The organism is Streptomyces sp. NPDC107522, assembly GCF_055657525.1.
On record NZ_JBVKAU010000005.1, the window covers coordinates 280,859 to 336,915 of the forward strand.

50 protein-coding genes (2 of these 50 running past the window's edge) are annotated in these 56,057 nt (G+C 70.1%); 20 read left to right on the forward strand and 30 right to left on the reverse strand.

Annotated elements, in window-relative coordinates:
• Positions 1–264 carry the 3' portion of a FadR/GntR family transcriptional regulator gene (locus ACZ7L6_RS18440; RefSeq protein ID WP_471925677.1) on the forward strand. 426 nt of this gene lie to the left of the window's left edge, so 264 of the gene's 690 nt are visible here — the last part of the coding sequence; the start codon falls outside the window, past its left edge; the stop codon is at positions 262–264.
• A 181-nt stretch (positions 265–445) separates the two neighbouring features.
• Positions 446–1,318 (forward strand): ATP-grasp domain-containing protein, encoded by an 873-nt coding sequence (locus ACZ7L6_RS18445; RefSeq protein WP_471925045.1) that lies wholly within the window; start codon positions 446–448, stop codon positions 1,316–1,318.
• Between the two features lie 40 nt (positions 1,319–1,358).
• Here the strand turns inward: ACZ7L6_RS18445 and ACZ7L6_RS18450 are convergent, their stop codons facing one another.
• The 11 genes from ACZ7L6_RS18450 to pgfA all read right to left on the reverse strand — a co-directional run bounded on the left by ACZ7L6_RS18450 (position 1,359) and on the right by pgfA (position 14,121).
• Positions 1,359–1,619: a hypothetical protein gene (locus tag ACZ7L6_RS18450; protein WP_471925047.1), complete on the reverse strand. Its 261-nt coding sequence runs from the start codon at positions 1,617–1,619 to the stop codon at positions 1,359–1,361.
• Between the two features lie 38 nt (positions 1,620–1,657).
• Complete coding sequence (locus ACZ7L6_RS18455) at positions 1,658–2,278, reverse strand: hypothetical protein (protein WP_471925049.1); 621 nt, start codon at positions 2,276–2,278, stop codon at positions 1,658–1,660.
• A complete protein-coding gene (locus tag ACZ7L6_RS18460; RefSeq protein WP_471925051.1) occupies positions 2,244–3,047 on the reverse strand; it encodes an FkbM family methyltransferase in 804 nt (267 codons plus the stop codon). Before ACZ7L6_RS18460 ends, ACZ7L6_RS18455 begins: the two co-directional genes overlap by 35 nt.
• Entirely contained in the window at positions 3,044–3,289 is a 246-nt protein-coding gene (locus ACZ7L6_RS18465) for a Trm112 family protein (protein ID WP_471925053.1), read from the reverse strand. The genes ACZ7L6_RS18460 and ACZ7L6_RS18465 overlap by 4 nt, the downstream gene beginning before the upstream one ends.
• Positions 3,286–4,200, reverse strand: coding sequence for a hypothetical protein (locus ACZ7L6_RS18470; RefSeq protein ID WP_471925679.1), 915 nt, complete (start codon positions 4,198–4,200; stop codon positions 3,286–3,288). Before ACZ7L6_RS18470 ends, ACZ7L6_RS18465 begins: the two co-directional genes overlap by 4 nt.
• A 23-nt stretch (positions 4,201–4,223) precedes the next feature.
• Complete coding sequence (locus tag ACZ7L6_RS18475; RefSeq protein WP_471925055.1) at positions 4,224–4,958, reverse strand: class I SAM-dependent methyltransferase; 735 nt, start codon at positions 4,956–4,958, stop codon at positions 4,224–4,226.
• Positions 4,955–6,466 (reverse strand): condensation protein, encoded by a 1,512-nt coding sequence (locus ACZ7L6_RS18480; RefSeq protein ID WP_471925057.1) that lies wholly within the window; start codon positions 6,464–6,466, stop codon positions 4,955–4,957. The genes ACZ7L6_RS18475 and ACZ7L6_RS18480 overlap by 4 nt, the downstream gene beginning before the upstream one ends.
• On the reverse strand, positions 6,463–10,896 hold the full coding sequence (locus ACZ7L6_RS18485) for a DUF3367 domain-containing protein (RefSeq protein WP_471925059.1): 4,434 nt from the start codon (positions 10,894–10,896) through the stop codon (positions 6,463–6,465). Before ACZ7L6_RS18485 ends, ACZ7L6_RS18480 begins: the two co-directional genes overlap by 4 nt.
• Positions 10,893–11,570 (reverse strand): class I SAM-dependent methyltransferase, encoded by a 678-nt coding sequence (locus ACZ7L6_RS18490; protein WP_471925061.1) that lies wholly within the window; start codon positions 11,568–11,570, stop codon positions 10,893–10,895. Before ACZ7L6_RS18490 ends, ACZ7L6_RS18485 begins: the two co-directional genes overlap by 4 nt.
• Positions 11,571–11,706: 136 nt before the next feature.
• Positions 11,707–12,906, reverse strand: coding sequence for a glycosyltransferase family 4 protein (locus tag ACZ7L6_RS18495; protein ID WP_471925063.1), 1,200 nt, complete (start codon positions 12,904–12,906; stop codon positions 11,707–11,709).
• A 228-nt stretch (positions 12,907–13,134) separates the two neighbouring features.
• The gene (pgfA, locus tag ACZ7L6_RS18500) at positions 13,135–14,121 is read right to left on the reverse strand and encodes a cell envelope lipid trafficking protein PgfA (protein ID WP_471925065.1); all 987 of its coding nucleotides are present in this window, start codon (positions 14,119–14,121) and stop codon (positions 13,135–13,137) included.
• Positions 14,122–14,333: 212 nt separating this feature from the next.
• On the opposite strand from pgfA, the gene ACZ7L6_RS18505 reads away from it, so the two are divergent.
• Together ACZ7L6_RS18505 and ACZ7L6_RS18510 are read left to right on the forward strand one after the other, a co-directional pair.
• Positions 14,334–14,486, forward strand: a complete 153-nt coding sequence (locus ACZ7L6_RS18505; RefSeq protein WP_167348315.1) for a hypothetical protein — start codon at positions 14,334–14,336, stop codon at positions 14,484–14,486.
• A 2-nt stretch (positions 14,487–14,488) separates the two neighbouring features.
• Positions 14,489–15,751: a PucR family transcriptional regulator gene (locus ACZ7L6_RS18510; protein WP_471925067.1), complete on the forward strand. Its 1,263-nt coding sequence runs from the start codon at positions 14,489–14,491 to the stop codon at positions 15,749–15,751.
• Between the two features lie 35 nt (positions 15,752–15,786).
• Here the strand turns inward: ACZ7L6_RS18510 and ACZ7L6_RS18515 are convergent, their stop codons facing one another.
• Positions 15,787–16,641 (reverse strand): hypothetical protein, encoded by an 855-nt coding sequence (locus ACZ7L6_RS18515; protein ID WP_471925681.1) that lies wholly within the window; start codon positions 16,639–16,641, stop codon positions 15,787–15,789.
• 114 nt (positions 16,642–16,755) lie between these two features.
• Between ACZ7L6_RS18515 and ACZ7L6_RS18520 the strand changes: the two genes are divergently transcribed.
• Positions 16,756–17,019 (forward strand): hypothetical protein, encoded by a 264-nt coding sequence (locus tag ACZ7L6_RS18520; protein WP_471925069.1) that lies wholly within the window; start codon positions 16,756–16,758, stop codon positions 17,017–17,019.
• 62 nt (positions 17,020–17,081) lie between these two features.
• Here ACZ7L6_RS18520 and ACZ7L6_RS18525 read toward each other — a convergent pair whose 3' ends face one another.
• A complete protein-coding gene (locus ACZ7L6_RS18525; protein ID WP_471925683.1) occupies positions 17,082–17,624 on the reverse strand; it encodes a DUF2269 domain-containing protein in 543 nt (180 codons plus the stop codon).
• Positions 17,625–17,874: 250 nt separating this feature from the next.
• On the opposite strand from ACZ7L6_RS18525, the gene ACZ7L6_RS18530 reads away from it, so the two are divergent.
• The gene (locus tag ACZ7L6_RS18530) at positions 17,875–18,648 is read left to right on the forward strand and encodes an IclR family transcriptional regulator (RefSeq protein ID WP_471925071.1); all 774 of its coding nucleotides are present in this window, start codon (positions 17,875–17,877) and stop codon (positions 18,646–18,648) included.
• Positions 18,645–19,496: an SMP-30/gluconolactonase/LRE family protein gene (locus tag ACZ7L6_RS18535; RefSeq protein ID WP_471925073.1), complete on the forward strand. Its 852-nt coding sequence runs from the start codon at positions 18,645–18,647 to the stop codon at positions 19,494–19,496. The genes ACZ7L6_RS18530 and ACZ7L6_RS18535 overlap by 4 nt, the downstream gene beginning before the upstream one ends.
• A 62-nt stretch (positions 19,497–19,558) precedes the next feature.
• Here the strand turns inward: ACZ7L6_RS18535 and ACZ7L6_RS18540 are convergent, their stop codons facing one another.
• The 3 genes from ACZ7L6_RS18540 to ACZ7L6_RS18550 form a co-directional block, all read right to left on the reverse strand.
• Positions 19,559–21,010 carry a pyridine nucleotide-disulfide oxidoreductase gene (locus ACZ7L6_RS18540; RefSeq protein ID WP_471925075.1) on the reverse strand — a complete coding sequence of 484 codons (1,452 nt, stop codon included), beginning with the start codon at positions 21,008–21,010 and terminating at the stop codon, positions 19,559–19,561.
• A complete protein-coding gene (locus tag ACZ7L6_RS18545; RefSeq protein WP_471925685.1) occupies positions 21,003–22,238 on the reverse strand; it encodes an MAB_1171c family putative transporter in 1,236 nt (411 codons plus the stop codon). The genes ACZ7L6_RS18540 and ACZ7L6_RS18545 overlap by 8 nt, the downstream gene beginning before the upstream one ends.
• A gap of 125 nt (positions 22,239–22,363) precedes the next feature.
• Positions 22,364–22,981, reverse strand: a complete 618-nt coding sequence (locus ACZ7L6_RS18550) for a toxin-antitoxin system, toxin component family protein (RefSeq protein ID WP_471925077.1) — start codon at positions 22,979–22,981, stop codon at positions 22,364–22,366.
• Positions 22,982–23,358: 377 nt separating this feature from the next.
• Here ACZ7L6_RS18550 and ACZ7L6_RS18555 point away from each other — a divergent pair, with 377 nt between their 5' ends.
• The 5 genes from ACZ7L6_RS18555 (at position 23,359) to arfA (ending at position 29,104) form a co-directional block, all read left to right on the forward strand.
• Positions 23,359–24,708, forward strand: coding sequence for an extracellular solute-binding protein (locus tag ACZ7L6_RS18555; RefSeq protein WP_471925079.1), 1,350 nt, complete (start codon positions 23,359–23,361; stop codon positions 24,706–24,708).
• Positions 24,709–24,722: 14 nt separating this feature from the next.
• Positions 24,723–25,661, forward strand: a complete 939-nt coding sequence (locus ACZ7L6_RS18560) for a carbohydrate ABC transporter permease (protein ID WP_471925687.1) — start codon at positions 24,723–24,725, stop codon at positions 25,659–25,661.
• Positions 25,658–26,515 (forward strand): carbohydrate ABC transporter permease, encoded by an 858-nt coding sequence (locus ACZ7L6_RS18565; protein ID WP_471925081.1) that lies wholly within the window; start codon positions 25,658–25,660, stop codon positions 26,513–26,515. The genes ACZ7L6_RS18560 and ACZ7L6_RS18565 overlap by 4 nt, the downstream gene beginning before the upstream one ends.
• Positions 26,512–27,483, forward strand: coding sequence for an arabinan endo-1,5-alpha-L-arabinosidase (locus ACZ7L6_RS18570; RefSeq protein WP_471925083.1), 972 nt, complete (start codon positions 26,512–26,514; stop codon positions 27,481–27,483). The genes ACZ7L6_RS18565 and ACZ7L6_RS18570 overlap by 4 nt, the downstream gene beginning before the upstream one ends.
• A gap of 106 nt (positions 27,484–27,589) precedes the next feature.
• Positions 27,590–29,104 carry an arabinosylfuranosidase ArfA gene (gene arfA / locus ACZ7L6_RS18575; RefSeq protein WP_471925085.1) on the forward strand — a complete coding sequence of 505 codons (1,515 nt, stop codon included), beginning with the start codon at positions 27,590–27,592 and terminating at the stop codon, positions 29,102–29,104.
• A 64-nt stretch (positions 29,105–29,168) separates the two neighbouring features.
• Here the strand turns inward: arfA and ACZ7L6_RS18580 are convergent, their stop codons facing one another.
• On the reverse strand, positions 29,169–29,651 hold the full coding sequence (locus ACZ7L6_RS18580; RefSeq protein ID WP_471925087.1) for a hypothetical protein: 483 nt from the start codon (positions 29,649–29,651) through the stop codon (positions 29,169–29,171).
• Positions 29,644–32,400 (reverse strand): CHAT domain-containing protein, encoded by a 2,757-nt coding sequence (locus ACZ7L6_RS18585; RefSeq protein WP_471925089.1) that lies wholly within the window; start codon positions 32,398–32,400, stop codon positions 29,644–29,646. Before ACZ7L6_RS18585 ends, ACZ7L6_RS18580 begins: the two co-directional genes overlap by 8 nt.
• A gap of 548 nt (positions 32,401–32,948) precedes the next feature.
• On the opposite strand from ACZ7L6_RS18585, the gene ACZ7L6_RS18590 reads away from it, so the two are divergent.
• Positions 32,949–33,620 (forward strand): DUF4360 domain-containing protein, encoded by a 672-nt coding sequence (locus ACZ7L6_RS18590; RefSeq protein ID WP_471925091.1) that lies wholly within the window; start codon positions 32,949–32,951, stop codon positions 33,618–33,620.
• 48 nt (positions 33,621–33,668) lie between these two features.
• Here ACZ7L6_RS18590 and ACZ7L6_RS18595 read toward each other — a convergent pair whose 3' ends face one another.
• Positions 33,669–34,457, reverse strand: a complete 789-nt coding sequence (locus ACZ7L6_RS18595) for an intradiol ring-cleavage dioxygenase (RefSeq protein WP_471925093.1) — start codon at positions 34,455–34,457, stop codon at positions 33,669–33,671.
• A gap of 435 nt (positions 34,458–34,892) precedes the next feature.
• Here ACZ7L6_RS18595 and ACZ7L6_RS18600 point away from each other — a divergent pair, with 435 nt between their 5' ends.
• From ACZ7L6_RS18600 to ACZ7L6_RS18615, 4 genes are all read left to right on the forward strand, one after another.
• A complete protein-coding gene (locus ACZ7L6_RS18600) occupies positions 34,893–35,132 on the forward strand; it encodes a hypothetical protein (protein WP_471925095.1) in 240 nt (79 codons plus the stop codon).
• A gap of 128 nt (positions 35,133–35,260) precedes the next feature.
• Positions 35,261–35,788: a GNAT family N-acetyltransferase gene (locus ACZ7L6_RS18605; RefSeq protein ID WP_471925097.1), complete on the forward strand. Its 528-nt coding sequence runs from the start codon at positions 35,261–35,263 to the stop codon at positions 35,786–35,788.
• A gap of 907 nt (positions 35,789–36,695) precedes the next feature.
• The gene (locus tag ACZ7L6_RS18610; protein ID WP_471925099.1) at positions 36,696–37,379 is read left to right on the forward strand and encodes an ABC transporter ATP-binding protein; all 684 of its coding nucleotides are present in this window, start codon (positions 36,696–36,698) and stop codon (positions 37,377–37,379) included.
• On the forward strand, positions 37,379–39,541 hold the full coding sequence (locus ACZ7L6_RS18615; protein WP_471925101.1) for a permease: 2,163 nt from the start codon (positions 37,379–37,381) through the stop codon (positions 39,539–39,541). The genes ACZ7L6_RS18610 and ACZ7L6_RS18615 overlap by 1 nt, the downstream gene beginning before the upstream one ends.
• A gap of 31 nt (positions 39,542–39,572) precedes the next feature.
• On the opposite strand, the gene ACZ7L6_RS18620 is transcribed toward ACZ7L6_RS18615, so the two are convergent.
• From ACZ7L6_RS18620 to ACZ7L6_RS18630, 3 genes are all read right to left on the reverse strand, one after another.
• On the reverse strand, positions 39,573–40,451 hold the full coding sequence (locus ACZ7L6_RS18620; protein WP_471925103.1) for a serine/arginine repetitive matrix protein 2: 879 nt from the start codon (positions 40,449–40,451) through the stop codon (positions 39,573–39,575).
• Between the two features lie 61 nt (positions 40,452–40,512).
• Positions 40,513–40,908, reverse strand: coding sequence for a hypothetical protein (locus tag ACZ7L6_RS18625; RefSeq protein ID WP_471925105.1), 396 nt, complete (start codon positions 40,906–40,908; stop codon positions 40,513–40,515).
• On the reverse strand, positions 40,895–42,631 hold the full coding sequence (locus ACZ7L6_RS18630; RefSeq protein ID WP_471925107.1) for a hypothetical protein: 1,737 nt from the start codon (positions 42,629–42,631) through the stop codon (positions 40,895–40,897). Before ACZ7L6_RS18630 ends, ACZ7L6_RS18625 begins: the two co-directional genes overlap by 14 nt.
• A 262-nt stretch (positions 42,632–42,893) precedes the next feature.
• Here ACZ7L6_RS18630 and ACZ7L6_RS18635 point away from each other — a divergent pair, with 262 nt between their 5' ends.
• Together ACZ7L6_RS18635 and ACZ7L6_RS18640 are read left to right on the forward strand one after the other, a co-directional pair.
• Positions 42,894–43,862 carry an arabinan endo-1,5-alpha-L-arabinosidase gene (locus ACZ7L6_RS18635; RefSeq protein WP_471925689.1) on the forward strand — a complete coding sequence of 323 codons (969 nt, stop codon included), beginning with the start codon at positions 42,894–42,896 and terminating at the stop codon, positions 43,860–43,862.
• A complete protein-coding gene (locus tag ACZ7L6_RS18640) occupies positions 43,844–45,274 on the forward strand; it encodes a family 43 glycosylhydrolase (protein ID WP_471925109.1) in 1,431 nt (476 codons plus the stop codon). The genes ACZ7L6_RS18635 and ACZ7L6_RS18640 overlap by 19 nt, the downstream gene beginning before the upstream one ends.
• A gap of 93 nt (positions 45,275–45,367) precedes the next feature.
• Here the strand turns inward: ACZ7L6_RS18640 and ACZ7L6_RS18645 are convergent, their stop codons facing one another.
• The 8 genes from ACZ7L6_RS18645 to ACZ7L6_RS18680 form a co-directional block, all read right to left on the reverse strand.
• Positions 45,368–46,927 carry a pyridoxal phosphate-dependent aminotransferase gene (locus ACZ7L6_RS18645; RefSeq protein ID WP_471925111.1) on the reverse strand — a complete coding sequence of 520 codons (1,560 nt, stop codon included), beginning with the start codon at positions 46,925–46,927 and terminating at the stop codon, positions 45,368–45,370.
• A 146-nt stretch (positions 46,928–47,073) separates the two neighbouring features.
• Positions 47,074–48,222, reverse strand: coding sequence for an aldose epimerase family protein (locus ACZ7L6_RS18650; RefSeq protein WP_471925113.1), 1,149 nt, complete (start codon positions 48,220–48,222; stop codon positions 47,074–47,076).
• A 73-nt stretch (positions 48,223–48,295) separates the two neighbouring features.
• A complete protein-coding gene (gene mmsB / locus ACZ7L6_RS18655) occupies positions 48,296–49,543 on the reverse strand; it encodes a multiple monosaccharide ABC transporter permease (RefSeq protein WP_471925115.1) in 1,248 nt (415 codons plus the stop codon).
• Positions 49,540–51,090: a multiple monosaccharide ABC transporter ATP-binding protein gene (gene mmsA, locus ACZ7L6_RS18660; RefSeq protein ID WP_471925117.1), complete on the reverse strand. Its 1,551-nt coding sequence runs from the start codon at positions 51,088–51,090 to the stop codon at positions 49,540–49,542. The genes mmsB and mmsA overlap by 4 nt, the downstream gene beginning before the upstream one ends.
• 32 nt (positions 51,091–51,122) lie before the next feature.
• Positions 51,123–52,235 (reverse strand): multiple monosaccharide ABC transporter substrate-binding protein, encoded by a 1,113-nt coding sequence (chvE, locus tag ACZ7L6_RS18665; protein WP_471925119.1) that lies wholly within the window; start codon positions 52,233–52,235, stop codon positions 51,123–51,125.
• Positions 52,236–52,378: 143 nt separating this feature from the next.
• Positions 52,379–53,341 (reverse strand): glycosyltransferase family protein, encoded by a 963-nt coding sequence (locus tag ACZ7L6_RS18670; RefSeq protein WP_471925121.1) that lies wholly within the window; start codon positions 53,339–53,341, stop codon positions 52,379–52,381.
• 123 nt (positions 53,342–53,464) lie between these two features.
• The gene (locus ACZ7L6_RS18675) at positions 53,465–54,469 is read right to left on the reverse strand and encodes a zinc-dependent alcohol dehydrogenase (protein WP_471925123.1); all 1,005 of its coding nucleotides are present in this window, start codon (positions 54,467–54,469) and stop codon (positions 53,465–53,467) included.
• Complete coding sequence (locus tag ACZ7L6_RS18680; RefSeq protein WP_471925125.1) at positions 54,466–55,629, reverse strand: mandelate racemase/muconate lactonizing enzyme family protein; 1,164 nt, start codon at positions 55,627–55,629, stop codon at positions 54,466–54,468. The genes ACZ7L6_RS18675 and ACZ7L6_RS18680 overlap by 4 nt, the downstream gene beginning before the upstream one ends.
• 311 nt (positions 55,630–55,940) lie before the next feature.
• Here ACZ7L6_RS18680 and ACZ7L6_RS18685 point away from each other — a divergent pair, with 311 nt between their 5' ends.
• Positions 55,941–56,057, forward strand: the start of a protein-coding gene (locus tag ACZ7L6_RS18685) for an SCO2400 family protein (RefSeq protein ID WP_471925127.1). 972 nt of this gene lie beyond the right edge of the window; only the first 117 of its 1,089 coding nucleotides appear in the window; the start codon lies at positions 55,941–55,943; its stop codon lies off the right edge, out of view.

Consider the following 56,057-nt stretch of genomic DNA (forward strand, 5'->3'; position numbering starts at 1 on the left):
TTCCACGCCGCGGTCACCGCCGCCGCCCACAGCAGCATCCTCGCCGAGTTCATGCGCTCCATCGCCGACCAGATCGCCGAGAGCCGCACCGAGTCCCTCCGCCAGCCCCACCGCCCCACCCGCTCCCTCGCCCAGCACCAGGCCATCCTCGACGCGATCGAGTCCGGCCGCCCCGCCCAGGCGGCCACCGCCATGCGACGCCATGTCCGCACGGTGGCGAAGGTGCGGTTGCTGGACTGGGAACCGGAGGGCGAGGACCGGTAGGGCCGGTCGGACTGGTGGGCCTGTAGGTCCGGTGGAGCCGGTCGCGCCGCGCGGGCCGTCCGTCAGGCCGCCCTCTCCGCCACGTCCGGGTGTCTGTCCCGGTTCCGGAAACGCTTGTTAACCTGCGCCTCGCGCCACCGTCCCGTCCGCTCGCACAACCGCCCTGCCCGGAGGAACCGACGTGCCCCGCATAGCCCTCGTCACCTGCCGTCCCGGCCCCGAGGTCGCCGTCGACCGGGACCTGCCCGTGCTGGTGCAGGTGGTGCGGGACGCCGGGGCCGACGTCGACGCCGTGTGCTGGGACGACGACGTGGTCGAGTGGGGCGGCTACGACCTTGCCGTGATCCGTTCCACCTGGGACTACAGCTGGCGTGCGGCGGAGTTCCTGGCGTGGGCGGAGCGGTGCGGGAAGGCGACGCGGCTCGCGAATCCGGCCGGCGTGGTGCGGTGGAACGCCGACAAGCGGTACCTCGGGGACCTCGCCGCCGCCGGGGTGCCGGTCGTGCCGACCCGGTACATAGCCCCCGGCGAGGCTGTCGACGGCTTTCCGCTCGATTACGAGTACGTCGTCAAGCCCACCTCCGGCGCGGGCGCGCGGTTCGCCGCCCGCTACACACCCGACGACCACGACACGGCCGTACGGCAGCTCGCGCGCATGCACGCGGAGGGGTTCACCGCGATGGTGCAGCCCTACCTCAAGAACATCGACGTCAGCGGGGAGCGGGCGCTGCAGTTCTACGGCGGCCGCCTGCTGCACGCCAGCCGCAAGGGCGCCGTCCTCACCCCCGGGACGCCCTACGACGAGCGCAAGGTCGCCCACCCGGGCCTCGAAGCCTGGACCCCCACCCCGGCCGAACTCGCCGTCGCCGAACGCGCCCTGGCCGCCGTACCGGAGGCCGCCGAGCTGCTGTACGCGCGCGTGGACCTCGTCGACGGGGAGGACGGGCAGCCGCAGGTCATGGAGCTGGAGCTCGTCGAGCCGAACCTGTTCCTGTCGCTGCACCCGGGTTCGGTGCCGGCGGTCAGGGACGCGATCCTGGGGGCGGCGGGGTAACGCCGCTCGGGGTCCGTCGCTCCGGGTCGGCTGCCCCGCGTCAGTCGCCGAACTGCTGCTCGTGGCGGTGGGTGCCGCGGGCCAGCTCCTGCAGGATCTCGTGCTCGCTCTTCCCGGTCTCCTTGGCGATCTTGTGCAGCAGCATGGCGCAGAGGGCCGCGGCGCCGTCCATCAGCGCCTCGGTCGCCGTCGGGTCCTCGCGGCGCCGCTCTGCCACGTACGCGGCCAGCAGGTCGTTCCCGGACACGTAGGCGGTCATGAGCTCGATGCCGGTACGGATGCGGTCGTAGTCGCTACTCATGGGCCGAACGATCGCACACGCCCGGCGCTCCCCGCGGTTCAGCCACCGACCGCCACCCGCTGCAACAACCCCCACGTGAACTCCGCCACCACCTCCCGCCGCACGCCCTCCCCGTCCGGCGCGGTGAACGCCAGCCCCCAGCGTGTCGGGGCCGTGCCCTCCAGGGGGCGGGCGGGGGCGAAGGCGCGGGCCGCCTCGTCGACCGTGCAGGACCAGGGAGTGAGGTCGTCGAGGGTGCGCAGGGACGGGCCCTCGGCTCCCGGGGCGCGGACCAGCCACTCGTTCCAGACCGCGCCGTCGGGGGCGAGCAGCGCCTCGAAGCGCAGGTCCGGCCAGAGGGGGAGTGGCCACAGCCAGGCCTCGCAGTCCAGGTCCCCGATCTTGCGGGTGACCACGGACTCGGGCGTACCCAGGACAGAGCGGTACCGGGAGGCGGCGGCGCGCGCCCGCGGCGAGCGGACCATCGCCTGCCACCGCTTGTTCGCCTCGCGCATCTCGGCCAGCGAGACACCCAGTTCACGCCGCGCGTCCTCCACCAGGTCCGGATTGTGGTCGGCCATGCGGCGCAGCAGCACCAGCTGGAAGTGGAGCGGGGTGAAGGGGCCGGCGGGGTTCGTTCCGCCGCTAGCGGCGCGCTTTCCGGAGGGCATGCGCTCCATCGTCGCCGATCGGACGGCGGCCGTCGGGGAGAAAGAGGACCGAATTGACGTACCGGGGTCCGCGGAAGGGCAGGACCCGGCGCAGCAGGCCCTGGGTGACGACGTGCGAGGTCTCCGCCTGGTGGTCCTCCAGCGGGAAGTGGGAGAGGGGGATCCAGTCCTGGCCGGGCAGGACCCAGCCGTCGTAACCGAGCAGCGACAGATACGTCACCACCGGGCCGATCGGCTGGATGCGGGACTCCAGCTCGATGAACAGGGCGGGCCGGTCGCGCGCCAGGATGCCGGTCGCGCCGCGCAGCACGGCGAGCTCGCTGCCGTCCACGTCGACCTTGACGAACCCGACGTCCTTGAGACCGAGTTCGTCGAGCGTGACACAGCTGACCGGCAGTGCGGTGGCGTGGATGTTCCGGCGGACCAGGGAGGACACCCCGCGGTCACCCGCGTCGTGCGGCGGCAGCCAGAGCCGGGCCGCGCCGGGGCGTTCGGCCGCCGCGGCCTGCACGACCCGGACGTTCGGCGGAGCCGTCGCCGCCAGCAGCCGCGCCAGATGAGGGACCGGTTCCACGGTCACCACCCGGCGTGCCCGCCTCGACAGCCGCCGCGTCCACGGGCCGTACCAGCCGCCGACGTCCACGGCCGTGCCGCACCCGGCGGGACACAGTTCCGCCAGCCGGGCCAGCTCCGGCTCGAAACGCGGGTACACGGCCCGGGCGACGGCGGCGACCAGGCGGGTGGGCAGCAGAGGGGCGATGTGCGCAGCCAGGGTCATGGGGCCATCCGTTTGAGGAGTTCCTCGTGCTCGTCGTCGGAGACCTGCTCCCCGGAGGCCGGCAGCAGCTGCGGGATGCCGTCGATGATCGGGTAGCGGCGGTGCAGGCGCGGGTTGTACAGCGCCTCGGCCGTCTCGGCGGTCTCGTCCGCATCGTCCGGCCCGTCCGGTACGACGAGGTGCAGCGGGCCCTTGTCCAGCGGGCACGCCAGGATCTGCAGGAGCGGGTCGTCGGGTTTCATGGCGGGGTCAACTCCTTGGCTCCTATGGGGGGTTGGGGAGAAGGTGCGGGAGGGTCGTGCCGCGGCATCGACAGCAGTACGGCGACGGCGAGCGCCGTTCCCGCGACCCGCAGCGCCAGCCGCAGCGGATCCTCGGGCAGCGCCTCGCCGAACGACAGCGTGCCGAGCACGGCCGTGTAGAGGCAGGTCACGGTCGTGCACACCGGCACGATCAGCGAGGCCCGGCAGCGCTGCAGCGCCGCCTGCGACATGACCAGCCCGAACGCTCCGGTGAAGAGGAGGAGGTACGGGTACGGGGAGCGGAGGAGGTCGAGGAGCGCGCCGCCGATTCCGCTCGTCGTGAGATAGCTCGACACCCCCTTGATGGCGAGCGAGCTCACCCCGTACAGCAGCCCCACCGCCACGCCGTACTCGACGCCGGTCGTCGGCAGCCGGTGCCGGTGCCGGGCCCTGCGCTCGGCGGAGTTGTACAGCCATACGCCGGCCGCCAGCGACGGCACGCACACCAGCAGGATCAACGGATACGGGGCGGCGTGGCTGACGGTCTCCGAGCCCTCCCGCAGCGACAGCACGACCATCAGCAGCGCGGCGAGGATCGCACCGAGCGCGTACCGCTCCCGCCCGCTGGTCTCCTCGCCCAGCAGCCGCGCGGAGAGCAGGACGAGGAGGACCAGGCCGGAGACGAAGATGCCCTGCGCGGCGGCGATCGGCAGCGTGCGGTAGACGACGAGCTGGGCGCCGAAACCGGCGGCGAGGGAGAGCGAGCCGCCGATCCACAGCGGGCTGCCGAGCACCAGCCGCAGCAGTCGGGCGGGTTGCCGGATGCTCACCTGCGGCAGTGCGGTGAGCGCCCGTTTCTCCAGGACGAAACCGAGGCTGTAGAGGGTGTTCGCCATGAGGGCCGCGGCCACTCCCCACCACATGGTCACGCCCCTTACGTCCGTCGTGCGTGCAGCAGCAGGATCGACGCGAGGGGTGGTCTGGCGCAGGCCAGCCGGTCGAGGGGCCGGAGGGGACGCGGTACGCCATGGAAGGGCGCGCCCGCGAGGCGTACGACCTCGAAGCCGGACGCGGCCACGAACTCCCGCAGCGCACGGGCGGTGTAGAGCCGCAGATGCCCCACGACCTCCCGCCCCGGCCGCCCGTGGATGGCCCGCAGGCTGACCTCCGAGAACACCGGCTGCACCCCGGCCAGCAGCAGGGCGCGGTTGTACCAGGCGGCCAGGTTCGGGGTGGAGAGCATGAGGTGGCCGCCGGGGCGCAGCACCCGGCGGATCTCGTCCAGGGCGGCGTCCGGGTCGACGAGGTGCTCGATGACCTCGCTGAACAGCACGGCGTCCGCGGAGCCGGTCCTGAACGGCAGCCCACCGCCCGTGAGTTCACCGCGGACGGCGTACGGGATCCGGGTGCCGGCCCGTCGTAGGGCGTCCTGGGACCAGTCGATGCCGATGATGCGGTGGCCGGGGAGGAAGGGGGCGGCGGTGGCGGCCGCGGTTCCGTCGCCGCAGCCGATGTCGAGGATCGTCCGCGGTGGTGTGGCGGGCCCGAGAGCGTCGGCCAGCATGCGGGCCTGGCGGCGGCTGCGGGGGGTGCCGGAGGCGACGGGGACGGCGGGGTTCTCGTAGAAGTCGCGCAGTTCGGGGGGCTTCACGGGGGAGGTCGTGGTCACGGGGTCACCTCCGTGGTGTGCAGGTAGTGCTCGAAGAGGTCCCGGAGGTGGGCGCCGTCTCCGTGGCTGAGCAGGGCGCGCGACCAGCGCAGGGCGAGGTGGAGGCGGCCCGCGGTGGAGGCGGTGGTGACGGTGAGGCCACGGGGCATCCTTGCGGGCGCCGAGAACCACACGGCGTGCGCGCGGCCCGCCTCCTCGCCGAAGTCCAGGGGGTACGGGATACGGCCGATGTTGCTGAGGAGGGTCGTCGAGGTCCAGGGCGCGGCGGCTCTGCGCAGGCCGCGGGTGAGGGCGGCTCGGACGGCGACGGGGGCCCACGGGGCGGTGAGGAGGGAGGCGCCGTGGCCGAGCTGGGGGCGGGGGAGGGACTTGAGGGCGCGGGTGCGCAGTGCCGTGCGGCGCAGCAGGGCGGGCATGTCGTCGTCGGCCCGCTTCAACTCGTCGGGAGTGAAAGGGACTTCGACCAGTCTGGTGCCGTTGCCGATGGGCATGGTGGTGTCTCGGGGGCGGTCGTCCACGGGCATCGTGATGCGGAGGGGGCGGGGGTGGGCGCCGTGTTCTCTGTTCCAGTGGGCGATGGTCAGGGCGGTGCTGACCATGAGCTGGTCGTTGACCGTGTAGGGGGAGCCCTTGGGGCGGTGGGGGAGGGGGAGCTCGGTGACGAGCATGCCGTTGCCGGGGGAGGGTTCGGGGGTGCCTTGCGCTACCCGCGCGGGGTGGGACCAGTTGGAGGGGGCTTCTTCGGGGGGTGGGGGTGTTTCGGAGGCGGTGCGGGTGGGGGCTGCGGCGGGGGAGTTGTCCTTGCCGCCGTAGAGCTCTGCGGCGGTGGCGAGGACGCGGAGGCAGGCTGGGCCGTCGAGGGCGGTGTGGTTGATGGTCAGGAACAGCACCGTGCCTTTGCCGTGACCGGCGTTGCCGCTCGGGGGTCGGGTCGCTTGCCCGCGCTTGCGGGGTGCCGCTCCCTGTGGGTCGGGAGTCGCTCCAGCGGCACGACTGCCCGCAGCTACGCCGGGCCGACTGCTCGCGGCTGCTGCGGTGCGGGTGCCCGCGGCTGCGGTGGTTTCGCCGACTGCGTCCGTCGCCTCGCTGCCCTCGACCGGGCCGCCCCCCTCCACCACCTCCAGCCGTATCGGCGGCGACAAAGACAACGGCGGCGCCTCCGTCAGCGCCCGCGTCCGCGCGTCCCGCAACGCATCCCTCCCGGGTGCCGGAAAGCTCACCACCTCCACGTCCGGTTCCGCCGTCAGCTCCCACTCGTACCGGCGGCGATACCACCGCCCCGGCGCCTCCCGCATGAGGATCCGCGGATGCCGGCGCAGCGCCTCGGCCAAAGCCGTACGCAAGCGATCGGGATCCAGCCGCCCCGGCAGATGGACCTCGATGTGGACAGTCTCCGGCTCCTCCTCCTGGAGGCAGTGCCGGGCGACCTCGTCCACGACGGGAAACGGGACGCGTACCGGCGGCCGCAGGGGACCCTCGGCGCGTGCGGGCTGCTGCAGTGCGGTCATGTGGCGTCGCCCTTCCCCGTGTCCTCCCGTCCCGGCGCGTCCTCTGAGCGGCTCGCCCGGAACCTCGGCTTGCTGAACCTGATGCGTGCGGTCGGCGGATCGGGGTCCGGTCCGCCGGGGCCGCGCGCGGAGACGGTCGGCCCCGACTCGGGGCGGGGGCTCGGCGGGCCGGGTGGTGAAGCAGGGGGCTCAGGTGGCTCGTTCCCCGGCGCACTGCGCCCCCGCTCCCGCTGCGGCAGCCCCGGCAACGGCCGCGTCGGCGCTTCCGGAGCGACCCCCGGAGTGCCGCCACCAGCCGGCACGCCGACCGCCCCTTCCCGCTCCCGCACGCTCACCACCCCCGCGAACAGTCCCATCAGCGCGAGCAGTTGAGCCGCAGGCCCGAAGGCGCCCTCTTCCGCCCCCACCGGCTCCCCGGCCCCGACCGCAGCGGCGACCCCCGCCCCCGCGAGCGCCACGACCGCGATCGGCACCAGCAGCGCATGCCTCCGCCAGGCCACCACCGCCAGCGCCGGCACCAGCAGCGCGAACCACCCGGCGATGAACACGCCCACCACCGTCACGGCCACCGTGCCGAGCCACAGCCCAGGCAGCGGCGGAGCGGCCTGCGGCTCGTCGGGGTTCGGGGCGCGCCGACGCCACAGCACCAGCCCGGCCAGCAGCGCGATCGCCACCGCACTGCCGATCAGCCCGGCCTCGTAGGTCACCGCCGGTTCGTACGACAGCTCGACCGTGCCGCCGGCGCCCGCCGGGAGCCGCCAGCCCTGCTGCCAGCCGTCCAGCCGTACCGGCGTCAGTTCCTTGCCGTTCAGCGTGGCGTGCCAGCCGTCGTTGAAGTTCTCGTACGTCGTCAGGTAGCTCGCCGCGCCCGACCCGACGGTCACCGCGCGCCGGTCGCCGAGCCAGTCCCGTATCCCCAGCTCACGCCCCGCCGTCGCGGCGTCGGCGACGGTGCCGCGGGTCAGCGTCACGTCGGTCACCGCGAGGGGCCCGGCGTCCCCGGCCTCCACCTGGTGATCTCCGGCCGTCAGCTGCAACTCGGCGTCGTCACGCCCCCGCTGGCAGAGGGTGACGTCCACCTGCCGTCGCTCCACCAGATCCCGTACGGTCCCCTTCACGCTGGTCCGGTACAGCTCACCGTCCACCGAGACCACCGGTCCCTCCCCGCACGGCAGGGAGAACGACCGGCCGGCCCTCGGCTGCGGGGTCCGGTACTGGTCGAGGGCCGGGATGTAGGCCTCGGTCAGGCCCACCGGCAGCCGGAGATCCTCGCCCACCATCGGGTTGTAGAGGGTCAGCGGCGCCGTCTCGGTGATCGTGATGTCCAGGCGGTCGGTGGTGATCGGCGGGAAGCGGACGTTGCCGTTCTCGTCGACGCCCGCGATCGCCGCGCCGTCCGGGGAGCTGATGTGCACCTGAGTCGGGCGGGTGGACAGGCCCCCGGCCGGCGCCAGCACGATCTCTCCCACCGCCTGCTTTCCGGGCCAGCGCAGATGGATCGTGGGCCGGTCGCCCGCGATCCATGCCGTGGTCAGGTCGCCGTCGGTGAGGTTGCGCGGCGACAGTCCCGCCCCCAGCCGCGCAGTGGAGTCGGCGGTGGCAACGATCTGGTTCCGCTGCTCCGGCGCCACCTTGTACAGCAGCTTGTCCAGCTCCTCGCCCGCCACCGGCACGGCGTTCGCCCGCACCTCGTACGTCCCCGCGGTCGACGTCGTGAAGCGCCGGTGCAGCCCGGCTTCCGTGCCCGTCGGCGACAGGCCGGTGGGGTCGGCCGTACGGGACAGGGAGACGATCTCGGCGGCGGCACCGGAGTCCTCGGCGTCGGTGGGCAGCCGCAGCAGCCGGGTCACCTGGACGTCCGGCAGACCGATCTCGGAGAAGCCCGCCCCGGTCAGACCGGGCCGCCGGGACACGGAGTCAGTGATCGTCAGCTTCATCCAACTCGTCGCGCCCGCAGGCGCCTTGACGCTCTGCGTCGATCCGTCCGGCCGGAGGAATGAGCTCACCGCTCCCTTCTCCGTCTCGACCCGCACCCGCGTGGGCGCCTCCCGCACACCCTCCTGCGGCAGCGGCGTGACCTTGAACGACGACGGCATGTCGTACGAGCCGCCCGCGAACGCGATCCGCAGCCACTCCCCGTCCGGCGACCCCTCCGCGCCCTCGGCCCACGCCGTGTCCGGATTCCCGTCGAAGGCGTTCACCGGGTCGAACTGCGGCAGGTGGAAGAGCCAGCTGCCGTACGACGACGCCGTCACCGACCGCGCACCGCGCAGCTCGGCCACCGTCTGGTGGTCGAGCCCCGTCGTGGGCAGGATCTGGTGCGGTTTCTCGCCCGCGTCCTGGGCGGCGTCGGGCGCGTTGCGCTCGCCGCGGGTGTACGTGTACGACGTGTTGGCGTTGATCAGCCCGAACCGTGTGTCCGCGCGCCGCATCCCGTCGCCGACCACCTGGAGCGGCGGTGAGCCGAGCCCGGGATGGTTGTCGCCGGTCAGCACACTGGCCCGGCCGCGCAGTTCGGACGCCAGCGGCAGCAGTGCCTCCGGACCGCCGGACACGACGGCCGTGTCGGCGACCGGCTGCAGCCCGGCCTGGTGCGGGCGCGGCACGTCGTCGCTGACCGGCTTGTAGATCTCCACCGCCCGCTGCCGTGGATACAGCCCCTCCACCTGGAGCGGGGTGTCCGGGGCGATCGTCCCGCCGGTCATGACCGGCCCGAGGCCCGTCACCCGCTCGTACCCGGACTGTTCGAGGGTCCGCTTGACGGTCGTCGTCGGGACTGCGCCGATCTGGTCGGGGTCGAGGTCGTTGCGTACGACGACGTAGTAGATCCCCGCCCGGCTCAAGTAGTCGGCCAGTCCCGGTACTTGGGCGCCGCTCGTCAGCGCCTGCTCCACGGCGTCCATGGCGCGACGGTTGCCGGGGGTGCCGAAGGGAACGTAGTCCCGCTGTGCCCAGCGCGAGTCGGCCACGACGTCCAGGGGCTGGTCGATGGTCGAGCCCCAGGTGTAGATGCCGTGCGCGGTCGCGGGGACGACGAGGACGCGGGCGTCGGGGGAGTACTTCTCCATCCAGTCGGCCGTGGCCTGCCAGTACTTCGGTATCTCCTTGAACGACCCGGGGTTGAGGATCGAGCCGTTGAGATACGGCCACATGAGCCCCGGCAGCACCAGCACCGCCGCGATCAGGGGCGCGAACCGCCGCCCCCGCACCGGCCGCGCCCCGCGCGCCTGCGCGGCCACCCCGACCAGATGGGCGAGCCCCAGCACCAACGCGAGCGCGAGCCCGGTCTGGAACTTGTAGATGTTCCGGAAGGGGACGAGCCCGCCGTTCAGCCAGTCCTGCACGACGCCGTGGAAGGGTGCGCCGAACGCGCCGCCGTACCCCGCGAGCAGGATCGGCGCGACCGTCACCACGGTCAGCACCAGCCACCGCCGCTCCGGCATGTCCCGCCGGGCCAGCCCCGCGAGCCCCAGCCCGGCCGCGAGCGCCGAGCACACGATCACGACGACGGACGAGGCGACGGTCCACCCGGCCGGCAGCCAGGCGTCACCGAAGTGCAGATAGGCGACCCAGTTCCCGGCCCCGCGCAGGGCCTCGGTCGCCGACATGGTCTCGGTCGTCGTCTGCGAACTCTCCACGTAGGGAAGGAAGTTCTCCCCGTAGGCGCCGAGCAGCAGCAACGGCACGACCCACCAGGCGGTCGCCAGAATGACACCCGGCACCCACCACCCGATCAGCTTCCGCTGCCGCGGCCCGGGCGGACGGGACAGGAGATACAGCCCGACGGGAAGCAGCGAGGCCAGCGTGGAGGCCGCGTTGACCCCGCCCATGAACGGAATGATCAGCGCCGAGCGCAGAGCGGCGACCCGGGCGGCGTACCGCTCGTTCGTCAGCGGCAGCAGCACCCACGGCAGGAACGCGCCCGGCAGCGCGGCAGCCGACGTGGACCCGACGACGATGGTGAAGACGGGCCACAGCGCATAGGCGACGGCACCGAGGAGCCGAGACCCCCCGCTGCCCACCCGCAGCCGTTCGGCCAGCCGCAAGGCCCCCCAGAACGCCACCGACACGATCAGCGACAGCCACAACCGCTCCGCCAGCCACACCGGCAGCCGTACGGCGTCGGCCAGCCAGTAGAACGGAAGCATCGGCCACAGATAGCCCGAGTACTGGTTCTGGATCCCGCCGAAACTGCCCTCGTCCTGCCACAACTGGCCGAGATCGGCGAAGAACTGCCCCGGATCGACGGTCACACCCAGCTTGGTGTCGAAGGTCTGCCGCCCCGGCTGCACCACCAGCAACAGCACGAACACCACGGCCCAGAACCCCAGCAGCCAGCGCCGCGACCGCGGCCCCTCCGGCGGCCCCGAGGCGGGCGCGGGGGTGGGCACGGCTGCCGGGGGAGGAGCCTGGACCGTGGTCGTCGTCATGGTGGACACCGCCGGAGGATGAGGAGGAGGTTCCAGGTGGCGAACTCGCGTATGCCCGGCGCCTTCACGACGGCTTCCGCGAGGAAGGGCCAGTAGCGGGACCGGGCCGAGACGATCTCCACGTCGTCGCGGGCACGGACCTGCCGCAGGGTGGTGCCGATGTGCACGGCGAAGAGGTTCTCGCCGAGAGCGTGCTTGGCGTCCCGCCCGGTACGCCGCCGGTACCGGGCACGGGCCCGCTCGGCACCGAAGTAGTGCCAGGGGGCCCACTCATGACCACCCCAAGGGGACAGCCAGTTGGTGAACGACACATAGATCAGCCCACCGGGCCGGGTCACCCGCGCCAGCTCACTCAGAAACGTCTGCGGATCGGCCACATGCTCCAGCACGTTGGAGGAGAAGGCCACGTCAGCGACCCCGTCGGACAGGGGCAACAAATACCCGTCGGCGACGACGGCCCCGTCGGGCGGCTTCTCACCGAGCTCACCGACGTCCGGCTCGAAGAGGTAGGCCTGCGCACCCCGCCGCCGGAACTCCTGGGTGAAGTACCCGCTGCCCCCACCGACGTCGACGACGGTCCGCCCGGCGAGGGGGCCGTTGTAAGCCTCGACTTGATCGGCGGCATCGCGGGCGAGAAGCGAGTAGCAGGATTCGGGATCGTCCTGCTCATGCATGAACGCACGAAAGAGGGCAACCGACCGCCGAAGTGAGGGGTCCTTGACAGCTCCGGGTGCGGGCACGTCCCTGAAGGGGCGCGGGGAACTGCGCGACCAGCCACGCACTACAGGCACTCGCGAGACGGCCCTGCCCTTACGGTGTACAGGCGTCATGACTCCTCACCGCCTCGCCGGCAACGGCCAGGAACTGCCGAACCGTCCGATCCCAGCGATAGCGTGCGGCCCGATCCCGCGCAGCCTTCCCCATCAACTCCCGCCGATGCCCGGACAACGCGAGCGTGCACCAGGCAGCAGCGAACGAAGACTCACCAGACGCCAACACTCCGGTCTCCCCGTCCACGACGGAATCCCGCAGCCCCGGCACATCAAAGGCAATGGTCGGCGTCTCCCGCGTCGCGGCCTCGGTGACGACGAGCCCCCACCCCTCCACGGCAGACGGATGAAGCAGCAGCCACGCCGCACACAGCAGCCGATGCTTCTCCGCCTCCGAGACATGCCCGACGAACTCGACGTCAGGCCCGGCGAGTTGCTCTAGAGACGCCCGCTCGGGCCCGTCCCCGACGATGACCAGCCGCCCGCCGGTGACGGGCCGCACCCGCTCCCAGAGCCGCAGGAGCAGATCGATCCGCTTGTACTCGACGAGACGGCCCACGGCGACGAACAGCGGCTCGGGCGACCGGTCACCCAGAGGCCCCGGCTCCTCGACCCCGTTGTGCACCACGCGGATACGGTCCCGCTCGACCCCGATCGCCCGCAGCGCATGCGCCGTGGACGGAGACACGGCAACCAGCAGACTCCGGCGCTGCGCACCGGTCAGCGCCCAGTGCTCAAGTCTTCGGCCGAGCCGGGCCGCAGGCGCCAACGCCCCGCCGAACCGCATGTTCCACAGATCGGTATGCACATGGTTGACCAGGCACAAGGTCGGCCCGCGATGCCAGAGGGGTGCGAAATACGGCATCCCGTTGCAGACCTCGACCAGCAGATCGCAGTCGCCGACCTGACGGGCGAAGGCGGATCTGGCGCGCAGGTAGTGGCCGTAGGAGCCGCCGGCCGACACGACCCGGTAGTCGCGGTACGCCGCCGGCCCCCCGCACAGCAGGGTGACCTGGTGGCCGAGCCGGGTGAGCCCGTCAGCGAGGCGGTCGACCAGCAGCTCGGAGCCGCCGGCGGCCTCGTTGCCCAGGTCACGGTGGGCGAGAAAAACGATTCGGCGCGGATGTGGGGGGAGCGCCGAGGGGTGCTGCTGCGCCGCCCAGGGGAGGGCGGCGGGATGGGGGTCCCCCCGCTCGAGCGAATTCGAGAGTGGGGGAGGGGAGGGCACGTGCTGGGGCATGGGTGCTCCAACTCGTCTCAGGGTGCGGAACTCAGCGTGGGGGAGGCGAGGGTTTGGGTTCCTGTGGGGGGATTCGCTGCTTCTTGGGGTTCCTTGGTCGTTTACGGTCGTTGTGAGTGGGGTGTGGACAGGCTGTGTCCGGGTGGGGTTGGACAGTTTTCGCCCGGACCTTCTCCAGGGCTACTCACCGGCGTGACAATTTCCGGCTTTATTAGAGCTGACGTCACGTCACATTGTGAGCGAGGGTTGGGGCATCTCGACCGTACCGGGAGATTCAGGCTCTTTTCGCCCTCGTACCACCAGAACACCACCCACCACCGCAAGCACGAATCCCGCCCCAGCCGCCCCGATCGGCAGCGTCTCCCCCACCATCCGCAGCAGACCGCTGTCCCGCTTCGCCTGCCGTACGGCCTCCTTCTGCGTGGCCGTGGTGAACGCGATCTTCTCGCTGTCCAGCAGCACCGCCGCGTCCTTGTCGCCGCCGGGCGCCCGCAGGGTGCGGCGCGGACCGGTCTGGGCGTAGATCACGCGACCCGTGCGCTGGTCGACGACCAGTTTGAGCCCGTGGTTGGAGTACCACTCCTCGGCCAGCACCTGCGGCCGTTTCGGCTGGTCGACGATGCTGCCGGGGACGAGCCGGGTGCCGGCCTTGCGGGGCGCGACCGTGGCGGTGAACCGGTAGCCCGTGTAGCCCTGGATCTTCTCCGTGCCGTCGTACCGCATGGTGATCGTCGTGTTGCCGGTGTTGTCCCACCACTGGTAGGAGCGCTTCTGCACGTCGAACGGGAACTTCAGATAGGCCTCGCCCTCGATGTATGGGCTCTCCTTGCAGCAGTGCACCGGCCTGGTGGTCTTCCGGTCCATCACCCAGCGGTGCGGGACGTAGTCCAGCGCGTCGTGCGGGTCGGCGGCCGGCAGCGTCTTGTCGGTGTCGACGGTGGTGATCACGTCCCAGACGGCGTTGCCGCTGCGCTCACTTTCCGCCACATTGCCGCGCACCCGCTGGGTGACGGTGATCGTCTGGTCCGGCACGGTCTCGATCTTGTCGGTGTCGAAGACACTGCCGGTGCCCTTGTAGACGGCGGTGGTGTCGATGTCGATGGGGTTCATGGCGGCACGCGGGGTCACGTACCAGGCCAGCATGGGCGCCAGTACCAGCAGAAACGTGCCGAAGCCCAGCAGGATCAACGAGAGAGGTGAAGCTGTACGGCGCATCCGGCACTCCTGGGGATTGACGCATGGTCGGCGCACACTCGGTGCACGGTCGTTGCCTGGCCGTTCTTGGGCCGGGAACCGTAGGCGTCCATTGACGGAGTGTCAATGTCTTGACGACGCCGACCCGGCTTGTCGAGACTGAACCCGACAGGGTCGGATCAGGCTGACGCCACCGGGGTGGGGAACCTCCGGACAGAGAGGCTGACCCTGCGATGTCCAGACTGCTCGCCGCCGCGCTGACCGTCGCGCTCGCCGCCGTACTCGCGGTGGGTGCCGCCCTCGGCGTCGTCGCGCTGCTGGAAGCGACGCCCGACCAGCCGAACACGCCCTTGATCACGTACGAGCAAGCGGGTCAGGGGAGTTGACCGTGGCCGCAACCCGCTCCACGACCTCCACACCCACCCCCGCTCCGACCGTCTCCACCCGATCGGCGTGGCGTGACGTACCCCGCTTCCAGGTGCGCCGTTTCGCGGAACTGGCCATGGCGGACGCCCCGGCCCTGGCCGAGGAGATCCTGCGCGAGATCCGCCGCGAGTACCCGCACCTGCCCGTCGTCCTCGACGAGTCGGGCGAGCCGATGGCGCTGGTCGGCATCCGGCGCGCGATCGAGGTCTTCGTCCAGCACCTGGAGACGTCGGAGGGCCGCCCGACGGTCCCGCCCGGCGTCTTCCAGGAGTTCGGCAGGGGCGAGGGCCTGCACGGCCGCTCCCTCGACTCCCTCCAGGCGATCTACCGCATGGGCGTACGGCTGGCCTGGCGCCGCTTCGCCGAGATCGGCCAGCGCGTCGACATCCCGCCACCGGCGATGTACGAGCTGGTCGACGCGGGCTACGAGTACCTCGACGGCCTCGTCGACCAGTCGGTGCGCGGCTACGCGGAGGCGGCGGCGCGCCAGGCGGGCGAGCGGCTGCGCCTCCAGCGCCGCCTGATGGAACTCCTGCTGGCCGAACACCACCGCGGCGACCCGGCCGACGCCCTGACCGAGCGGGCGGCCCGGATCGGCTGGCCCCTGCCGCAGAAGGTCGCGGTGGGCGTCCTCCTGCGCCCCGCCCGGGAGGCGGTGGCGCCGGCCGTCGGGCAGGGGGTGCTGCTCGACATGGAGTACGAGCAGCCGCGCATGGTCGTCCCCGAGCCGGACGCCGGGGGCCGTCCCGAACTGCTGCACCGGGCCCTGACCGGCTGGTCGGGCGCGATCGGCCCGCCGGTCCCGCTCGCCGACGCGGCCAAGTCACTGCGCTGGGCCGAGGCCGCCGTACGCCTGATGGAACGGCGGCTGCTGCCGGCCGGCGACGTCCTGTACTGCACCGAGCACACCGAGGCGCTGGTGCTCCTGCAGCCCGAGGAACTGATCGACGACCTGGCGGTGCGGTGCCTGGCCCCGCTGGAGCACTGCGGCCCCACGCACGGCCGACGGCTGGCGGAGACGTTACTGGCGTGGCTGGAGACCAGGGGCGGGGCACCGGAAGTGGCGGCCCGCCTGGGGGTGCATCCCCAGACGGTCCGCTATCGGCTGCGGCAGATCCGGGAGTTGTGGGGCGACGAGATGGACGACCCGGACCGGCGGTTCGAGTTGGAGCTGGTGTTACGGGCGCAGCGGTTGAGGGGGGTGCTGGGCGGGACGCGCCGCTAGGTGGTCGTAGCCGGTCGTAGGGGCCGCCGCGCGCCTCAGAGGCCGTAACGGCTCTTCAGGTGACGCCAGAAGTCCCGGAACACCCACTTGTCGAACTCGGTGATCCGCGCCGCGGATCCGGCGTTCATGAGGAAGCAGCACTGGCCGGTCGGGGTCCAGTCGTAGAAGTCGTCGAGGCCGAAGGTGTGGCCGACTTCGTGCAGATGGATGTGGATGTTCTCCTGGCCGAGCGCGGAGGTGAAGTACTCCTGCCCGACCCGCTGCCCCCAGTCGCCACCGGCACCGCCCTGGAAGCCCTTGGCCAGCCAGAGCGACTGGTCGTAGTGACGGGCGGCACCTCCCGGGCACTTGGAGTAGTTGCCGTCCTGGTGGAAGAAGCGGCCGCAGCCGGGGGCGCATTGCGGGGCGCCGCCTCCGTCCAGGTTGCCGGTGTAGATGTCGACGGAGTTGTCGGTCCACTGGAGGGTGGAACGGTTCTTGACGGCCCAACCGACGATATTGACGGGCACGTTGGTGTACGGCCAGGCGTTGTGCCCGGTGCCGTCGGCCTCGACCATGGCGGCCATCCACTTCCCGAACTGCTTCTTCAGCGCGGCGTGGATCTGGTCGCGCAGAGCGGCACTCACGGGCGCGTCCGACTCCCGGCGGACGCAGTAATTGACGCTGCCACGGTTGGCCATGATCTGGTCCCAGCCGTAGTTGCGGAAGCCGTAGAGGTCGGGGTAGGTCGACTCGACGTGGTGCCAGACCTCGTTGAGGGGCTGGACGAGACTCGCGGGCGGATTCCACTGGGCAGCGGCCTGAGCGGGGGCCGCGGTGACGGCGGGCGCGGCGATGAACGCCACCAACGCGGCGAGTACGGCGCCGAGTCGTGCGAGGCGGGTGCGCATCGTCAACTCCCTCGGTGGGGGACGGGACTTCACCGACTGGTTGCCGCCGGGGCGCGGAGGGTTGCCCGGTGTGGGGTACTTGTGCGTGACGGGCGGGTCGCGCATCGTAGCCGTATGCCCGAGAACCCGGAGTTGCACATCTGGCTCCAGCCCGTCAAAGGGGAGCCGCTGACCGTGCGGACCGCCGACTTCGCGACCCTGGACTCGGCGGTCGTGGCCCTGAACGAGGCCTTCGACGAGGGCCGCACCCTACGCTTCGAACTGACCGCCCCGGACGATGCCGAGAACGGCTTCGCGCTGGTCAACTTCGCCCATGTGGTGGCGGTGAAGGTGTGGTCGGCGTCGGCGAAGGGGGCGGACGACGGGCAGTATCTCTGACGGGCGTATCTCTGACCGGACGTATCTCTGACCGGCCCCGCGCAGGTCAGGCGATCAGGCGATCAGGCGGTCTGGCGGGTCGGCCCGGTCGTGCGGGCCGGGGTGCGGGCGGACGCGGCGCGCAGGCGGCGGCCCCGTCGCGTCAGCCCCCAGGGCTTGAGGATCGAGATCACCGTCATGAAGACGTACGCGGACAGCGACACGATCGGCCCCATCAGTACGTCACCGGCATCGGGCAGCGGTCCGCCCGCGGCGACGGCCGCGACCGCGGCGTTCACGCCGGGACGCAGGGCGAAGACCGTGGCGGTGGTCGTGGCGAGGGTCATCCAGAACTTGACGTAGACCCACCGGTGCCGCGCCAGCCCCCACGGCGTCCCCAGGGACAGCACGACCCCGCTGACCAGCGTGAGGAACGCGACCGGCAGCAGGAGCCAGTCCGCGAACAGCTTCATGGCCCGCACGGACGCCTCCACGGTCACCGCGGCCCCGGTGGTGCCCGCGGTGACCCCGAGCGCGAGCAGCCCGAACGTGAGCCCGAGCCAGCTCGCGGAAGCGGTGACATGGACGACGAGGAGGGCCCGGCGTACGGGACGGCTCAGTGTCATGGAGGACTTGGAAGACATGAACAACACGGTGCCGGGGAGGGGCGACGAGCACGTCTGACGGCGGGAGTAACCGCATGTACTGGCGTCGGCGTACGCGGCGAGGCCTCGCCTGCTGAGCTGAGGTTTCGAGCCTGGTCCGCGCAGGGCCATTGCCGGGGCAAACGCAGTTTGAGTAACCTGTGTTCGTTATCCCGATCGGCTGTTGAAATTTCGAACGCAGCCTCACCGACACCAAGGGAGGGGGCCGGACGTGGGACGCCTTGTACCAGCCGTGACCCGGGCTCTCGACATTCTCGAGCTCTTCCTCGACGGGGACGGCACGCTTTCCGCCCCCGACATCGTGCGCAAGCTGCAGCTGCCGCGCACCACCGTGCACGAACTGGTCACCACGCTCGCCGCCCGGTCGTACATCGTCCCGGTGCCGGGTCAGCCGGGACGCTACCGCCTCGGCGTACGGCCGTACCAGCTCGGCAGCCGTTATGCCGAGCAGCTCGACCTCGCGGCCGAGGGGCAGCAGGTCGCCCGGTCCGTCGCCGAGACCTGCGACGAGACCGTGCACGTGGCGATCCTCGAGGGCACCGACGTCATCTACATCGCCAAGGTCGACTCGACGCACGCCGTGCGGATGGTGTCCGCGGCCGGGCGCCGGCTGCCCGCCCACTGCACCTCCGTCGGCAAGATGCTGCTGGCCTCCCTTCCCGAGCAGGAGCTCACCGCACGGATCCCGGACAGCGCCGAGCTCGTCGCGATGACTCCGAACAGCATCACCGACCCCGGCGCCCTGCGCGAGGCCCTCGCCGGGATCCGTGAGCGGGGGATCGCCGTCGAGAGCCGGGAGTCCAACCCGGACGTGTCGTGCGTCGCCGCGCCGGTGCGGGACCGTACCGGGCAGGTCGTCGCCGCCCTCTCCATCTCCGTCCCCATGATCCGCTGGAGCGAGGAGCGGCGCGCCGAGCTGGAGCAGCTCGCCGCCAAGGGCGCCGTCGAGCTGTCGGAGCGCCTCGGGCACCGGAGCGTGGCATGACGGCGGCGCGGTACGAGGTCGCGGTGCAGGCGGATGCGGAGCTCGGTGAGGGGCCGACCTGGGACCCGGACACCGGGCGGCTCCTCTGGATCGACATCCTGCGGTCCCGGATCCACACGTACGACCCCGTCTCCGGGCGGCGCACGGTCCGTACGACCCCGCAGCACATCGGCGCCGTCAAGCCGCGCGCCGGTGGCGGCCTCGTCCTGAACCTCCGGGACGGCGTGGGACTGCTGGACCCGGACGACACCTTCCGCTGGCTGCACCACGAGCCCGTCCCCGGCCGCCGCGCCAACGACGCCGCCGTCGCCCCCGACGGCTCCCTGTGGGCCGGCACCATGCGGTACGACGAGGCACCGGGCGGAGGCACCCTGTCCCGGGTCGCTGGTGACGGTTCGGTCGAGGTGATCCTCGACGACGTGGCGGTGAGCAACGGCACGGGGTGGAGCCCGGACGGCCGCCTCATGTACTACGTCGACTCGCCGACCCGCCGTGTCGACGTCTTCGACTTTGCGGACGGGCGGGCCGTGAACCGGCGTCCCCTGGTCGAGATCGAGGACGGCGCCGGGTTCCCCGACGGGCTCACGGTCGACGCCGACGGCTGCGTCTGGGTCGCCCTGTGGGAGGGCGCGGCGGTACGCCGCTACACGCCGGCCGGCGACCTGGACCGGGTCGTCCCGCTTCCGGTGCCGCGAGTGACGGCGTGCGCCTTCGCCGGCCCCGACCTGACCGACCTGTACATCACGACGGCCCGAGTCGGCTTGACGTCACCGCCTCCGCTGGCGGGGTCGGTGTTCGTGGTGCCGGGCGCGGGGAAGGGCCTGGCGCAGCCGGCGTTCCAGGGCTGAGCCCTGCGGGTGCTTGGGGGTGGGCTGCGCGACCCACCACCGGCCGCCCCAGCCCACCACCCCTACCGCAACCCCGCCGCCTTCAGCTCCTCCACCGTCAACGGCGGTCCGTTCAGCGGTGGCTTGAGCGGGCCGGCGATCGCGGCGAGCAGCACCGACGGGGCCAGCAGCACCTCCGCCCCCCGCTCCAGTGACGTCACGTCCGTGACCCGTCGGGCGATGCGCCCGTTCCCGGTGGCGGTGTGCAGCAGGCGGCCCACGTACGCCGCCAGCAGGCGATCGCGGAGAGTGGGGCCGTTCGGAGTCGCGCCGGGGTAGAACACGTCCATCCCGAGGGCCAGGTCCCATGCCGCCGACGCCGGTCGGGCCACCGCCTGCTGGATCCGCCGGGCCAGGCGGGGCGAGCCCCAGCCGTGTCGGCGTACCGCATCCCGCAGGGCCACCGCGGACTGGGCGGCGACGGACATCCCGTGCCCGTAGATCGGGTTGAGCGCGCACAGGGCGTCTCCGAGCACGGCGAAGTTCTCGGGCCAGGCCGGCATCCGCTCGTGGTAGTGGCGCCGGTTGGCGGTCGTCCGGGTGTAGGCCACGTCGGTCAACGGCTCGGCGTGCGTGAGCAGTTCGGCGATGACGGGGTGCCGTAGGTCATCGCGGGCGTACGGGAGGAAGGCCTCGGCCTCGGTGGGGGGCTCGCCGCCCCGGGAGCCGAAGAGGGTGACGAGCCAGCGGCCGTCCTCGATGGGCAGCAGCACGCCCCCGCACCCGGGCTTCCCGGCCCGCGGATCCGGCTGGACGTTGACGACCGGGAACCCCTCCCGCGCCGCTTCGGGCGCCCGGAAAACCCGACTCGCGTACGCCACCCCGGAGTTGACCTCCCGCCGCTCCACCGCCGGCAGCCCGAGGTCCGTCAGCCAGCGCGCCGTACGCGAACCTCGCCCCGTGGCGTCGACGATCAGGTCGGCGGAGAGGGTCCGTTCGGCAGCGGCCTCCTCCCGCCCGTGCGGCCGGATCCGTACGCCCGTCACGGCCGCGCCCGTCACAGTCGCGTCCGTCACCGCCGCGCCCCTGCCGCCCCCGCTCGCGCCGACCAGCCCGAGCACCTCCGTCCCCTGGAGCAGCTCGATGCGTTCGTCGGCCAGCACCGCCGCCCGTACGGTCGCGTCCAGCAGGTCCCGGCTGCACAGCAGCATGTGGTGCGACTCGGCCCACCGCCGGTACCAGCCGTACGGCGACAGCGCCACCATGTCCGTCGTCACCGGCAGCCGGTGCGCCCCGGCCTCCCGCAGCCGGGCGACCACGTCCGGGAGCAGTTCCTCCAGCGCACGGGCCCCGCCCGACCACAGCTGGTGGACGTGCCGGGCCTGCGGCAGGCCCTTGCGCGGCTCGGGGCCGGCCGGCAGCACGTCGCGTTCGACGACCGTGACGCGGTCGGCGACGTCGGCCAGCGCGCGGGCGGCGAGCAGGCCGGCGAGGGAGCCGCCGAGGACGACGGCGGTGGTGGGGCGTTCAGTCATGTACGTGCACGTTCTCTGCTGGGGCGGCCGGGGCTGCCGTACGGTCACGGACCGCCTCGATCTCGTCGGGGTGGCGGAGGGCTCGGGAGACGGCCCCGATCTCCTGGAGGAGATCCGTGGTGTCGGGGGTGTCGGGGCCGCCGGTGCCACTCCCGTCCGGGGCCCGGCTCCTGCGGTCGGCGGCGTCCTGGATCGTCACGGCCGCGGCGAGCGCCTTCGCCCGGCCGGCCGTGAAGCCGAGGGCCAGCGCTGCGTCGTACGACCGCCTGCGCAGGTCCTCGTCGATGTGCCGGGCCAGCGGCAGCAGGACGTCACGGATGAAGGTCTCGCGCCGGATCAGCCGCAGTTCCGGCGAGGCGCGCAGGACGAACGGCACACCGGAACCGTTGACGGAACGCATCAGCCGGTACAGGGGCCGCAGTTCGTGGTGGGCGAGCCGGACCCGCCAGCGGTCGTGGGCGTACTGGCCGGCGTGCGGGAGGATGAAGCCCACCGCGATGAGGATGGCGGACAGACAGGCGACCGGCGGCGCGAGGTCGGTGCTGAGCCAGTCCAGGTCGTTGCCCGTCCAGCGGGCGGCGACGGCGGTCAGCTTGGCCGCGTCGAAGATGAGGTTGAGGGCGTAGCCGACACCCAGGCACACCAGTCCCCAGCGCAGCCAGGCGTCCAGGCCGTCGGTGCGCACCCAGTTCCAGATCAGCCTGGACGTGATGAGGACGGCCGTGCAGTGGGCGAGGAGGTAGAGCAGGGTCTCCTCGCGCATGAAGGGGGTGTTGGCGTAGTAGGTGTCCAGGTCACGCACCCGCTCCACGGGCGCGTCCGCCAGGGCGAACAGCACCCACAGCGCCGCGATCACGCCCGAGTAGGCGGAGAAGACGAGGCGCATGGCGCGGCGGGTCTCGGCGCTGCGGTCGGACAGGCCGTTGCGCCAGGCGATGATCAGCAGCAGACAGGAGCCGCAGAAGGCGGTGAGCAGGGAGTAGACCAGCGGGGCCGCGAAGTTCGGTACGCCCGTGACGCGGTTGACCCAGGCGATCGTCGCCGGAGCCGCGAAGACGAACACGGCACAGGCGAGCAGCAGCAGGCCGCCGACCGCGCGCAGCAGCGGATCCCGCCAGAGCCGGATGATGGTGGGCAGCTTGATCGCCAGGGCGGCGGTCAGGACGACGGTGGGGATCCAGAGCGAGATGTAGACCTCGCCCAGGACATGGGAGGGATTCAGCGCCAGGACGGGGGAGGGATCGAGCGCCGGGACGGGGGAGGGGTGCAGCGCCGGGACGTAGGAGGCGTGCAGCTCCGGAAGAGGAGAAGGACCCAGCGCCGGAACACGGGAAGGATCCAGTGCCGAACCGTTCACCGCGCCGCCCTCCCAATCCCTCGGTAGCCCAGCGAACGCTGCACCGGCCCGAGCGGCGCGTCCGACGCCTCCCCCGACAGCAACGGCCGGAACGCGGCGGCCAGCCGGTGCCCGAAGTCGTCGGCCTCGGCCTCGTCCCGCTCCCGGGAACCGTCACGGGCGGCCACCGCCAGGGCGACGTCCTTCCACCCGGGCCGGTCGGCGAGCGCGTGTACGGCTGCCGTACCGGCGGTGTGGTGGTGGCCGTGTCCGGCGTGCAGATGCCACAACTCGTGCCCGAGGATGACCAGTTGCTGCATCGCCTCGGCCCGCTCCTCGACGATGACCAGGTCGAAGTCCTGGAACTCCACCCACAGCCCGGTCACTTCGATCTCGTCGGGGAAGCGCTCGAAGCGCAGCTCGACGGGGCGTCCGCCGCGGCGCGCGCTCATCTCCGCGCACAGTGCGTGGCACAGTTCGCGTATGTCGGCCGGGGGGTGGGGTCTTGCCCGCAGGGCCGCGCTCAGATCGGAGGCCAGGTCGCGCATGGCCGAGCCGGCGTGAGAGCGCCGTAGCGGCAGCCGTAGCGCCGAAGTGACCCGGGCCGCCCACGTGCGCGCGCCCGCGATGTCCATCGCACCCCCTGTTCTTCCGCCCTCCGGCGGGCTGTTCGAGCCTACGCGTCCCAGACTGTCCGCGTCATGTGATCGGGCGACCGTTGTTCAACCGGTAACGAACGCTCCGCGGGTGGGGCCGGGATCGGTTGTTGGTCGGCTGCCGGTTCGTTGTGGCTGGTCGCGCCAGCGCGGAGGTAGCCGCAAATCCAATACAGCCCCGCGCCCTTGGGGCGTGGCTGGACCGTGGGCGGGTTTGCGAGGGTGCCTGGGGTCGGTCAGTGCTCGTACCCCGCCCTCAATCCATGCACAAGGCATTGACTGGAAAGCGCTTGCAGCCTACGGTCCCGTTCGAAGTTACGGGCGTGATCCGATATCTCGAACAGTTAGGGCGGGGAATGGGACGACCTGACGTCAATCGCCGGCAACTCCTCGCCGCGGCAGGAGGTTTGGCCGTGGCGGGCAGCTTCGGCTTCGCGGCGCTCGGGACCGGGGCCGACGCGCTCGCCTCCAGCGCGGACACCCGCGTGCGCTACTGGAACCTCTTCAGCGGCGGCGACGGCGCCAACATGATCGCGATGCTGGACGCCTTCCGTAAGGACAACCCGGACATCGACGTGAAGGACTCCACGCTCCAGTGGGGCAACCCCTTCTACACCAAGCTCGCCATGGCGGCCGCCGGCAACCGCGCGCCCGACCTCGGCGTCATGCACATGGGCCGGGTCACCGGCTTCTCACCGGGCCGCCTCCTCGACCCCTGGGACGTCGGCCTGCTCGCCGAGTACGGCGTACGGGAGCAGGACTTCAACCCCAAGCTGTGGCAGCGCGGTGTCATCGACGGCAAGCTCTACGCCCTCCCGCTCGACATCCATGTCCAGCTCTGCTTCTACCGCAAGGACGTGCTGAAGAAGGCCGGCCTGCTCGGCGACGACGGCAGGATGATCCCGGTCACCTCCACCGACGAGTGGTTCGACATCCTGAAGAAGGCCAAGGCCGTCCAGAAGAAGGGCCTGCAGACGATCGGCCTGTGGACCAACGACCAGAACTTCCAGTGGTGGTTCTTCGTCGCCTTCTACACCCAGCTCGGCGGCCGGTGGTTCGACGACGCCGACACCGAGGTCCTCTTCGACACCGACAAGGCCACCGAGGTCCTGGAGTTCCTCCGCAAGCACGTCACCGACGGGTACGTCATCCCCGGCGCCCCCACCGGCGAACAGTTCGTCAACGGCGCTCCCTTCACCTGGGAGGGCAACTGGTCCGTGCCGGTCTTCTCCGGCGCCAAGCTGGACTACGGCGCGACCCCGCTGCCGCCCGTCTTCGGCAAGCAGGCCACCCACGCCGAGTCGCACGCCTTCGTCCTGCCCCACCAGTCGGACCGCGGCGGCGCCACCAACGAGGGCGCGCACGAACTCGCCGCCTACGTCGTCAAGCACGCCCTGCAGTGGGCGGCCGGCGGCCACATCCCCGCGTACACGCCGAACCTGTCCACGGCCGCGTACAGGAAGCTCACCCCGCAGAACGAGTACGTGAGCGCCATGGACCACCAGGCCACCGAGCCGAAGGTGTGGTTCGCGGGCTCCACCGGTGTCCTCGCCCAGGACCTCGGCCCGGTCGTCGTCTCCTCGACCATGGGCTCCGCCAAGCCGGCCGCGGTCGCACAGACGATGAGGAAGCACCTCACCAAGCTCCTCGCCTCGAAGAACCCGATGGACGGCAGGACCGCCGCGCAGGGAGGTGCGGTCGCATGACGACCAGCGCGCACATGACGACCAGCGCCCAGACCGTCGCCGCACCGGCACGCGCCAGGACCGCGACCGCCGGCGCGACCCTCCGCCGGGGGCAGGGCTTCCAGCACGGCGGCTGGTTCGTCGCCCCGTTCCTGCTGCTCTTCGTCCTGTTCGTGATCTGGCCGCTGCTGCGCGGCGTCTACCTCAGCTTCACGGACGCCAACATCTCCGGCGAGGGCGCGAGCTTCGTCGGCCTCGACAACTACCGCGAGGCCCTGAACGACTCGGCGATGTGGGACGCGCTCGGCCACAGCGCCTACTTCACGCTGCTGGTCGTCCCGTGCATCACGGTCCTCGCCTTCCTCCTCGCGATGCTCGCCCACAACATCGAGCGCGGTAAATGGCTCTGGCGGCTGTGCTTCTTCGCGCCGTTCCTGCTGCCCTCGACGGTCGCGGGCAACATGTGGGAGTGGCTGTTCAAGCAGGGGATCGGCCTGTTCAACGAGACCTTCGGGCTCGACACGCCCTGGCTGACCGACAAGTCGTACGCGATGCTCGCCATCGTCATCGCCACCCTGTGGTGGACGGTCGGCTTCTCCTTCCTGCTCTACCTCGCCGCGTTGCAGGGCATCCCCGACCACCTCTACGAAGCCGCGAAACTGGACGGCGCGGGCGCCTGGCACCGCATGGTCCACATCACGCTGCCGATGCTGCGCAACATCACCGGCCTGGTGATCGCGCTGCAGATCCTCGCCTCGCTGCAACTCTTCGACCAGGCCGTCGTGATGATGGACTTCGGCCCCGGGCCCGAGCTCAGCACCCGCGCCTTCGTGCAGTACACCCTCGAACAGGGCTTCACCAGCTACCGCGTGGGCTATGCCTCCGCGATGTCCGTCATCTTCTTCGTGATCATCGCAGTCGTCGCCCTCGCGCGGATGTGGCTGCTGCGCAACCGTGAGGAGGGCACCCGATGAGCAGCACTCGGATACGGCTCAGGCCCCGCCGTTCCTGGACAGTCGGCCAGATCGTCCTGACCCTGCTCGGCGTCGCCGTCTCCGCCGTCTTCGTCGCGCCGATCGCCGCGGCCCTGCTCACCTCGTTCAAGTCCGAGGCCGAGGCGGCCGAGATCCCGCCGCACTGGTTCCCGCAGGACTGGACGGGCCAGGCCTGGAAGGGGCTGTGGGAGACCGGCAACATCACCAACTGGTTCGTCAACTCCCTGGTGACGTCGATCTGCGTGACCGCCATCGTGCTGACGGTGAGTGCCCTCGCCGGATACGGCTTCGCCCGCACCGAGTTCCGCGGCAAGAACGTCCTGATGGGCATCGTCATGGCGGGCCTGATGATCTCCCCGGCGGTCCTCGGTGTGCCGCTCTTCACCACGGTCCAGCAGATGGGGATGGTCGACACGTACTGGGGCATGATCCTCCCTCAGTGCGCGCCGGCCGCGATGGTCTACATCCTCTACAAGTTCTTCCAGGGCATCCCGCGCGAGCTGGAGGAGGCGGCCTTCATCGACGGCGCGGGCCGCTGGCGGGTCTTCTTCACGATCGTCGTCCCGCTGGCGAGGCCTTCTTTGGCGGCGGTAGGCATCTTCACCTTCATCGCGTCCTGGAACAACTTCCTCTGGCCCTACATGGTGACCAACAACCCCGACCTGATGACCATGCCGAACGGCATCGCGACCGTCATGAACTCCTACGGCATCCAGTGGGCCCAGCTCATGGCCGGCGGCCTCATGGCGGGCCTGCCCCTGATCGTCGTATTCGTCTTCTTCCAGCGGCAGATCGTGGCGGGCGTCGCCCACACGGGATTGGCGGGACAGTGAGAGTGCACAGAGCGCTGACGTCCGTGCTGGCGGCGGCCTTCCTCGCCTTCCTCCCCAACACGGCGCAGGCCGCGCAGAGTTATCCCGACCCGCAGCCCATCACCGGCCAGCAGATCATCCACGACCCCACCGTCATCCGCCTCAAGTCCGGCGGCTACGTCGCCTACTCCACGGGCGGCGTGATCGGCGCCCGCCTCTCGAAGGACCTGAAGCACTGGGACGACGCGGGCAACGCCTTCGCCGAGCCGCCGAGTTGGTGGTACGAGTACAACGGCACCGGCGACCCCTGGGCACCGGACATCTCCTACCGCGACGGCCGGTACTGGCTCTACTACGCGGTCTCCTCCTGGGGCACCAACCACTCCGCGATCGGCGTCGCCACCTCCCCGACCGGCCGCCCCGGCACCTGGACGGACCACGGCAAGGTCTTCACCTCCGAGAAGACGGACACCTGGAACGCCATCGACCCCGCGATCATCAGGACCGACGGCAGACTGTGGATGGCGTTCGGCTCGTACTGGACGGGCATCCGGATGGTCGAGCTGGACCGGACGACCGGCAAGGCGGTGCAAGGCGCCACGGTCCACCACCTGGCGACGCGCCCGGACGCCCCGTACGCGGTCGAGGGCCCGTACATCGTCAGGCACGGCCGCTACTACTACCTCTTCGCCTCCTACGACGCCTGCTGCGCGGGCGTGAACTCGACGTACAAGATCAGGGTCGGCAGGTCGACGTCCGTGACCGGCCCGTACGCCGACAGCACGGGCAAGCCGTTGCTGGAGGGCGGCGGTGACCTGCTGCTGGCAGGACATGGGCGTTTTGTCGGCACGGGCGGCGAGTCGGTCTTCCGTGCCGAGGGCCACGACTGGCTGGCATACCACTACTACGACGCAGAGGACGAGGGCACCCCCAAACTGGCCCTGAACCGACTGCATTGGCAGAGAAACGGCTGGCCAATCGCCCTTTAGGGGCGCGGGGCTGTATCGATATGCGGCTCCGCCGCGTGAGCGCGACCATCCCCCACCAACCCGCAGCCGCCCCTCAAACAGAAACCACCCACCCCGAAAGGCGCACATGAGCACCGCCCGCTTCACCCTGGACCCCGCCTTCACCGTCGGCGAGGTCAACCCCCGTCTCTTCGGATCCTTCGTCGAACACCTCGGCCGCTGCGTCTACACCGGCATCTTCGAACCGGACCACCCCACCGCCGACGACAAGGGCCTGCGTCAGGACGTCCTGGACCTCGTCCGCGAACTCGGCGTCACCGCCATCCGCTACCCCGGCGGCAACTTCGTATCGGGGTACAGGTGGGAGGACTCGGTAGGCCCAGCGGAGGACCGCCCCCGCCGCCTCGACCTCGCCTGGCACTCCACGGAGACCAACCGTTTCGGCCTCTCCGAGTACATCGACTTCCTCCGCAAGATCGGCCCCCAGGCCGAGCCCATGATGGCCGTCAACCTGGGCACCCGCGGAGTCGCCGAGGCCCTGGAACTCCAGGAGTACGCCAACCACCCCGCCGGCACGGCTCTCTCCGACCTCCGCGTCGCCCACGGCGACAAGGACCCCTTCGGTATCCGCCTCTGGTGCCTCGGCAACGAGATGGACGGCCCCTGGCAGACCGGCCACAAGACGGCCGAGGAGTACGGCCGGGTCGCCGCCGAGACGGCCCGGGCGATGCGCCAGCAGGACCCGAAGGTCGAACTCGTCGCCTGCGGCTCCTCCAGCCAGTCCATGCCGACCTTCGCCGAATGGGAGGCGACGGTCCTGAAGGAGACGTACGACCTCGTCGACTACATCTCCCTGCACGCCTACTACTGGCCGGAGAACGGGGACATCGACTCCTTCCTCGCCTCGGCCGTCGACATGGAGTCCTTCATCGAGAACGTGGTCGCGACCGCCGACCACGTGGGCGCGCGGCTGAAGTCGAAGAAGAAGATCAACCTCTCCTTCGACGAGTGGAACGTCTGGTACCTGCCCGAGTGGGAGGCGCGCGCGAAGGAGTTCGAGCAGGACGACTGGCCCGAGGCCCCGCGCCTCCTGGAGGACAACTACAGCGTCCTCGACGCGGTCGTCTTCGGCTCGCTCCTCATCGCACTCCTCCGGCACGCCGACCGCGTCACCGTCGCCTGCCTCGCCCAGCTCGTCAACGTGATCGCCCCGATCATGACCGAGCCGGGCGGACCGGCCTGGCGGCAGACGACGTTCTTCCCGTTCGCGCAGGCCGCGAAGTACGGCCGCGGCCAGGTCCTGGACGTACGCGTGGACTCCCCGACGTACGAGACGAAGAAGTACGGCGAGACCGACCTGCTGCACGCCACCGCCGTGCGCGCCGAGGACGGCACGGTCACCGTCTTCGCGGTCAACCGCGGCCGCACCGACGCCCTCCCCCTCGAAGTCGCCCTGAACGGCCTGAACCTGACGACCGTCACCGAGCACAGCGCCCTGGCCGACCCCGACCCGGACGCCCGCAACACCCTCACCGACCCCGAGCGGGTCACCCTGCACCCGGTCGAGGGCACGACCCTGACGGACGGCCGCCTCACCGCCGTATTGGAACCGCTGTCGTGGAACGTGATCCGCCTCGCGTGAACCCCGACCTGCGAACCGCTCCCCGTCGGCTCGGCGGGGAGCGGTCAGGGCGGTCGTACGGGAGTCAGCGTGGGTGGGCCTCGTCCAACTCGGAACGCCAGCGGGCCCGGGCGGTGTCGTAGTGCAGGGGGCCGAGGCGGTACTGCGTCAGATCGAGGGCGACGAGCTGCTGGTAGGCCTCGTGCGGCAGGTTGTGGTCCAGGATGATGCGCAGCCCGGTGTCCGGGTCCTGGAGCACAATGGGCCGGGGGCTTGCGGATGGCGCGGCGGTCGGGGCAGGACGGCGGCGAAGCCGGCTCACAGCTTCCTGCAGACGGCGGCAGGTGTCCTCGGCGGCCTTCTCTCCCAGGGCCCGCAGGAATGCCTGGAGCGGCAGTGCGACCAGCACCATCCAGGCCAGCGGCTCGACCGAGCGCCGCGGGGGGAGCTCCCGGACGGTCAAGGTGTAACCGAGGCCGGTGAACGCGTCGGCCACCAGTTTCTCCTCGTCCCGCGTGACCTGGTGATCGACGAGGAGTTCGGCACGTGGGAGACCGGGCTCAGTCATCTTCCTCCTCCTTGAGCTGCCAGAGCTGGACTGTCTTCCCGGCGCCGGTGGCGAGTCGGTCGCCGTCGGGGCTGAAGGCGACTCCCCACACGGCACCGGTGTGGGGGAGTTTCAGGAGTTGGGTGCCGGTCTCGGCGTCCCACAGCGCGGCGTTTTCACCCCCCGTGGCGAAGTGGCGGCCGTCCGGGCTGAACGCCAGGAAGCGGGCCCAGCCGGGGAGCTTGACCTTCAGCAGTTCGGCGCCGGTCTTGGTGTCCCACAGACAAGCGGCCCGGTCGTCGTAGACGGTGGCGAGTCGGTCGCCGTCAGGGCTGAAGGCTGCCTTCCAAACCGTCTTGGTGTGGGGGAGTTCCAGGAGTTCGGTGCCGGTCTCGGCGTCCCACACCCGGGCGGTGTTGTCCGTGCTGGCGGTGGCGAAGCGGTGGCCGTCCGGGCTGAACGCCACGCTGCGGACCCAGTTGTTGTGCGTGACCTTGAACAGTTCGGTGCCGGTCTCGGCGTCCCACACCCGGGCGTGACTGTCCCTGCAGGCGGTCGCGAGGCGGCGGCCGTCCGGGCTGAACGCCACGCCGAGGACCGCGCCGCTGTGGGTGAGTTTCAACAGTTCGGCGCCGGTTTCGGCGTCCCACACCTGTGCGTTTCTGTTCCCTGAGCCGGTGACCAGGCGGTGTCCGTCGGGATGGAAGGCGACGTCCCACACCCAGGCGAGGAACCCCCCGGGCCGGACGCGGAGGCTGACCTCACCGCGGTCATCGATGATCAGCGCGATGGGATCCGCACAGCCGATGGCGATGCGTTCGCCGTCAGCGCTGAACGCGACCGCGGCGACTTCGGGGACGGCCAGGGCGGTCGGAGAGGGCGCGACGCCGACGACCCGCCCGGTGTGGCGGACTTCGCGGCGGGCTGTCTCGATGAGCAGCGTGGTGTCCCGGTAGTCGGGATCCAGGGCCCGGACCTCGCCGAGCGATCGCAGAGCCCGTCTCCACCGACCGGCGTCGAGGTGACCGAGCGCCTCACGGTAATGACGGGCGACGGCTCCCTGGCGGGTGGCCGTCTCCAGCGCCTCCCGGGCTGTCGTGACCAGAGCCTCCAGCTCCGGATCGGGGGCCGAAGCGGCGTCCTCGGCCATGTGCCGGCCCAGCCGCTCGGCGGCGGCCACGACGGCCTGCCACCGGCCTTTGCCGTGCAGGACGACGATCTCCTCGCGCAGCCCCGCACGGACCTTCTCGTCGCGGGCCCGCTCCAGCAGGGCCGCCGCGTCGCGATAGCCGGCCTCGGTGGCCACGAGTGCCTCGAGAAGTTCGACCGCCCGGTCCCAGTCACCGTCGGCCAGGGCGGTGGTCGCGGTGGCGTACGACCTCGCCAGGCGCTGGTTGTGATGTGCCTCGGCGAGCTTGGCCTGCGCATCGCGATGGTCGCGGTCGCGGGACACGACTACGCGGAAGGCCTCGACGGCGTCGTCCCACCGTTCGGTGTGGAATGCTTCGAGCCCGTCGGCGTACACGCCCTCCACGTCGACTCCGTCGTCGGCACCCGGTCCCGGTCGCGGACCGCGGTCGCCAGGTCGGTCTTCGGTGCCCGGAGTCTGCGCCGCCGGAGCTGCGGGTCCGACGAGGTCGAAGAGACGGCCGTCATGGTCGAGGGAGCGCATGTACAGCACGGGGGTGCCCCATTCCAGGGAACCGGGCCGGGCCAGAGCCATGGTCGCGCGGGCCTCCATGACGGCCACGTCGAGGGGCAACTGCCGGGCCAAGGCCTCGTAGAACGCGTGGGTGCACTCGCGTGCGGCCTCGTCGCTGACCTCGTACTGCATGGCGAGCACGGCCGGGATGCCAATGCGCATGAGCGCGCCCGCCACGCTCGAGAACGGATTGCGGGGGTCCGCCCGCCCGCTCTCGCAGGCATTGAGCACCGCCACTCGCAGCGAAGGGTGCGTGCGGAGGATCCTCGCCAGCTCAACGGCTTGCAGGTAGCGCGTTCCTCCGTTGTCGTCGGCCAGCGCAAGGGTGCCTTCCCCGGCCGTGGAGTCGAAGCCCCCGTGTCCGATGAAGTGCAGTACATGCCACTCGCGCCGCCGTCCGCCCGTCGGCCCGGGCGGGCGGCCGTCCGGGCGGACCGTGTCGCGCAGGTGGCGCCAGCCCTGTCCGGCCACCCAGTCCAGCTCCACCAGACCCTCCGCCACCAGATCGGCCAGTGCCTCGCGCAGCCGTTCCTGCTCGATTCGGGCGGCCAGCGGCTCCTGATCATCGGGGAGAGCGACCATGCCGAGGATCCGCAGCGGCGGCCTGATGCGCAACGGCTCCACCGGCCGGGCCACCTGCGGGTGACGGACCAGCGGGACCTCCAGACAGACGTAGTCGTCCTCGCGCGTGTCGTAAAGGAACTCCCAGGGCAGTCGGGCCAGTTCGGAAGGCAGTACCTGCAACACCACACGGAGCCGGCCGCCTTGTCGGTCGACACGGTTGCGTGCGGACATCAGCAGTGCCGCGCCGGTACGGCCCAGCAGGGCGTCGAACAACGTTTGGCCCAGCAGGCGGACCGGAGCTTCGGCGTCCGTCGTGGCACGACGTGTGCGGGCGGACGAGCGCAGTACCGCGTCCGGTACGCGTGCCGCCAGCGCGTCCAGTTCATGGCTCGGCGGCAGGTGCATCGTCGCGGATGCCTCCTCGCCGTCCGATGTCCGGAACACCACCGGGTAGCCGTCCGCGCCTTGCCGCCCGATCTCCACACGGAAATCGACATCCCCCACAGTCCCCCCATGGCCCTCGTGCAGCCGACCGCAGCGTCTGCAGTTGGGGTACAAGGTACGGCCATGTCCGCCCGGTCGTACCCAAGTTGTCGCCAATCCGGCGATTGAGCCTGCCGCGAGGGAGAACGCAGGGAGAATGGCGGGCTGCCTGTGAAGCGTCGGTCAGGGCCAGCAGGCCGGAGGTGGCACCGCCGTCGTCGTAGAGCAGTGTGAATGATCTCGCCGCCTGTGTACGAGCCGTCGGTGAGCGTCATGTCTGTGCACCCGCACATGGGCATGGGCGGGTGGTGCTCTGCGTCTCCGGCATGTGAAGGAAATCAGGGGGTACGCCTGAGGAACTGCTTCATGTGCAGCTGTGAATCAGCTGGGGCGCTTCGTTCAACTGGGCTGTAAATGGCTGGAGTTCACCCTGGTCGCCTCACATGCGGCTCCCTACGATTCCAACGCCTCCGGCCTTCACAGAAACCTCACCATTCCTTCAAAGCTTCAACGAGGTCGGAAAACGGGGTCGGGGGCGTAGCCACCCCCCATCCCCAAGGGAGAGATCCATGGCACGTGGACTCCTGAGATGTCTGCTGAGCGGCGGTGCGCTGGCCGCTCTGCTCACCACCGCGTTGCCCGCGCACGCGGCCTCGTCCCCGTCCGGCGGGTTCGAAGACCCGCCGCCGGACAAGATCATCATCAAGGTCGCCACGGTGAACGGCTCCGGCTGTCCGCAGGGCACCACCGCCGTCGCCGTCTCCGAGGACAACACCGCCTTCACCGTGACCTACAGCGACTACCTCGCGAAGGTCGGCGGCAACTCCGACCCCACGGCGTTCCGCAAGAACTGCCAGCTCAACCTGGTCGTTCACGTCCCCCAGGGCTTCACTTACGCCATCGCCAGCGCCGACTACCGAGGCTTCGCCTCCCTGCAGCCCGGCGCGAGCGCAATACAGAGAGCCTCGTACTACTTCCAGGGCTCGCCCCAGACGGCGTACCGCAGCCACCCCTACAGCGGCCCCCTCAACGACAACTGGCAGGCCACGGACAGCACGGACTGGGCCCAACTGGTCTGGGCGCCCTGCGGAGTTCAGCGCAACTTCAACATCAACACGGAGCTGCGGGTCAGCGCCGGTACGTCCTCGCCGGACAAGGTCAGCTTCATGACGATGGACTCGACGGACGGCGACATCAGCACGGTGTACCACCTGGCGTGGAAGGAGTGCCCGGGTAAGTGAGAAGGGGGCCGCCCGCCCGGCGGGCGGCCCTTTTCCGCTCAGTGCCGCTCAGTTCTGCTCGACGCCCAGCGTCAGTGTCCCCGCGTAGCCGGCCGACGGTGAACTGCCCAGTGTCGTGAGCGTCAGCAGGCCCGACGCGGCGCCTCCGTCGTCGTAGATGGAGTCCTGGGCGAGGGTGGTGCGGGGGACCGTGTTCGTCGAGTACGGCGACAGCGCGGCGACTCTCCTGGTGATCGCCTCGTCGAAGAAGAGCTGCCCGGTGTGGAGTTCCCGGCCGCCCGTGAACGAGCCGTCGGGGGTCAGGGTGACGTTCGTGTGCACCTTGACGTGGATGTGGATGCAGCGGCCCCGGTACCACCCCGGGTAGATCGAGGTGATCTTGGCGACGCCGCCGGCGTTCGTGAGGACTCCGCCGCGCAGGAAGGTGCCGTTGTCGGGCTCGTCGTGGCCGTTGTTGCCGACGAAGCCGGAGTACTCGCCCAGGGCGTCGGAGTGCCAGATCTCGACGAGGGCGTTGCTCAGGGGGGCGCAGGTGTCGTCGTCGACGACCGTGAGGGTGAGCTGGAGTGGGATGCCTGCCTTGTCCTCGCTGATGTCGGCGCGGACGAGCTGTCCGTCCAGGTAGTAGGGGCCTTCGGTCATCTCCTTCGTGAGCGTGCAGACGGCCGCGGCGGCTACGGGGGCCGGGTCGGCCGCCTGGGCTGTGGGGGCGTCGGGCGCGGCGGCGGCGAGGGCCAGGGTGGCGGCCGTGGCGCCGGTGGCGACCAGTACCGTGCGGCGGCCGATCGGGGTGGGGGTTGCCTCGGCTGTGCCCTTCGAAGGCGAGTCGTATGTCATGGACACGGCACCGTAAGAAGAGATGCTGTTGATGAGCTGTCAGTTGGGCAAAGTGACAGTTCGTCAAGTTCCTTGTCGGCCAGCGCTGACGGTGTCGGGCTCGAACCTCCGGCAAATGTCCACACCGGCGCACCAGGAGTTCATGCCGGGCCTCGTCCTCCACCACATCCATGGCATCGCGCGTCGTCTTGCCGCCGAAGTGTCCGCCTTGGGAATCGGGCCGCAACCGTCACGTACGCGGTAAGGCGACAGGTCCCGTGAAGAAGTTGGCGTATTCGGTGACCCGAAGGTCATAGCGGTGAAGCCGGCCGCCGGAATATGTCGTGGACCGTCAAGGAGCGGCTGGCCCTCTCTTCTTCGACATGCTTTGATCCTGCGCACGGCTGGGTAGCAACCGCCATTGCACCATGTTCACCCCGAAGGGAACCGCAGGTTATGAGCTTCACCCCTCAGATTGAAACGGCTGAGATTTCCGACGCCGCCCTGGACAACGTCTCCGGTGGTCAGGCGGGCGGTGCTGCTGTCTCCGGCGGCCTCGCGGGCGCCCTCTCCGGCAGCCTCTCCGGCGGCCTTTCCGACTCCCTGAGCGCCGTCGCCTGCGCCGACGTCTTCGCCTCGGTCTCGCCCGAGGGCGTCGCGCTGGGACTGCACGCGCACGGTGCCGCCGCTCACTGACGAAATACGTCCTACGGGCCCCGGAATGTGATTCCGGGGCCCGTAGGCTTGCCTTGGTTTGGATTTCCTCCGCGGAGTCGGCCTCTATTCGTTTGCCGCAGGCCGGCCCGGTCGGACAGGAAGCCTGCATGCTGAGGGGCGACAAAGTCGGGCTGAGGGCCCGGCGCGAGGAAGACATACCGGTCCTGCGGGCCGAGCTCCACGACGACGTGGTCAACTCCTCGCGGGCCGACAGCGGTCCGTGGCGGCCGGTCGCGCCCGGCTCCGAGGATCCGCGGGACAAGGAGGAGGGGCGCGTCCCGTTCTCCGTGGTGGAGCTGGACGGCGGCACGCTCGTCGGCACTGCGACGCTGTGGGGCATCGACAACCACAACCGGTCCGCCCACCTCGGCCTCGGGCTGCTGCCGTCCGCCCGCGGCATGGGCTACGGCACCGACGTGGTCGCGGTGCTGTGCCACTACGGGTTCGTCGTACGCGGCCTGCAGCGGCTGCAGATCGAGACGCTGGCGGACAACCACGCGATGCTGCGCTCCGCCGAGCGCAACGGCTTCGTCCGCGAGGGGGTGCTGCGCTCCTCGGCCTGGGTGGGCGAGTTCCTGGACGAGGTGCTGCTCGGCCTGCTCGCCCAGGAGTGGAAGCCGGACGCGAAGGCCTGACGGTCGGGGCCCTGGCGAACGGCTCCGCGTGCGTGGGTGAGGAAGCCGGCCCAGGCGGTGGGAGCGAGGGCGAGTCGCCCTTGCCCCCACCCCACACTCCCCAACTCCCCGTCACAGTACGCGCGTTCACCCAACGCCTTGGTGCCACTCCACGAGGCGCCCGTCTTGGGTGAGGCACGTCACGTCGCCGCTGTTGCGGTGCGATTTCGGATCCCTGCATTCCGTGATGAAGTCGCAGGTGGACGTCGGTGCAAAGTCCTTCGGTCTGCTGGTGGCTGCTCCGCCTCAACGAGGGTGTGACGTACTGTAATTGCTTGCTGATGGGGTGTCATCCGGGCTTATGATCGCCACGTCCTGCAGGGGGGTTCAGCAGGCCGCGCCGTTGACCAGGCGCCTTCGGCGGTCGCACGCCTTGCGACCAACCCCCTCTGGCATGTCCGCAACATTGCGAACTTGAGGGGAACACGCATGACGCGAATGAAGTTCGTTGCTGCCGCACTGCTCACCGTGACGCTCGCGGTGCCCACGGCTACGGCCGTTTGCCTCTGACGCCAACGGTGGCGGTGCCCACGCCTGGACACCGGCCGCCGGCGACAGCGGAAAGATATCCGTCAAGGACAACAGCGAGGACGGGGACCCGGTCAAGGCCGAGTACTACCGGGAGGCCAGCTCGGAGACGAAGCGGACCCTGTGGAACCACAGCGGCCCGAGAACCACTGCCACCTCCGGCGACGGGTCCCGGATCTACAAGTTCAAGGCGTGCGACGAGAACTACGGCAACCCGGACGACTGCTCGGGCTGGGTCATCGCCAGGTAATCAGGCACTCCACGTCTGCTGTTGTTGCCGCATCAGCCCGTTGCGGGCTGGTGCGGCGTTCCCCTTTCCTGAGGCAAGAGGCCACATTCTGTGAAACGAAATGATTCGTCCGGGCTGCGGGTGAGCGGCCTGCGCTATCAGGTCGAGGGGCGGGTTCTCCTCGACGGCGTGGAACTGTCCGTCTCTCCGGGGGAGTCGGTGGCGGTGACCGGCCCCAGCGGGTCCGGCAAGTCGACGCTGCTCATGTGCATCCTGGGTCTGATCAAACCGCAGGCGGGCAGCATCACCGCCGGAGGCCGGGAGATCACCGGACTCAGGTCCGCGCAGCTCGCGCAGGCTCGGCGTGAGACTCTGGGCATGGTGTTCCAGTTCGGTGAACTCCTCCCCGAACTCAGCCCGGTGGAGAACGTCGCCCTGCCGGTCCTGCTCGACGGAGGCCGGCACGAGGACGCCTACGGGCGGGCGGAGGAACTCCTCGCCGAGCTCGGTGTCCCTGTCGGCTCCACCCCGACCGGCATGCTCTCGGGAGGCGAGCGCCAACGGACCGCCGTCGCGCGTGCCCTGATCACCGAGCCCGACGTCCTGCTCGCCGACGAACCCACCGGCGCCCTCGACGCCGAAGCCAAGGAAGACGTCGCCCGGCTCCTCTTCACGGCCGCCCGTGACCGGGGTTGCGCACTGCTGCTGGTCACGCACGACCTCTCGGTGGCCGAGCGGGCCGATAGCCGCCATGAGCTTCAGGCCGGGATCCTCGCTGAAGCAGGAGCACTCTGATGGCAGGCGGCATTCGCACCACGGCCGTCCTCATCAGGATCGGCCTCGCCGCGGGCCGCTCCAGCCCCGGTGACCGTCTGCGCCGGTGGGGGCTGTTCGGCGCCGCGGCCGCCGTTGCCTTCGTCATCCTGGCGACAGTGGCCACCGTCGCCACCTATGACGGGCGTGAGGCCAGGGCGGACGCGCGAGGGCCCGTGATCACCAGCGGCGAGCATGCCAAGCTGCTGTACCGCGAGGGCGCCGACCTGGTCGGCGGCAGACCCGTGTCCCTCGTGTTCGTCGTTCCTCTCACGTCCGAGGCTCCCGTTCCGGCCGGTGTGACCCGCTGGCCCGAACCGGGTGAGGTGCTGCTCTCTCCCGAACTCCTGCGTGCCGGACGTGGCGAAGGGATCACGAGCCGGTACGGCGCGTTCGCCGGAACCGTCACCACCGACGGTCTGGTCACTCCCTCCGAGCGGGTCGCCTATATCCGGGTGGCGGACAGACCACCCGAGGGCGATCAGGGGTGGCTGAATGTGTCCGCCTTCGGAAGCGGCGGTGGCGCGACCGGCGAGATGGCCGATCAGCCGACGGTGAGCTCGCCCGTCCTCGCGCTGTGGACCCTGGCCGGGCTGTCGGCCCTCGCCCTGACCGTGGTCGCCGCACGGGTCGGCTCCCGCTCCCGTGACCGACGCGGCAGTCTGCTGCAGGCGCTGGGCGGGACATGGCGGCACCGGATGATCATCAACGTCGGTGAGGTCGCGCTCCCCGCGACGCTGGGAACCCTGGCCGCGTTCGTCCCGTATGCCGTCGCCTCCGTGCGGGACCTCCGGCTTCCGCCCACCGGATACATCCTCGACCACTGTGATGTGTGGGCCGCCTGGCCCGCCGCCGCCGGGGCGGCCGTCCTGTCGCTGCTGCTCGTGCTGGCCATCGTGGTCGGGACGCACCGCGTGCGGCGTGACGGCAGGTCCACGCGCCCCGGTTCCTTCACCTCCCGTGTTCCCGCGTGGCGCCTGATCGCCTGCGGTGCAGGTGTCGCCCTGGTGCTCAGCAGTCAGTACTTCCCCCGCAAGGCACAGCTTTCCGTCTTCACCTGCGGGACCGTCGTGATGTGGGCCTTCCTCTCCTCGGTGGTGGCTCTCCTCACCCGTCACCTGGGCAACTGGCTGGCGGACCACGGAAAGCGCAGAGGACACGCCGGCCGCCTCATCGGCGGAAGGTGGACACACGCGCATCCCGGCGTCATCGTGCGTCTCGTCCTGGCCATGGTGATCGGTATCGGCACCGTCGCCCAGATGCAGGTGTGGACCAGCAGACTCGGAACGCACTCGCAGGCGGCCGTCGTCACACATCAGCGGATCAAGGACACTGTGATCGAGCTGACTGTCGGCAGCATGACCGCGTCGCAGGAGGACCGGTTCCGCTCGGCCCTGCCGGCCGGTTCGGCCGTGCTGACCCGCACCTTCCACGATCCGGGCCCGCCCAGGGACCCGTGGGTGACGATCGGCGGATCCTGCCGTGACCTGCGCACGCTGAACGTGACCTGCGGCGGCGACACCGGGACGACGGTGGGGCGCAGCGCCCGGGTGGAGGAGATGCGCCGCTGGTACGGCGACGTCAGGTTCACCCAGGTCCGGCAGGCCGGTGTGAAACCCGACGACATCACGACCTCCCTCCTCGTCGTGACTCCCGAACCAGGTCATCTCGATGCGGTCAAGCGAGCCGCATACACCCTTCCCAACCCCTCGGTACAGGTACAGGCGCTGGGCGGACAGTGGCTGGGCTCCTCGCGCGCCCGCCTGCCGAACTGGATCCAGTTGTTCGGCGTCACCGGCATCCTCTTCATCCTCGTGACCGGTGCGGTCAGCGCGGCAGCCGAATTCGTCCGGATCCGTCACGTTCTCGCGCCGCTGTCGGTCCTGACCGGCCGTCGACGCGTGTTCCGGTCGGTGACCGCATGGCATCTGACCGTTCCCCTGCTCATCGCCACTGTGGTCACCGGGGCGGTGACCGCATGGCACTCGGTGTTCTTCATCGCGTTGGTGCAGGAAGGCTCCGTGTCCTGGACGGTCCTCGCCGCCGGGATCACGACATGTGCCCTGGTGTCGCTGGCCGTTGGATTCCTCGGTGCACGTGCGGCAGCACGCGAGGCAGACCAGTGGCGGCCCGCGGCCGACTGAACCAAGAAGTCTTCGAGGCCGATCGGCGAGGTCAGGGGGTGAAGTGATCCAGCGCGACCTGGAGGGTCTCCACCTGCCGCGGCCAGCCCTCTTCCGGTCCCGCCACCAGCACCGCGTACTGCGTGCCGTTCTCGGCCACGAACGCGCGGTCGACGACCTTGCGTCGGGTGCCGTCCGGGCGGTCGTACGCGTAGACCAGCTCGGCAGCCTGTTCGCCGGGGCCGTCCGGGGTGTCCTGGAGGCTGAGTTCGCGGTAGTTCTTGTTCGCGCTCCTCAGCGTCCGGGACGTCTGGCTCAGTGAGTCGTAGGGGGTCAGGGCCCCTTCCGTGTCCGTGTAGATCTGCACCAGGCCGGTGCCGTCGGGGGAGTTGTAGAAGACCCCGTTGTCCTTCTCCTGCCGCTCCCAGCCCTCCGGTACGGCGATCGTGAAGCCCGCCGCGTCCTCCTGGAGCACATACCCCGACGGCACCTCGGTCGAGGTCGAGGGCGAGGTCGAAGGCGTGGGTGAGGTCGGTGACGGAGTCTGCGTGGGCCAGGTGCCCCCGGTGTCCGTCGGTGACGGGCCGGCGACGGACGCCGCCGTCCCGGCCTCGCCGCCCGCCCCGTCGTCCTGCAGCGCCAGCACGCCGAAGGCGACGCCTCCCGCGACGACGGCGACCGTCGCGCCCGCGATCAGGGCAGTCGTACGCCGGGACCTCGGCAGCGGAGCGGGTGGTGGCGTCACCGTGTAGGTCATGTCACCGTCGTCGCCCTGCCCTTCGGACCAGGCGGCCGGGCCCGGCGGGGCGTACCCGGGTAACGGCGGTGGCGGTGCCGTCGGCGGTACGACCGCCCCGGACGCGCCGTCCGTCTCCCAGCGCTGGGTCTCGTCGTTCCAGCGCAGGCCGCCGTCCCCCGACATTCCACTCATCCCGCCGTCCCCCGATATACCGCTCATCCCGCCGTCCCCCGCCGCACCGCTCATCCCGCCGTCACCCTCCCAGCAGTGCCGCCACCGCCTGTGTCACCGCCGCGCCCGAGGCCGCCAGGCCCACCGCCGTGGCCGCGTCCTGGAGGGCCTGGCGCAGGCGGGTCAGCCGTCCCGGGGTCGCCTCACCGGTGTTCTGGATCTCGTCCTGCGTCTCGTCGAGCTGTCGCGTCAGCTCGTCGGTCTCGGGGGTGCGGGCGAACGCCCTCAGCTCCTCGCGCAACTGCCGTACCACCTGGAGCAGTTCCTCCTGCTCGGCGGCGAGGGCAGGGCGCTGGGCCTCGTAGTTGTTCGCCACGCTGTGGGCGCCGAAGGCGAAGGCGCCCTTCGCCGTGCCGATGCGGATGTTCTGGGTGCCCGGCGGAAGCCCGCCTCCCGACGCCTGCTCATCCGTTGCCACTGTCCGTCCCTCCCGAGGTTCCGGTTCCGGCTTCCTGGTTGTTGGCCACGCTGCGCTCACCGAGGGCGAAGGCGCCGCTGGCCTGCTCGATCAGCACACCGCCGTTGCTGACGTTGATGATCTTCTGTTCGAACTCCTCGGTGCGGTACCCCGCCTCGCGCAGGGCACGGCGCACCCCGTTGGCCACGCGGTCCTGGATCGTCTTCAGGTAGCGCTGGTGGTCCATCTCCTGGAAGAGCGACGCCGCGTCGTCCGAACCCAGTTCGCGGACCGATACGGCCGGGCCGTCCGGCAGCGCCCGGCCGGAGCCGCGGGAGGCCAGCCGGCCCAGCAGGGTGAGCGTCCGCCACACGGTGACCACGGACTGGCCGGCGGAGTGCGGAACGCGGGACAGCGCCCAGACCGCCTTGCCGAGGGGGTTGGCGTGCAGGAAGTCGTGGGCCAGCCGGTCGGCCTCCCGGAACTGCGGCCGCACCGGGCGCAGAACGTGCGGGGCGACCTCCAGCATCAGCATGCCGCCCTGCGTGTGCACCCGGACGAACACCGTGGTGACCAGCTCCTCCTCCCAGCCGCCGACCTGCACCCGCAGGAAGTGGCGCCGGGTCTCCCCGCCCTCCTCGACGGCACGGGCCCGGTGCTGCTCGAACTGCCCGGCGCCGTACGGGGCGTGCTGCCTGCTGGGCAGTCCGTCCACCGGGAGGAAGACGCACTCGTCGACGTCCAGCTGCCGCAGCCGGTCCCGCACCGCCGCCGCGCCCTGCGGGGTGCGGGCGGTGGCGGGCTCGCGCAGGGCCTGAAGCAGGGGCTTGATCCGGTCCAGGACGGTCTGGTTGTCCAGCGGCAGCGGCTTCGCCAGATCCTCTCGGGGGCGGAGTTCCACGGACAGGGACCAGGTGTCGTACGGGGAGCCCGCGCCGCAGAAGGGCCGGTCCGCCCGGTACATCACCAGCCGCGCGTGCTGCTCGACCCGGATACGGTCCCGCAGGTGGTGGAAGCGGCTGTTCTCGGTGGTCCGCTCGGCCGGGTCGGCGGCGGCGTCGGGGAACCTCGGCCGGGACAGCTCACCGGCCAGCGCGCGGGCGACCTGATGGCGCTCGACACCGACGCCCAGCGCCACCACCAGCGGAAGCGCCAGTGCGATCCAGGCGTTCAGGCGCGAGGTGTCGGACAGAAGCGTCTCGAACGCCAGGCCGGGGAGCAGCAGGAAGTCCCAGAACTCCCGGATGTTGTCGAACAGTTCGTAGTCGTCGGTACCGAAGGCGTACAGCGTCAGCACGGTGTAGAGCACGGAGAGCCGCGCGTACAGACGCAGGATCCACGCCGGATAGCGGCGGTACCAGGCGGGCCGTGGGGCCGGTCCGCGCATCCTGGTGGCCAGGTACATCAGCACGACCGGCATCAGGAACATCAGGCTGAGCCAGTTGGTGAGCGGCACACTGATGATCCACAGGAACAACACCGCCGCCGCCCAGCCCAGTTGGAGGCGTTGCGCACGCAGGGCGTGGGCCAGGACGCGGGCCGCGTCGAAGCCGAACGAGGGGGCGACGACGCGCTCGTCGTGGACGTAGAGCTCCTCGATGACCGTATGGCGGTATGTCTCGTCGAGATAGGCGCCGGCGCACAGCAAGCGCGTCGCCTCGCTGGCGTGCGGGGCGGTGCGGTGCGGTGCGGACCGTCCGTCCGACGGCTCCGGTTGCTGCGGCACCAGGATCTGCTGCGTCACTGTCTCGTCCCCCGAGGCGTACGGCCTTGTGCAGTAAGTGAGTTGACGGGCCAACACTTCAGCATAAGGAGTGACGGACCGGCTACCGAGTGAATAAACGGTGGAGGAAAACGCGGCCGGGGCGCGTGGGGTGCGGCAGCTGTTGTGACGGTCCGGGCCATTGACGCGCAAGTGATTCGATTCTACGTTCCCGTCCGAAGTGGCGATCGTTGTTCGAGATACGGAACAGGAGCGTTCCCCCCACATGAGCCCCATGAGCCGCATGAGCCGCAAGCGCACCACCCTCCTCGCCGTCCCCGCCGCCGCCCTCCTCGCCCTCATCCCGTCCTCGGCGTCGGCCTACCCCAACCCCGGCCGGGTCACCGGCTCCCTCGTCACGCACGACCCGTCGATGATCCGCACCTCGTCGGGCCAGTACCTGCTGTACGCCACCGGCGGCGGCATCGCCAACAAGACGTCGTCCGACCGCACCGCCTTCAGCGCGGGCGCCGACGCCTTCTCCTCCCGGCCGAGCTGGTGGCGGAACTACTCCTCCGTCCCCGAGGCCTGGGCGCCGGACATCTCGTTCCAGGGCGGCAAGTACCTGATGTACTACTCCGTCTCGTCGTTCGGCTCGAACACGTCCGCCATCGGCCTCGCCACCTCCACCACCGGCCGGCCCGGCAGCTGGACCGACCAGGGCACGGTCCACACCTCCAGCTCCTCCAGCGACTACAACGCCATCGACCCGAACCTCTTCGTCGACAGCGACGGCAAGTGGTGGCTGTCCTTCGGCAGTTGGTGGACCGGCATCAAGATGATCCAGATCAACCCGTCCACCGGGAAGCAGCTCGGCTCCAACACCACGCGCTACTCCCTCGCCTCCCGCCCGACCGGCACCAAGGCCGTCGAGGCACCCTTCATCGTCAAGCGGGGCGGCTACTACTACCTCTTCGCCTCGTACGACACCTGCTGCGCGGGCACCAGCTCCACCTACAAGGTCAAGGTCGGCCGCGCCACCAGCGTCACCGGGCCGTACGTCGACAAGAACGGCGTCTCGATGATGAACAACGGCGGGACACCCGTCCTCGAGTCGCACGGCAGCGTCATCGGCCCCGGCGGCCAGTCGATCATGAACGACGTCGACGGGGACCTGATCGTCTACCACTACTACGACGGCAGCGACAACGGCACGCCCAAGCTGGGCATCAACCTTCTGAACTGGAGCACCGGATGGCCCGTCGCCTACTGACCCTGCTGGCGGCGCTGCTGCTGGCCCTGTCGCTCGGCCAGCCGTCCGCGAGCGCGGCGTCCTTCACCAACCCGGTCAAGACGCAGAAGGGCGCCGACCCCTGGATCTCCTACTACAACGGCAACTACTACCTGGTGACGACGAGCTGGACCGACGTCATCACCATGAGAAAGTCCCCGACCCTGGCCGGGCTCGCCACCGCGCCCAGCGTGCAGGTGTGGAAGGGTGACGCGGCGAGCCGTTGCTGCAACATCTGGGCGCCCGAGATCCACTTCCTCAACGGCCGCTGGTACCTCTACTACGTCGCCGGGCAGAACATCTCCGACTACAACCCGACCCAGCGCACCCACGTCCTGGAGAGCTCCGGCTCCGACCCTATGGGGCCGTACACCTACAAGAGCCAGCTCAACTCCGCCTGGATGCTGGACCCGAACGTGGCGACCATCAACGGCCAGTTGTACCTGTTCGGCAGCGCGAGCGGCGGCACGCAGAACCTGGTCGCCGCCCGGATGTCCAACCCGTACACCCTCGCCACCGGCTTCTCCACCATCTCCACGCCGACCTACGACTGGGAGCGCAACGGCACGGTCAACGAGGGCCCGGAGATCCTCCAGCGCGGTGGAAGGACCTTCCTCATCTACTCGGCCAGCGGCTGCTGGACGCCCGACTACAAGCTCGGCCGGCTGACCCTGACGGGTTCCGACCCCCTGTCGGCCTCCTCCTGGACCAAGAAGTCCACGCCGGTCTTCCAGCGCAATGACGCGAACGGCGTCTACGGCCCGGGCCACAACGGCTTCTTCACGTCCCCCGACGGCACCGAGAACTGGATCGTCTACCACGCCAACGACTCCGCCTCCGACGGCTGCGACAACGGCCGTACCACCCGGGCCCAGAAGTTCACCTGGAACTCCGACGGCACACCGAACTTCGGCACCCCGGTCCGCCTCGGCGCCTCCCTCACCGGCCCCTCCGGAGAGCCGTCCAGCGCCTCGACCACCTACACGGTCGTCAACCGCAACAGCGGCAAGTGCCTCGATGTCGCCGGGAGTTCGACGGCCGACGGCGCCGGCGTCCAGCAGTGGACGTGCAGCGGCGGCAACAACCAGAAGTGGCGCCTGGAAGACCTCGGCGACGACACCCACCGCCTGGTGAACGTCGCCACCGGCAAGGTCCTGGACACCGAGAACTGCTCGTCCGCGGACGGCGCCGACCTACGCCAGTGGTCCTGGCTGAACAACACGTGCCAGCGCTTCCGGTTCGTGGCGACAGACGGCGGCTACGTCCGCATCGTCAACCAGGCCACCGGCAAGGTGGCCGACGTGGCCAACTGCGGAACGACGGACGGAACGGACGTACGCCAGTGGTCTTGGCTGGGCAACGCTTGCCAACAGTGGCGCTTGAACCCGGCGTAGCTGCAGCCAACCCAGGGGCGCGGGGAACTGCGCGACAAGCCACAACGGACCCGCCCTCGCCCGCGTCCCAACACCTCCTACGGCGAGAAGGCGCTACCCGGCCTGCCCCATCCCCGCCGCATTCGGCCAACTCTGACTGTTCGGCCACCCGGTCGCCGGGGCCGGAGTAAGCCCCGGCCCGGTCGTACCCCGAACCTGCGCGGCCGTAAGCCCACCACGTGCCGGCACCCCGGGCGGCGTGGGCCCAGGCATCGCAGCCGCAGCCGGCGCCACAGGTGACGGGAACGGCATGGGCGCAGGCGCCGCAGGGGCGGGCGCCGGCGCAGGCGCGGGCGCCGGCATCGGTGCCACAGGCATAGGCGCCGGCATCGGCATGCCGGTCCCCTGCGGAACCGCCTGTGGCTGAGGCGCCGCCATGGCTTGCGCGGCGAGCCCCTGCATGCCGGAACCGTTCGTGGAGCTGACCAGCCGATCCACGGCCGCCGTACCCGAGCTGTAGTTGGTCCCTGTACCGAGCTCGGGTACGGCGGCTCCCCTCCTGGACCCGTAGAGCACCTGCTCCAGGCCGGACACCAGGCGACGCACGTCCGTCTGGGGGCGCACCACGAGTCGCAGGAAGCGGCTGGACGAACCGATCTTGTTGCCGCACTCGCGGACCAGGATCCGGTGCTCGGTGAGCAGCCGGTCCCGGACCACGGTGCCTTCGGCGCCCACGGGGAGGCGCACGAAGAGGAAGTTGCCCTGGGACGGGTAGACCGTCAGGCCGGGCAGCGCGGCGAGCTGGCCGGCCATGTCCAGGCGGTCCCGGCGCACCTGCTGCAGGCTCTGCGCGTACTCGGGACCGTGTTCCTTCAGCATGAACACCACGTGCTCGGCGAAGGCGTTGAGGTTCCACTTCGGCAGCATCGAGCGGACCATGCCCGCGAGCGCCGGGTTGGCGACGAGGTAGCCGAAGCGTATGCCGTGCAGGCCGAAGTTCTTGCCGAGGCTGCGCAGGACGATGACGTTCGGCCGCAGCATGGCCTCCTGGACGACCGACGGCTCCTGCTCGGCGTCGGCGAACTCCAGGAAGGACTCGTCGATGACGACCAGGTCCAGGTCGGCCATCGCGTCCATGAACTGCACGAGCGCGTGCTTGTGGGTATAGCCGCCGTCAGGGTTGTTCGGGTTGCAGATCACCGCGACCCGGGTGCCCCTGGCCCGGATGAACTCTGCGTACTGGGCGAGGTCCAGGGCGAACCCGCTGGACTCCTGGAGCGGGAACATGTCGACCCGCTTGCCGGTCTCCATCGGCTGGTCGGTCCAGCGGCCGAAGGTGGGGACGGGGATGGCGAGGGACTCCCGGACCATCAGGTGGTCGATCCAGGTGATGAGCTCGGTCGAGCCGTTGCCCATCGCCACGCACTGCGGCGGGAGCTGGAGCAGGCTGCACAGTTCGGCCGTGATCGTGTCGGCGCTGCTCGGGTAGTAGGTGATGATGTCCCGCAACCGGCCCGCCATCTCGTCGAACATCTCAGGCGTGGGGAAGTACGGGTTGCAGGGGATGCAGAAGTCGATCGGACCGGCCCCGTCGCCGCCCTCCCGCGTCAGCGCCGCCATCGACGGACTGTGCGCCGCGGTGCTGCGGAACAGCGAGGTGACGTTGTCGGCCATGGAACCTCCGTGTATGGGTGGCCCGCGCGGGGGAGCACGGGCCGCCCATACATACGAAGGCTGGGGTGGCGCTGTTCAACCACTGAGAGATTGGTGAGAACTTGTGTGCCACCTGTGAAGAGCCGTCAGAAGAGGCTCCTACGGCCTCAGCGGCTGAACGAGTGGATCGTCGTCGACCGGTACGTCTGTCCCGGCCGCAGCACCGTCGACGGGAACGACGGCTGGTTCGGCGAGTCCGGGAAGTGCTGCGTCTCCAGGCACAGCGCGTCGCCCTGCCGGTAGGTGCGGCCGGACGGGCCGACCAGGGTGCCGTCGAGGAAGTTGCCGGAGTAGAACTGCAGACCCGGCTCGGTGGTCGCCATCCGCAGGGTGCGGCCGGAGGAGGGGTCCTTCAGCGTCGCGCACCACTCGGGCTTCGGCGAGATGCCCTTGTCGAGCACCCAGTTGTGGTCGATGCCCTTGCCGTACAGCAGCTGCTGGTGGGCCTCGCGGATGTCCTCGCCGATCGCCTTGGTGCGGCGGAAGTCGAAGGGGGTGCCCGCGACGGGGGCCAGCTCACCGGTGGGGATGAGGCCCGAGTCGACGGGGGTGTAGCGGGACCCGGCGATCTTCAGCTCGTGGTTCTCGATCGTGCCGCTGCCCTCGCCGGCGAGGTTCCAGTACACGTGGCTGGTGAGGTTGACGACGGTGGCCTTGTCGGTGGTGGCCGCGTAGTCGATGCGCCAGTCGCCGTGCCTGGTGAGGGTGTACGTCACCTTCACCTTGAGCGTGCCCGGGTAGCCCATCTCGCCGTCGACCGACGTGTAGTACAGGTGCAGGCCGACGTCGGAGCCCTTGGTGAACGGCTCGATGTCCCACACGTGCTTGTCGAAGCCCTTGGCGCCGCCGTGCAGGCTGTTCTCGCCGTCGTTGACGGACAGCTGGTGGGTCTTGCCGTCGAGGGTGAACTTGCCCTTGCCGATGCGGTTGCCGTACCGGCCGATCAGGGCGCCGAAGTACGGGGACTTGGCGACGTAGTCCTCGATGTTGTCGAAGCCCAGGGAGACGTTGGCGTAGTGGCCCTTGCGGTCCGGGATCTCCAGGGACTGCACGATGCCGCCGTAGGAGAGGACCTTCATACGGGTGCCGCCGTTGGCCAGCGACCAGCTGTAGATCTTCGTGCCGTCGGCGAGCTTGCCGAAGAGGGACTTCACCGGGGTCCTGCCTCCCGTGGCGTGTGCCGTGCCGCCGAGCGTCGTCGCGGCTATGCCCGCGGCCGCGGCTCCTGCGATGACCGTGCGTCTGTTCAGTTCCATGTGCGGCTCCACTTCGTTGGGAAAACGCTGGGAAAGAAGCCGGGCCCCGCCTTCTGGCGGGGCCCGGGTTCGTTCACGAACCGGACTTGCGCTTGTTCCACACGTCGAATCCGACCGCGGCCAGCAGGGCGAGGCCCTTGATGACCTGCTGCCAGTCGGTGCCGACGCTGAGGAGGTTCATGCCGTTGTTCAGCACGCCGAGGACGAGACCACCGATGATCGCGCCGAGGACGGTACCGACACCGCCGCTCATGGACGCGCCACCGATGAACGACGAGGCGATCGCCTCGAGTTCGAAGTTCAGGCCCGCCTTCGGAGAGGCCGCGTTCAGACGGGCGGCGACCACCAGACCCGCCAGGGCCGCGAGCACGCCCATGTTCAGGAAGACGTAGAAGGTGACCTTCTTGTCCTTGACGCCGGACAGCTTCGCCGCCGGCAGGTTGCCGCCGATCGCGTAGATGTGCCGGCCGAAGACCGCGTTGCGCATGACGTAGCCGTAGCCGACCACCAGCACCCCGAGGACGATCAGGATGATCGGGGCGCCCTTGTAGCTGGCGAGCAGCATGGTGACCGCGGCGATCGCCGCGATGATGGCGACGAGCTTGAGCAGGAAGGCGTTCCGCGGCAGCACGTCCAGCGAGAACTCCTGCTGGCGCTTGCGGTCCCGGATCTCCTGGGCGACCACGAAGGCGGCCAGGGCGAGGCCCAGCAGCAGGGTGATGTTGTGGTAGTTCGTGGTCGGGCCGACCTCCGGCAGGAAGCCGTTGCCGAGCTTCTGCAGACCGTCCGGGAACGGGCCGAGGGTCTGGCCCTCGAGGAAGATCTCCGTCAGACCGCGGAAGAGGAGCATTCCGGCGAGGGTGACGATGAACGACGGTATCCCCAGATACGCGATCAGGTATCCCTGCACCGAGCCCGCGACCGCGCCCACCACGAGGCACAGCACCAGGGCCACGGGCCATGCCACATCGTGTTGGACCGTCAGCACGGCCGCGAACGCGCCCACGAACGCCGTCAGCGAGCCGACCGACAGGTCGATGTGGCCCGCGATGATCACCAGCATCATGCCGATCGCGAGGATCAGGATGTAGCTGTTCTGCAGCACCAGGTTGGAGACGTTGCGGGGCAGCAGCAGGTCGCCGTCGGTCCACACCGCGAACAGGACCACGAGCAGGCCGAGCGCGATCAGCATGCCGTACTGCCGCATGTTGCGGCGCAGGCCGTCCAGCATCAGCTGCAGCAGGCCGCCGCCCGCGGCTGATCCGCCGGACTTCCCGGGCGGCGCCGGGGCCGGGGTCTTGGCGGTCACATCCGTGCTCATCGGGTTACCTCTTTGTCCTTCGTCATCTGGCGCATCAGCACTTCCTGCGTGGCCTCGGCGCGCGGGACCTCGCCCGTGAGCCGCCCGGCGGCCATGGTGTAGATGCGGTCGCACATGCCGAGCAGCTCGGGCAGCTCGGAGGAGATGAAGACGACCGCCTTGCCCTGGGCGGCCAGCTGGTCGATGACCGTGTAGATCTCGTACTTGGCGCCCACGTCGATACCGCGGGTGGGCTCGTCCAGGATCAGCACGTCCGGACCGGCGAAGATCCACTTGCTGAGGACGACCTTCTGCTGGTTGCCGCCGGACAGCCTGCCCACCGTCTCGAAGACGGTCGGCGCCTTGATGTTCATGGACTTGCGGAAGCCCTCGGCGACCTGCCGCTCCCCGTGCTCGTCGACCACACCGCGCCTCGCGACCTTGCCCAGGGCGCTCAGCGAGATGTTCCGGTTGATGTTGTCGATGAGGTTGAGGCCGTAGTGCTTGCGGTCCTCGGTGACGTACGCGATGCCGTGCGAGATCGCCTCCGCGACGGTCTTCGTACGGATCTCCTTGCCGTCCTTGAGGACCGTGCCGCCCGCATGCCGGCCGTAGGAGCGGCCGAAGACGCTCATCGCGAGTTCGGTGCGGCCGGCTCCCATCAGGCCCGCGATGCCGACGATCTCCCCGCGCCGCACCTGGATCGACACGTCGTCGACCACCTTGCGCTGCTGGTCGATCGGGTGGTGCACGGTCCAGTTGCGGATCTCCAGGGCCGGTGCCGCGCCCACTTCCGGCTCGTGCGGGGTGCGCTCGGGGAAGCGGTGGTCGAGGTCCCGGCCGACCATGCCGCTGATGATCCGGTCCTCGGTGGTCTCCGGGGCCTTCACGTCGAGCGTCTCGATGGACCGCCCGTCGCGGATGATCGTCACCGAGTCGGCGACCCTGCGGATCTCGTTGAGCTTGTGGGAGATGATGATCGAGGTGATGCCCTGCTTCTTCAACTCCAGGATCAGATCGAGGAGTTTGCCGCTGTCCTCGTCGTTCAGCGCCGCGGTGGGCTCATCCAGGATGAGCAGCTTCACCTTCTTCGACAGCGCCTTCGCGATCTCCACCAGCTGCTGCTTGCCCACGCCGATGTCGGCGACGCGGGTCTCCGGGTGGTCGTCCAGACCGACCCGGCGCAGCAGCTCGGTGGCGTGCCGCAGGGTCTCCCGCCAGTCGATGAACCCGCCCTTGGCGTGCTCGTTGCCGAGGAAGATGTTCTCCGCCAGCGAGAGGTACGGCGACAGCGCCAGCTCCTGGTGGATGATGACGATGCCGCGCTCCTCGCTCGCGCGGATGTCCTTGAACTCGCAGACCTCACCCTCGAAGAGGATGTCGCCCTCGTACGTGCCGTGCGCGTGGACGCCGGAGAGCACCTTCATCAAGGTGGACTTGCCGGCGCCGTTCTCACCGCAGATGGCGTGGACCTCGCCCTGACGGACGGTCAGCGTGACGTCCGACAGCGCCTTGACACCGGGAAAGGTCTTGACGATCGAGCGCATTTCCAGGACGGGTCCCGCCATGGTCGTGCCTTCCAATCAGTAGGTGCCGACGGTTACTTGAGCTCGTCCGCGGTGTAGTAGCCGCCGCCCACGAGGACCTTCTCGTAGTTGCTCTTGTCGACGCTGACCGGCTGCAGCAGGTAGGCCGGCACGACCTTGGCGCCGTTGTCGTAGGTCTTGGTGTCGTTGACCTCGGGCTTCTTGCCGTTGAGGACCGCGTCGACCATGTTTCCGGCGACCTTGGCCAGCTCACGGGTGTCCTTGTAGACGGTCTGCGTCTGCTGGCCCGCGATGATCGACTTCACCGAGGCGAGCTCGGCGTCCTGGCCGCTGATGACCGGCAGCGGCTTGCTGGCGGAGCCGTAGCCGTCCGACTTCAGCGCGGCGATGATGCCGATGGAGATGCCGTCGTACGGCGAGAGCACGGCGTCGACCCGGCCGCTCTTGTAGGTGGACGTGAGGATGTCCTCCATGCGCTTCTGGGCGGTGGCGCCGTCCCAGCGCAGGGTGGTGACCTGGGTGAGCTTGGTCTGGCCGGACTTGACGACGAGCTGCTTCTTGTCGATGTACGGCTGCAGGACCTTCATCGCGCCGCCGAAGAAGTACTTCGTGTTGTTGTCGTCGTTGGAGCCGGCGAACAGCTCGATGTTGAACGGGCCCTTCTTGGAGCCGTCCTTCAGGCCGAGCTTCTCGACGAGGTAGCCGGCCTGCAGCTCGCCGACCTTCTCGTTGTCGAACGACGCGTAGTAGTCGACGTTCGGCGTGCCGAGGATCAGACGGTCGTAGGCGATGACGGGGATGTCCGCGTCCTTCGCCTGCTGCAGCACGTTGTTCAGCGACTTGTTGTCGATGGCCGCGATGATCAGGCCCTTGACACCCTGCGTGATCAGGTTCTCGATCTGGGCGACCTGCTGGTCGGGGTCGTCCTCGCCGTAGACCAGCTTGGTCTTGTAGCCCTTGGCCTCGAGGTCCTTGACGACGTTCTTGCCGTCGGCGATCCAGCGCTCGGAGGACTTGGTCGGCATCGCGATACCGATCGTGCCGCCCTTGGCGCTGCCCTTGTCCTCGTTGCTGCCGCCCTCACTGTTCTGGCCGCAGGCGGACAGGGTCAGGGCGAGGGAGGCGGCTCCGGCTATGGCGGCGAGTGCGGCTCTGCGAGTACGCATGATCATCATCCTTGATGTGTGTGGGGCGGGCTCGGTCTGGCGGTGCGAAGACGCCTGACGAAGGGCGGTGTGCGGATCGACCGAGGGTGTGTGGGATTGTGTTCGACTGCGTCTTCTTTTGTGAAGGGGTTTTGTCCGGAACGTTATGCGGGAATTTCGAACCGCTTCAGCGTCCCGGGCAGCCGTGAACCGAGAGGCGCCATGTCGCCGCCGGCTCCGTGCCGTGCGAGGAGGTCCAGGGCGAGCCGGCCGCGCCGGACGCGTTCCTTGGCGGTGGCCAGCGTCAGGTCCCGCATGTGGTTGCCGTACGGGTAGATGCCGGGGGCCTTGGACAGACCGAACTTCAGGTAAAGCGGTGCGCCGCGCCGGATCAGCTCGGCGACCTCGTACATCCGGATGTAGCCGCCGAGGTCGTCCGGGGCCTCGATGTACATGTCCATGGGGGCGCCGGACACCCGCCGGATCTCGGTGAGGTGATCGAGCGTCAGATCGCTGGGCACATTGACCGAGTCGGCGCCCAGCTGCTCGTACACCGCGTACGCGGCCGGGTTGACGGGGCCGATCAGCGCGCTCACCTTGAGCGTCGTGTCGGCCGGGATGATCCCGGCGGCCCGTGCCCGGTGCAGCGTCCACAGCACGCCCTCGTCGGCGACGAGCAGGCACTTGACGCCCAACTCCGTTGCCCGCACCGCGTCTTCGACGCATCCGGCGACGGCGTCGTGGCCCCGGGCGCGCAGTCCGGCCCCCCGCGAGTCGGTGCGCGTGGACCCGCCGATGTCCCAGGTGCCGCGCGGGCCGGTGAACAGGCAGAGCTCGATGTCACGCTCGCCGGTCGCCTCGACCATCTCGGTGATCTCGGCGTCGGTGAGCATCCAGATACCGCTGCCCTGACTGATCCGGTGGATCGGCACGTCGAGTCGCGAGGCTTCCTTCAGGACGACGGCCAGCGCTTCGGGACCCTCGCACGAGGGGATCTCGGTGCGCCAGCGGCCGCCGCCCGGGAAGGTATGGGGCGAGGCGTCGGCGGGGGAGAGGTCGGGCGCGCCCAGGCCGAGGGCGGCGAGCGCCTGCTCGCCGGGTCGGCGGGCTGCGGAAGCGTCGGTCACAAGCTGTCCTTCGTGTTCGAGATTTCGGACGAGGTTCGCGGCTCAGGGTGTGGGTGGCTTGGGTGTACGCCGGTACGGGAGCCGTCAGGTTGCCCCCGTACCGGCGTACGGCTGAGGGGTCCCTCAGGGACGGAGGAGCACCTTGCCCACCTTCGGATCACCGGACCCGACGAGCTCGATCGCCTGCGGGAACTCCTCCAGCGGCAGCTCGTGCGTGACCAGCGGCAGCGGATCGAGCAACCCGGCCCCGAACACGCGCACCGTGTGCGCCCAGGCATCCGGCGGCGCCCCGAAGACGGTGTGCACCTCCAGCTGCCGTACGACGAGATCCGTGGGGTCCAGCCCGTGCGCACCCGGCGCCGGGATCCCGGTCAGGACCAGCCGCCCGCCGCGCCTGAGCAGGGCGGCCGAGGTGCGTGCGGCGTCGGCTGACCCGGCGGTCTCGATGACGACGTCGAAGTCGTCGGGAAGCTCCTGGTCCTTGGTACGGAAGTCCGTGGCGCCGTACTGCCGCGACAGCTGCTCCCTGTCGCTGCGGGTGCCGACGACGAGCAGCTCGGCCGGCGAGCCAGCCTTCAGGAACTGAACGGCGAACATCCCGAGCGTCCCGGTGCCGACCACCGCCACCCGCTCACCCGGCAGCGCGTTCGCCTTGATCGCGGCGGCCGCGATACAGGCGGCCGGCTCCAGCAGGGCGGCGGCGGTCAGGTCCGCGTCGTCCGGCAGGACGTGCAGCAGCCGGGCCGGCAGCGTGAGCGTGGTGGCCATGGCGCCGGGCTGGGTGAACCCGGTCTCCTCGTACCCGGCGGTGCACAGCGTGGTCTCACCGGCGTGGCAACGGTCGCAGACCTGGCAGTTGCGGAAGCCCTCACCGACGACCTTGCGGCCGACGAGCGAGTCCGGCACCCCGGCGCCGACCGCCTGCACGGTCCCGGACCACTCATGGCCGGGCGTGAGCGGGTAGCGGACGTATCCCTCGGGCCGGTTGCCCTGGTACACCTCCCGATCGCTGCCGCAGATGCCGACCGCGTGGACGCGGACGAGGGCCTCCCCGGCGGCCGGCTCACGCGGCGTGTGCTCGGTGAGCCGGTGCTCGCCGGGCGCCTCGATGACGACGGCGCCGCTCACTTCGTGCCCTTGGGCTTGCGCTGCTCCCAGCCCTCGGCCCACAGGTCGAAGCGGGCCTGCTGCTGCGGGAACTCGGCGGCGGCGTCGGCGTCGAACTCGACACCGAGACCGGGGGCGTCGGAGAGGTGGAAGCAGCCGTCTTCCGGATTCACCTGCGGGGCGCCCTTGACGACCTTCTTGATCTCCGCGTCGGCGAAGTCGTTGAAGTGCTCCAGGATCTTGAAGTTCGGCGAGGTGAAGCCGACCTGGAGAGAGGCGGCGGTGAGGACGGAGCCACCGACGTTGTGGGGAGCGACGAGCATGTAGTGGGTCTCGGCGGTCGCGGCCAGCTTGCGCGTCTCCCAGATGCCGCCGATGTGGCCGACGTCGGGTTGGATGATGTCGACGGCCTGGCTCTCGAAGAGCTCACGGAACTCGATGCGATCGTGAATCCGCTCGCCGGTCGCGACCGGGATGTCGACCTTGGCGGCGACCTTCTCCAGCGCCTTCAGGTTCTCCGGCGGGCAGGGCTCCTCCAGCCAGGCGGGCTTGAAGGGGGCGAGTTCGCGCGCGAGCCGGACGGCGGTGGCGGGGGAGAAGCGGCCGTGCATCTCCAGCATCAGCTCGGCGTCCGGGCCGATGGCGTCGCGGACGGCCTCGATGAGGGAGACGGCGTACAGGGTCTGCTCGTGGTCGAGCTCGAAGTGCCCGGTGCCGAAGGGGTCGATCTTCAGCGCCTTGTAACCGCGCTCCATGACGCCCTGAGCGGCCTTGTGGTACGCCTCCGGGGTCCGCTCGGTGGTGTACCAGCCGTTGGCGTACGCCTTGACCTTGTCGGTGACCTTGCCGCCGAGCAGCTGCCAGACCGGCACACCGAGCGCCTTGCCCTTGATGTCCCAGCAGGCCATCTCGATCACGGCGATCCCGGACATGACGATCTCGCCGGCGCGCCCGTAGTCGCCGTACTTCATGCGGCGGACGAGGTCTTCCACGGCGAACGGGTCGGAACCGAGGATGTGGTTGGCCTCGGCCTCCCGCAGATAGCCGATCAGCGCGTCGGTGTGGCCCAGCATCCGGGTCTCGCCGACTCCGGTGATGCCCTCGTCGGTGTGCACCTGGACGTATGTCAGGTTGCGCCACGGCGTCCCGACCACGTGTGTGCTGATTCCGGTGATGCGCACGGCAGTTGCCCCTTGCTGCGTCGTCGGCTCAATTCTGGTGCATCCCGGCGTGTTCGAAATTTCGTCACACGTTCGAAATGCTGACGTGACAGTAGGGAGGCGGCGGCGCGAGTGTCAATGGGTCGAACGCATAACGGTTTCGACACTGCTTTCGATAGGGATTTCGGACAGTGGGTCGCGGAGGGAGGGGGCGTGTCTGGCGTGTCCTGGCATATCCCTCAACTCGGCATGCCGGAACAGGTCGTTCCCTACAGAACTTTCACAGCTGTGACTATCAACCGTCCCCGTGCGGAACCTAGTCTTCCCGCGTCATGGACTACTGCCACCCGTGCCGACGGCACCTGAATGGCGCCCTCGCTTGCCCTGGTTGCGGCGCCACGGTCGAACATGTCCGCGCGTACGCGGGCGCGCCCAGCGAGGCGTACCCG

What these genes read in the sequence shown, in the direction of transcription:
- mmsA (WP_471925117.1), bottom strand. Translation starts at nt 51,090, where the DNA reads ATGGCGGGACCCGTCCTGGAAATGCGCTCGATCGTCAAGACCTTTCCC.
- ACZ7L6_RS18590 (WP_471925091.1), top strand. Translation starts at nt 32,949, where the DNA reads ATGGCACGTGGACTCCTGAGATGTCTGCTGAGCGGCGGTGCGCTGGCC.
- ACZ7L6_RS18495 (WP_471925063.1), bottom strand. Translation starts at nt 12,906, where the DNA reads ATGCCCCAGCACGTGCCCTCCCCTCCCCCACTCTCGAATTCGCTCGAG.
- ACZ7L6_RS18565 (WP_471925081.1), top strand. Translation starts at nt 25,658, where the DNA reads ATGAGCAGCACTCGGATACGGCTCAGGCCCCGCCGTTCCTGGACAGTC.
- ACZ7L6_RS18540 (WP_471925075.1), bottom strand. Translation starts at nt 21,010, where the DNA reads ATGACTGAACGCCCCACCACCGCCGTCGTCCTCGGCGGCTCCCTCGCC.
- mmsB (WP_471925115.1), bottom strand. Translation starts at nt 49,543, where the DNA reads ATGAGCACGGATGTGACCGCCAAGACCCCGGCCCCGGCGCCGCCCGGG.
- ACZ7L6_RS18455 (WP_471925049.1), bottom strand. Translation starts at nt 2,278, where the DNA reads ATGGAGCGCATGCCCTCCGGAAAGCGCGCCGCTAGCGGCGGAACGAAC.
- ACZ7L6_RS18555 (WP_471925079.1), top strand. Translation starts at nt 23,359, where the DNA reads ATGGGACGACCTGACGTCAATCGCCGGCAACTCCTCGCCGCGGCAGGA.
- ACZ7L6_RS18560 (WP_471925687.1), top strand. Translation starts at nt 24,723, where the DNA reads ATGACGACCAGCGCCCAGACCGTCGCCGCACCGGCACGCGCCAGGACC.
- ACZ7L6_RS18535 (WP_471925073.1), top strand. Translation starts at nt 18,645, where the DNA reads ATGACGGCGGCGCGGTACGAGGTCGCGGTGCAGGCGGATGCGGAGCTC.
- ACZ7L6_RS18480 (WP_471925057.1), bottom strand. Translation starts at nt 6,466, where the DNA reads ATGACCGCACTGCAGCAGCCCGCACGCGCCGAGGGTCCCCTGCGGCCG.
- ACZ7L6_RS18485 (WP_471925059.1), bottom strand. Translation starts at nt 10,896, where the DNA reads ATGACGACGACCACGGTCCAGGCTCCTCCCCCGGCAGCCGTGCCCACC.
- ACZ7L6_RS18450 (WP_471925047.1), bottom strand. Translation starts at nt 1,619, where the DNA reads ATGAGTAGCGACTACGACCGCATCCGTACCGGCATCGAGCTCATGACC.
- pgfA (WP_471925065.1), bottom strand. Translation starts at nt 14,121, where the DNA reads ATGCGCCGTACAGCTTCACCTCTCTCGTTGATCCTGCTGGGCTTCGGC.
- ACZ7L6_RS18645 (WP_471925111.1), bottom strand. Translation starts at nt 46,927, where the DNA reads ATGGCCGACAACGTCACCTCGCTGTTCCGCAGCACCGCGGCGCACAGT.
- ACZ7L6_RS18520 (WP_471925069.1), top strand. Translation starts at nt 16,756, where the DNA reads ATGCCCGAGAACCCGGAGTTGCACATCTGGCTCCAGCCCGTCAAAGGG.
- ACZ7L6_RS18600 (WP_471925095.1), top strand. Translation starts at nt 34,893, where the DNA reads ATGAGCTTCACCCCTCAGATTGAAACGGCTGAGATTTCCGACGCCGCC.
- ACZ7L6_RS18490 (WP_471925061.1), bottom strand. Translation starts at nt 11,570, where the DNA reads ATGCATGAGCAGGACGATCCCGAATCCTGCTACTCGCTTCTCGCCCGC.
- ACZ7L6_RS18465 (WP_471925053.1), bottom strand. Translation starts at nt 3,289, where the DNA reads ATGAAACCCGACGACCCGCTCCTGCAGATCCTGGCGTGCCCGCTGGAC.
- ACZ7L6_RS18460 (WP_471925051.1), bottom strand. Translation starts at nt 3,047, where the DNA reads ATGACCCTGGCTGCGCACATCGCCCCTCTGCTGCCCACCCGCCTGGTC.
- ACZ7L6_RS18505 (WP_167348315.1), top strand. Translation starts at nt 14,334, where the DNA reads ATGTCCAGACTGCTCGCCGCCGCGCTGACCGTCGCGCTCGCCGCCGTA.
- ACZ7L6_RS18650 (WP_471925113.1), bottom strand. Translation starts at nt 48,222, where the DNA reads ATGGAACTGAACAGACGCACGGTCATCGCAGGAGCCGCGGCCGCGGGC.
- arfA (WP_471925085.1), top strand. Translation starts at nt 27,590, where the DNA reads ATGAGCACCGCCCGCTTCACCCTGGACCCCGCCTTCACCGTCGGCGAG.
- ACZ7L6_RS18550 (WP_471925077.1), bottom strand. Translation starts at nt 22,981, where the DNA reads ATGGACATCGCGGGCGCGCGCACGTGGGCGGCCCGGGTCACTTCGGCG.
- ACZ7L6_RS18640 (WP_471925109.1), top strand. Translation starts at nt 43,844, where the DNA reads ATGGCCCGTCGCCTACTGACCCTGCTGGCGGCGCTGCTGCTGGCCCTG.
- chvE (WP_471925119.1), bottom strand. Translation starts at nt 52,235, where the DNA reads ATGCGTACTCGCAGAGCCGCACTCGCCGCCATAGCCGGAGCCGCCTCC.
- ACZ7L6_RS18595 (WP_471925093.1), bottom strand. Translation starts at nt 34,457, where the DNA reads ATGACATACGACTCGCCTTCGAAGGGCACAGCCGAGGCAACCCCCACC.
- ACZ7L6_RS18615 (WP_471925101.1), top strand. Translation starts at nt 37,379, where the DNA reads ATGGCAGGCGGCATTCGCACCACGGCCGTCCTCATCAGGATCGGCCTC.
- ACZ7L6_RS18635 (WP_471925689.1), top strand. Translation starts at nt 42,894, where the DNA reads ATGAGCCGCAAGCGCACCACCCTCCTCGCCGTCCCCGCCGCCGCCCTC.
- ACZ7L6_RS18580 (WP_471925087.1), bottom strand. Translation starts at nt 29,651, where the DNA reads ATGACTGAGCCCGGTCTCCCACGTGCCGAACTCCTCGTCGATCACCAG.
- ACZ7L6_RS18605 (WP_471925097.1), top strand. Translation starts at nt 35,261, where the DNA reads ATGCTGAGGGGCGACAAAGTCGGGCTGAGGGCCCGGCGCGAGGAAGAC.
- ACZ7L6_RS18620 (WP_471925103.1), bottom strand. Translation starts at nt 40,451, where the DNA reads ATGAGTGGAATGTCGGGGGACGGCGGCCTGCGCTGGAACGACGAGACC.
- ACZ7L6_RS18515 (WP_471925681.1), bottom strand. Translation starts at nt 16,641, where the DNA reads ATGCGCACCCGCCTCGCACGACTCGGCGCCGTACTCGCCGCGTTGGTG.
- ACZ7L6_RS18525 (WP_471925683.1), bottom strand. Translation starts at nt 17,624, where the DNA reads ATGACACTGAGCCGTCCCGTACGCCGGGCCCTCCTCGTCGTCCATGTC.